The organism is Aliiroseovarius sp. (assembly GCF_965228805.1).
Taxonomy (GTDB): Bacteria; Pseudomonadota; Alphaproteobacteria; order Rhodobacterales; family Rhodobacteraceae; genus JASBTN01.
This window is the reverse complement of record NZ_CBDDIE010000003.1, coordinates 2475721-2533391: the sequence shown is the minus strand read 5'-3', so window position 1 is coordinate 2533391 and position 57671 is coordinate 2475721. Positions and strand designations below refer to the sequence as shown.

52 protein-coding genes (1 of these 52 running past the window's edge) are annotated in these 57671 nt (G+C 63.7%); 31 read left to right on the top strand and 21 right to left on the bottom strand.

What is annotated here, in order from left to right:
• The 9 genes from ACO07D_RS13380 to ACO07D_RS13340 all read left to right on the top strand — a co-directional run.
• Positions 1-649 carry the final stretch of an ABC transporter permease gene (locus tag ACO07D_RS13380; protein ID WP_421703446.1) on the top strand. The gene continues 1355 nt to the left of window position 1, outside the view, so 649 of the gene's 2004 nt are visible here — the last part of the coding sequence; its start codon lies beyond the left edge, outside the window; its stop codon occupies positions 647-649.
• Positions 646-1533, top strand: a complete 888-nt coding sequence (locus ACO07D_RS13375; RefSeq protein ID WP_421703445.1) for a phosphotransferase — start codon at positions 646-648, stop codon at positions 1531-1533. The genes ACO07D_RS13380 and ACO07D_RS13375 overlap by 4 nt, the downstream gene beginning before the upstream one ends.
• 11 nt (positions 1534-1544) lie before the next feature.
• Positions 1545-3998 carry a GcvT family protein gene (locus ACO07D_RS13370; RefSeq protein ID WP_421703444.1) on the top strand — a complete coding sequence of 818 codons (2454 nt, stop codon included), beginning with the start codon at positions 1545-1547 and terminating at the stop codon, positions 3996-3998.
• A complete protein-coding gene (locus ACO07D_RS13365) occupies positions 3998-4753 on the top strand; it encodes an N-formylglutamate amidohydrolase (protein WP_421703443.1) in 756 nt (251 codons plus the stop codon). The genes ACO07D_RS13370 and ACO07D_RS13365 overlap by 1 nt, the downstream gene beginning before the upstream one ends.
• Positions 4753-6114, top strand: a complete 1362-nt coding sequence (locus tag ACO07D_RS13360; protein ID WP_421703442.1) for a glutamine synthetase family protein — start codon at positions 4753-4755, stop codon at positions 6112-6114. The genes ACO07D_RS13365 and ACO07D_RS13360 overlap by 1 nt, the downstream gene beginning before the upstream one ends.
• A gap of 107 nt (positions 6115-6221) precedes the next feature.
• Positions 6222-7604: an aldehyde dehydrogenase family protein gene (locus tag ACO07D_RS13355; RefSeq protein WP_421703441.1), complete on the top strand. Its 1383-nt coding sequence runs from the start codon at positions 6222-6224 to the stop codon at positions 7602-7604.
• A complete protein-coding gene (locus ACO07D_RS13350) occupies positions 7601-8746 on the top strand; it encodes an iron-containing alcohol dehydrogenase (protein WP_421703440.1) in 1146 nt (381 codons plus the stop codon). The genes ACO07D_RS13355 and ACO07D_RS13350 overlap by 4 nt, the downstream gene beginning before the upstream one ends.
• Before the next feature lie 416 nt (positions 8747-9162).
• A complete protein-coding gene (locus ACO07D_RS13345) occupies positions 9163-9774 on the top strand; it encodes an autoinducer binding domain-containing protein (protein ID WP_421703439.1) in 612 nt (203 codons plus the stop codon).
• Positions 9775-9840: 66 nt separating this feature from the next.
• Positions 9841-10428 (top strand): acyl-homoserine-lactone synthase, encoded by a 588-nt coding sequence (locus tag ACO07D_RS13340; protein WP_421703438.1) that lies wholly within the window; start codon positions 9841-9843, stop codon positions 10426-10428.
• Positions 10429-10524: 96 nt separating this feature from the next.
• Here the strand turns inward: ACO07D_RS13340 and ACO07D_RS13335 are convergent, their stop codons facing one another.
• The 6 genes from ACO07D_RS13335 to ACO07D_RS13310 form a co-directional block, all read right to left on the bottom strand.
• The gene (locus tag ACO07D_RS13335) at positions 10525-11034 is read right to left on the bottom strand and encodes a hypothetical protein (RefSeq protein ID WP_421703437.1); all 510 of its coding nucleotides are present in this window, start codon (positions 11032-11034) and stop codon (positions 10525-10527) included.
• Positions 11035-11126: 92 nt separating this feature from the next.
• Positions 11127-13019 (bottom strand): acyl-CoA synthetase, encoded by a 1893-nt coding sequence (locus ACO07D_RS13330; protein WP_421703436.1) that lies wholly within the window; start codon positions 13017-13019, stop codon positions 11127-11129.
• Positions 13020-13125: 106 nt separating this feature from the next.
• Positions 13126-14919 (bottom strand): ABC transporter transmembrane domain-containing protein, encoded by a 1794-nt coding sequence (locus ACO07D_RS13325; protein WP_421703435.1) that lies wholly within the window; start codon positions 14917-14919, stop codon positions 13126-13128.
• A gap of 86 nt (positions 14920-15005) precedes the next feature.
• Positions 15006-16307 (bottom strand): NAD(P)/FAD-dependent oxidoreductase, encoded by a 1302-nt coding sequence (locus ACO07D_RS13320; RefSeq protein WP_421703434.1) that lies wholly within the window; start codon positions 16305-16307, stop codon positions 15006-15008.
• Positions 16308-16310: 3 nt separating this feature from the next.
• A complete protein-coding gene (locus ACO07D_RS13315; protein ID WP_421703433.1) occupies positions 16311-17711 on the bottom strand; it encodes an aspartate aminotransferase family protein in 1401 nt (466 codons plus the stop codon).
• Positions 17712-17797: 86 nt separating this feature from the next.
• Positions 17798-18457 (bottom strand): GntR family transcriptional regulator, encoded by a 660-nt coding sequence (locus ACO07D_RS13310; RefSeq protein ID WP_421703432.1) that lies wholly within the window; start codon positions 18455-18457, stop codon positions 17798-17800.
• A 168-nt stretch (positions 18458-18625) separates the two neighbouring features.
• Between ACO07D_RS13310 and ACO07D_RS13305 the strand changes: the two genes are divergently transcribed.
• The 6 genes from ACO07D_RS13305 to ACO07D_RS13280 all read left to right on the top strand — a co-directional run bounded on the left by ACO07D_RS13305 (position 18626) and on the right by ACO07D_RS13280 (position 25278).
• Positions 18626-19711 carry a polyamine ABC transporter substrate-binding protein gene (locus ACO07D_RS13305; protein ID WP_421703431.1) on the top strand — a complete coding sequence of 362 codons (1086 nt, stop codon included), beginning with the start codon at positions 18626-18628 and terminating at the stop codon, positions 19709-19711.
• Between the two features lie 72 nt (positions 19712-19783).
• On the top strand, positions 19784-20923 hold the full coding sequence (locus tag ACO07D_RS13300; RefSeq protein WP_421703430.1) for an ABC transporter ATP-binding protein: 1140 nt from the start codon (positions 19784-19786) through the stop codon (positions 20921-20923).
• Positions 20923-21813: an ABC transporter permease subunit gene (locus tag ACO07D_RS13295; protein ID WP_421703429.1), complete on the top strand. Its 891-nt coding sequence runs from the start codon at positions 20923-20925 to the stop codon at positions 21811-21813. Before ACO07D_RS13300 ends, ACO07D_RS13295 begins: the two co-directional genes overlap by 1 nt.
• Positions 21810-22619: an ABC transporter permease subunit gene (locus tag ACO07D_RS13290; protein WP_421703428.1), complete on the top strand. Its 810-nt coding sequence runs from the start codon at positions 21810-21812 to the stop codon at positions 22617-22619. The genes ACO07D_RS13295 and ACO07D_RS13290 overlap by 4 nt, the downstream gene beginning before the upstream one ends.
• Positions 22619-23965, top strand: coding sequence for a glutamine synthetase family protein (locus tag ACO07D_RS13285; protein ID WP_421703427.1), 1347 nt, complete (start codon positions 22619-22621; stop codon positions 23963-23965). Before ACO07D_RS13290 ends, ACO07D_RS13285 begins: the two co-directional genes overlap by 1 nt.
• Complete coding sequence (locus tag ACO07D_RS13280) at positions 23962-25278, top strand: FAD-dependent oxidoreductase (RefSeq protein WP_421703426.1); 1317 nt, start codon at positions 23962-23964, stop codon at positions 25276-25278. Before ACO07D_RS13285 ends, ACO07D_RS13280 begins: the two co-directional genes overlap by 4 nt.
• 202 nt (positions 25279-25480) lie before the next feature.
• On the opposite strand, the gene ACO07D_RS13275 is transcribed toward ACO07D_RS13280, so the two are convergent.
• The 4 genes from ACO07D_RS13275 to ACO07D_RS13260 form a co-directional block, all read right to left on the bottom strand.
• Positions 25481-27004 carry a malonate--CoA ligase gene (locus ACO07D_RS13275; RefSeq protein ID WP_421703425.1) on the bottom strand — a complete coding sequence of 508 codons (1524 nt, stop codon included), beginning with the start codon at positions 27002-27004 and terminating at the stop codon, positions 25481-25483.
• Between the two features lie 12 nt (positions 27005-27016).
• The gene (locus ACO07D_RS13270) at positions 27017-28267 is read right to left on the bottom strand and encodes a malonyl-CoA decarboxylase (RefSeq protein ID WP_421703424.1); all 1251 of its coding nucleotides are present in this window, start codon (positions 28265-28267) and stop codon (positions 27017-27019) included.
• 131 nt (positions 28268-28398) lie between these two features.
• A complete protein-coding gene (locus tag ACO07D_RS13265) occupies positions 28399-28704 on the bottom strand; it encodes a DUF1992 domain-containing protein (protein ID WP_421703423.1) in 306 nt (101 codons plus the stop codon).
• Positions 28705-28795: 91 nt separating this feature from the next.
• The gene (locus ACO07D_RS13260) at positions 28796-30370 is read right to left on the bottom strand and encodes a bifunctional metallophosphatase/5'-nucleotidase (protein WP_421703422.1); all 1575 of its coding nucleotides are present in this window, start codon (positions 30368-30370) and stop codon (positions 28796-28798) included.
• A gap of 165 nt (positions 30371-30535) precedes the next feature.
• Here ACO07D_RS13260 and ACO07D_RS13255 point away from each other — a divergent pair, with 165 nt between their 5' ends.
• From ACO07D_RS13255 to arsC, 3 genes are read left to right on the top strand one after another with little or no spacing between them, the layout of a single operon-like run.
• Positions 30536-30874 carry a DUF952 domain-containing protein gene (locus tag ACO07D_RS13255; RefSeq protein WP_421703421.1) on the top strand — a complete coding sequence of 113 codons (339 nt, stop codon included), beginning with the start codon at positions 30536-30538 and terminating at the stop codon, positions 30872-30874.
• Positions 30871-31935 carry a quinone-dependent dihydroorotate dehydrogenase gene (locus tag ACO07D_RS13250; RefSeq protein ID WP_421703420.1) on the top strand — a complete coding sequence of 355 codons (1065 nt, stop codon included), beginning with the start codon at positions 30871-30873 and terminating at the stop codon, positions 31933-31935. Before ACO07D_RS13255 ends, ACO07D_RS13250 begins: the two co-directional genes overlap by 4 nt.
• Before the next feature lie 2 nt (positions 31936-31937).
• Complete coding sequence (arsC, locus tag ACO07D_RS13245; protein ID WP_421705032.1) at positions 31938-32276, top strand: arsenate reductase (glutaredoxin); 339 nt, start codon at positions 31938-31940, stop codon at positions 32274-32276.
• On the opposite strand, the gene ACO07D_RS13240 is transcribed toward arsC, so the two are convergent.
• Genes ACO07D_RS13240 through ACO07D_RS13230 form a run of 3 tightly spaced genes read right to left on the bottom strand, consistent with a single transcriptional unit; the run spans position 32273 to position 34555 of the window.
• Entirely contained in the window at positions 32273-33592 is a 1320-nt protein-coding gene (locus ACO07D_RS13240; protein ID WP_421703419.1) for an MATE family efflux transporter, read from the bottom strand. The two genes, arsC and ACO07D_RS13240, sit on opposite strands and share 4 nt — an antisense overlap.
• Positions 33585-34094 carry a PaaI family thioesterase gene (locus ACO07D_RS13235; protein ID WP_421703418.1) on the bottom strand — a complete coding sequence of 170 codons (510 nt, stop codon included), beginning with the start codon at positions 34092-34094 and terminating at the stop codon, positions 33585-33587. Before ACO07D_RS13235 ends, ACO07D_RS13240 begins: the two co-directional genes overlap by 8 nt.
• Positions 34091-34555, bottom strand: coding sequence for a PaaI family thioesterase (locus tag ACO07D_RS13230; RefSeq protein ID WP_421703417.1), 465 nt, complete (start codon positions 34553-34555; stop codon positions 34091-34093). The genes ACO07D_RS13235 and ACO07D_RS13230 overlap by 4 nt, the downstream gene beginning before the upstream one ends.
• Before the next feature lie 107 nt (positions 34556-34662).
• On the opposite strand from ACO07D_RS13230, the gene ACO07D_RS13225 reads away from it, so the two are divergent.
• From ACO07D_RS13225 to ACO07D_RS13190, 8 genes are all read left to right on the top strand, one after another.
• Positions 34663-35796: a putative manganese transporter gene (locus ACO07D_RS13225; protein WP_421703416.1), complete on the top strand. Its 1134-nt coding sequence runs from the start codon at positions 34663-34665 to the stop codon at positions 35794-35796.
• 55 nt (positions 35797-35851) lie between these two features.
• On the top strand, positions 35852-36220 hold the full coding sequence (locus tag ACO07D_RS13220) for a MerR family transcriptional regulator (protein WP_421703415.1): 369 nt from the start codon (positions 35852-35854) through the stop codon (positions 36218-36220).
• Between the two features lie 226 nt (positions 36221-36446).
• Positions 36447-36845 (top strand): MerR family transcriptional regulator, encoded by a 399-nt coding sequence (locus ACO07D_RS13215; protein ID WP_421703414.1) that lies wholly within the window; start codon positions 36447-36449, stop codon positions 36843-36845.
• A 33-nt stretch (positions 36846-36878) separates the two neighbouring features.
• Positions 36879-38654: an acyl-CoA dehydrogenase C-terminal domain-containing protein gene (locus ACO07D_RS13210; RefSeq protein WP_421703413.1), complete on the top strand. Its 1776-nt coding sequence runs from the start codon at positions 36879-36881 to the stop codon at positions 38652-38654.
• Positions 38655-38676: 22 nt separating this feature from the next.
• Complete coding sequence (locus ACO07D_RS13205) at positions 38677-38889, top strand: hypothetical protein (RefSeq protein WP_421703412.1); 213 nt, start codon at positions 38677-38679, stop codon at positions 38887-38889.
• Between the two features lie 148 nt (positions 38890-39037).
• Positions 39038-39673 carry a glutathione S-transferase family protein gene (locus ACO07D_RS13200; protein ID WP_421703411.1) on the top strand — a complete coding sequence of 212 codons (636 nt, stop codon included), beginning with the start codon at positions 39038-39040 and terminating at the stop codon, positions 39671-39673.
• Positions 39674-39696: 23 nt separating this feature from the next.
• Entirely contained in the window at positions 39697-40905 is a 1209-nt protein-coding gene (locus ACO07D_RS13195; RefSeq protein WP_421703410.1) for an acetyl-CoA C-acetyltransferase, read from the top strand.
• 14 nt (positions 40906-40919) lie between these two features.
• Positions 40920-43109, top strand: a complete 2190-nt coding sequence (locus tag ACO07D_RS13190) for a 3-hydroxyacyl-CoA dehydrogenase NAD-binding domain-containing protein (RefSeq protein ID WP_421703409.1) — start codon at positions 40920-40922, stop codon at positions 43107-43109.
• 66 nt (positions 43110-43175) lie between these two features.
• Here ACO07D_RS13190 and ACO07D_RS13185 read toward each other — a convergent pair whose 3' ends face one another.
• The 8 genes from ACO07D_RS13185 to ACO07D_RS13150 form a co-directional block, all read right to left on the bottom strand.
• Positions 43176-45272 carry a 3-hydroxyacyl-CoA dehydrogenase NAD-binding domain-containing protein gene (locus tag ACO07D_RS13185; RefSeq protein ID WP_421703408.1) on the bottom strand — a complete coding sequence of 699 codons (2097 nt, stop codon included), beginning with the start codon at positions 45270-45272 and terminating at the stop codon, positions 43176-43178.
• 116 nt (positions 45273-45388) lie between these two features.
• Positions 45389-45601 (bottom strand): hypothetical protein, encoded by a 213-nt coding sequence (locus ACO07D_RS13180; RefSeq protein WP_421703407.1) that lies wholly within the window; start codon positions 45599-45601, stop codon positions 45389-45391.
• A gap of 22 nt (positions 45602-45623) precedes the next feature.
• Positions 45624-45950, bottom strand: a complete 327-nt coding sequence (locus ACO07D_RS13175) for a TraR/DksA family transcriptional regulator (RefSeq protein ID WP_421703406.1) — start codon at positions 45948-45950, stop codon at positions 45624-45626.
• Between the two features lie 81 nt (positions 45951-46031).
• A complete protein-coding gene (locus ACO07D_RS13170; protein WP_421703405.1) occupies positions 46032-47246 on the bottom strand; it encodes a FliM/FliN family flagellar motor switch protein in 1215 nt (404 codons plus the stop codon).
• A 74-nt stretch (positions 47247-47320) separates the two neighbouring features.
• Positions 47321-50032, bottom strand: coding sequence for an ATP-binding protein (locus ACO07D_RS13165; RefSeq protein ID WP_421703404.1), 2712 nt, complete (start codon positions 50030-50032; stop codon positions 47321-47323).
• Complete coding sequence (locus tag ACO07D_RS13160) at positions 50032-50343, bottom strand: hypothetical protein (RefSeq protein WP_421703403.1); 312 nt, start codon at positions 50341-50343, stop codon at positions 50032-50034. Before ACO07D_RS13160 ends, ACO07D_RS13165 begins: the two co-directional genes overlap by 1 nt.
• Complete coding sequence (locus ACO07D_RS13155; protein WP_421703402.1) at positions 50340-50717, bottom strand: response regulator transcription factor; 378 nt, start codon at positions 50715-50717, stop codon at positions 50340-50342. Before ACO07D_RS13155 ends, ACO07D_RS13160 begins: the two co-directional genes overlap by 4 nt.
• A 122-nt stretch (positions 50718-50839) precedes the next feature.
• On the bottom strand, positions 50840-52132 hold the full coding sequence (locus ACO07D_RS13150; RefSeq protein WP_421703401.1) for a short-chain fatty acyl-CoA regulator family protein: 1293 nt from the start codon (positions 52130-52132) through the stop codon (positions 50840-50842).
• Between the two features lie 220 nt (positions 52133-52352).
• Between ACO07D_RS13150 and ACO07D_RS13145 the strand changes: the two genes are divergently transcribed.
• The 5 genes from ACO07D_RS13145 (at position 52353) to ACO07D_RS13125 (ending at position 57630) form a co-directional block, all read left to right on the top strand.
• Positions 52353-53696 carry an ABC transporter substrate-binding protein gene (locus tag ACO07D_RS13145; protein ID WP_421703400.1) on the top strand — a complete coding sequence of 448 codons (1344 nt, stop codon included), beginning with the start codon at positions 52353-52355 and terminating at the stop codon, positions 53694-53696.
• A 114-nt stretch (positions 53697-53810) separates the two neighbouring features.
• Positions 53811-54842: a branched-chain amino acid ABC transporter permease gene (locus ACO07D_RS13140; RefSeq protein ID WP_421703399.1), complete on the top strand. Its 1032-nt coding sequence runs from the start codon at positions 53811-53813 to the stop codon at positions 54840-54842.
• A 3-nt stretch (positions 54843-54845) separates the two neighbouring features.
• Positions 54846-56057 carry a branched-chain amino acid ABC transporter permease gene (locus ACO07D_RS13135; protein WP_421703398.1) on the top strand — a complete coding sequence of 404 codons (1212 nt, stop codon included), beginning with the start codon at positions 54846-54848 and terminating at the stop codon, positions 56055-56057.
• Positions 56058-56071: 14 nt separating this feature from the next.
• The gene (locus ACO07D_RS13130; RefSeq protein WP_421703397.1) at positions 56072-56827 is read left to right on the top strand and encodes an ABC transporter ATP-binding protein; all 756 of its coding nucleotides are present in this window, start codon (positions 56072-56074) and stop codon (positions 56825-56827) included.
• 11 nt (positions 56828-56838) lie between these two features.
• The gene (locus ACO07D_RS13125; RefSeq protein ID WP_421703396.1) at positions 56839-57630 is read left to right on the top strand and encodes an ABC transporter ATP-binding protein; all 792 of its coding nucleotides are present in this window, start codon (positions 56839-56841) and stop codon (positions 57628-57630) included.
• Positions 57631-57671 lie beyond the last annotated feature (41 nt).

Here is a 57671-nt window from a genome sequence, read left to right as displayed (position 1 = left end):
GAAGCTGGGCGTGATGTCGGCGCTGATGACCCTGTTCATCGCCGCCAGCGGCCTGTGGGCCAAGGCGATGATCACCGTCTACCTCGTCTCGGTCTCGGTGCTGATTGCCAGCGTCATCGGCATTCCTTTGGGCATCTGGGCAGGCCAGAGCGCACGGGCCAACAGCGTGATCGGCGCGCTGATCGACACGCTGCAAACCCTGCCCAGCTTCGTCTACCTGATCCCGGTGGTCATGCTGTTCCGGGTCGGCGACTTCTCGGCGATGATCGCGGTGGTGCTTTACGCACTGGCCCCGGCGGTGCGCTACGCCGCCCATGGTATCCGCTCGATCGACCCGGAATTGATCGAGGCCGGCAAGGTCTCGGGCTGCACCGAACGCCAGCTTCTGTGGCGCATCAAGCTGCCGCTGGCCGCGCCCTCGCTGCTGCTGGGGCTCAACCAGACCATCATGCTGGCCCTGTCGATGCTGGTGATCACCGCGCTGGTGGGCACCCGCGACCTGGGCCAGGAAGTCTATATCGCGCTGACCAAGGCCAACACCGGCCAAGGCATCATCGCAGGCCTGTCCGTGGCCTTCATCGCCATCATTGCCGACCGCATGGTCAATGCGCTGGCGAAGAGCTCGCAAGAAAAGCTGGGGGCAACATGAGCAAGATCGTTGACACCGCCATCGCCAAGGCCCGTGCCTTGCCCTGCTGGGCGACAGTCACGCCCACGATCGAGCAGTTGGGCGGCGGCATTACCAACATCAACCTCAAGGTCCAGGACGGCGAACGCGCCTATGTGGTGCGCTTTGGCGAGGACATTCCCGAACACGGGGTCATGCGCTTCAACGAGCTGGCAATCTCGCAGGCCGCTGCCGCGACCGGTATCTCGCCCGGGGTACATCACGTGGAACCCGGCGTGCTGGTGCTGGACTTTGTCGAGGCCCCGGCGCTGGACGGGCCGGACCTGCATGACGCGGACACCCTGATCGAGGCCACCAAGCTGATCCGCCGCACCCATGACGAGGTCACCCAGGCTCTGCGCGGGCCGGTCCTGACCTTCTGGGTCTTCCACGTGCTGCGCGACTACGCAGGTTTCCTGCGCCAGAACGGCTCGGCGCATGTGGCCAAATTGGATGCGCTGAAGGCAGAGGCCAGCGCGCTGGAACGGGCGGTGGGCCCGGTCAGCCTGGTGCTGGGACACAATGACCTTCTGCCCGCCAACATCCTGCGCGGGGCCGATCAGCTCTGGCTGATCGACTGGGAATACGGCGGGTTCAACTCGCCGCTGTTCGACCTGGGCGGGCTTGCCACGAATTGCGAGCTGCCCGCGGAGGCCGAACGACTGATGCTAAAAACCTATTTCGGCACCGACCCCGACCCGGGTCTGATGCGCAGCTACGGCGCGATGAAATGCGCGTCGCTTCTGCGCGAAACGATGTGGAGCATGGTCTCCGAGATCACCTCGGACATCGACTTCGACTACGCCGCCTACACCCAAGACAACCTGGCCCGCTACCGGCAGGCCCACAGTGAATACCACTCCTAAAGAGGAACACCATGAGCGACTTTCCCAAAACCGCACAGGCCGTCATTGTTGGCGGCGGCATCGTCGGCTGCTCGACCGCCTATCACCTGGCAAAAATGGGCTGGGACGTGGTCCTGCTGGAGCGTAAGAAACTGACCTCCGGCACCACGTTCCACGCGGCGGGCCTGGTGGGCCAGCTGCGGTCGAACGCCAATATCACGCAGCTCCTGGGCTATTCGGTGGACCTCTACAACACTCTGGAAGAGGAAACCGGGCTGGGCACCGGCTGGAAGATGAACGGGGGCCTGCGCCTGGCCTGCAATGAAGAGCGCTGGACCGAGGTCAAACGCCAGGCCACCACGGCGCATTCGTTTGGGCTGGACATGCAGCTTCTGACCCCGAAGGAAGCGCAGGAACTGTGGCCGCTGATGACCATCGACGATGTGGTCGGCGCGGCCTACCTGCCCACGGATGGGCAGGCCAACCCATCGGACATCACCCAGGCGCTGGCGAAAGGCGCACGTATGGCAGGCGCACGGATATTCGAGGACACCAAGGTCACCTCGGTCGACGTGGAGAAAGGCGTGATCAAGGGGGTCGAGACCGACAAGGGCCGTATCGACACGCCCGTTGTGATCGCCTGCTGCGGCCAGTGGACCCGCACCTTCGCCAAGACCGTGGGTGTGAACGTACCCCTGGTGCCGATGGAGCACCAGTACATGGTCACTGAACGCATCGAGGGCGTGCCCGCAAACTTGCCAACCCTGCGCGACCCGGATCGCCTGACCTATTACAAGGAAGAGGTCGGCGGCCTGGTCATGGGTGGCTATGAGCCGAACCCGATCCCCTGGGCCACGTCGGGCATTCCGCAGGGCTTCCACTACACGCTCTTGGACAGCAATTTCGACCATTTCGAACAGTTGATGGAACTGTCCCTGGGCCGCGTGCCCGCGCTGGAAAACGCTGGCATCAAGGAGCTGGTGAACGGGCCGGAAAGCTTTACGCCGGACGGCAACTTCATCCTGGGCGAGGCGCCGGAGCTGAAAAACTTCTTCGTCGGCGCGGGCTTCAACGCCTTCGGCATCGCCGCTGGCGGTGGCGCTGGCATGGCGCTGGCAGAATGGGTCGCCAAGGGCGAGCCGCCCTTCGACCTCTGGCCCGCCGACATCCGCCGCTTCGGCCGCCCGCATTTCGACGACGACTGGATTCGCACCCGTACGGTCGAGGCCTATGGCAAGCACTACACCATGGCCTGGCCGTCGGAGGAACACGACAGCGGCCGCCCCTGCCGCAAATCCCCGCTCTATGACACGCTCAAGGCCGAGGGCGCGGTGTTTGGCGAGAAACTGGGTTGGGAGCGTCCGAACTGGTATGCCGACACCTCGGCGGGTGAAGAACAGCGCGATATCTACACGTTCGAGCGCCCGAACTGGCATGCGCCTGTGGGTCGCGAACACAAGGCCGCGCGGGAGGCTGCGGTGCTGTTCGACCAGACATCATTCGCCAAGTTCGCGCTGAAAGGCCCCGATGCCGAAGCCGCGCTCAGCTGGATCGCCGCCAATGACGTGGCCAAGCCTGTGGGCTCGCTGATCTATACGCAGATGCTCAATGACAAGGGCGGGATCGAATGCGACCTGACCTGTGTCCGGGTGGCGGAGGACGAATATTACATCGTTACCGGCACCGGCTATGCCACCCACGATTTCGACTGGATTTCCAAGAACATCCCCGATGGCATGAATGCACAGCTCTTCGACGTGACCTCGTCCTACGCGGTGCTGTCGCTGATGGGGCCGGAGGCGCGCAATATCCTTCAGAAGGTCACCCGCGACGATGTGTCGAACGATGCCTTCCCCTTTGGCCGCGCCAAGACAATCGGCATTGCCGGTTGCCCGGTCAACGCGCTGCGCGTGACGTATGTGGGCGAGCTGGGCTGGGAGCTGCACCTGCCGGTCGAATATGCCACCACGGTCTACGCCGCCCTGCATGAGGCGGGTGCGGACTACGGGCTGATCAACGCGGGCTACCGCGCGATCGAAACCCTGCGCCTGGAAAAGGGCTACCGCGCCTGGCCGTCCGACATCGGCACCGACCACACCCCGGACGAGGCCGGGCTGGGCTGGGCTGTGAAGATGAAGAAGAACATCGCCTTCCGTGGCCGCGAGGCCATCGCCGCCCAGCGGGCTGCTGGCAAGGATGGCATGAAGAAGATGCTTGCCAGTTTCACCACCGACGGCGACGTGATCCTGTCGGGGCGCGAGACAATCTATCGCAACGGTGAACGGGTGGGTTATGTGAGCTCTGCAGGCTACGGCCACACCATCGGAAAATCCATCGCCATGGGCTACGTGCGCAACCCGGAAGGCGTTGACCGCGACTATGTTCTGAGCGGAGAGTACGAGCTGGAGGTCGCCACGGTCCGCGTGCCCTGCACCGTCTCGCTGGCGCCGCTCTACGACCCCAAGATGGAGCGCGTGAAAGCCTGATGGACGAAAACCCCGTCGCCATTTTCAATGCCGAAGGCAGCTCGCCGGTCGTACTGGTCTGCGAGCATGCCTCGGCCCATATCCCGGCCCGTTACGGCGGGCTGGGCCTGCCCCCGGAGGCCGCCGAAAGCCATGCCGCCTGGGATCCCGGGGCCCTGGGCGTGGCGCGCCACCTGTCCGACCTTCTGGACGCCCCACTGGTCGCCTCGACCGTGTCGCGCCTGGTCTATGACTGCAATCGCCCGCCCAGTTCGGACACCGCGATCCGGGAGCTGTCCGAGATCCACGAGGTTCCGGGCAACCGGGACCTCTCTCCCGAGGCGCGGCAGGAACGGGTCGACACCGTCTATCGCCCTTTCGAGGCGGCTCTGGCAGGCCTGATGGATCAGCGCGGCAAAGGTGTCCTGGTCACGGTGCACAGTTTCACCCCGGTCTATCACGGCAAGACGCGCGAGGTGCAACTGGGCATCCTGCATGACAGCGACGCCCGCTTGGCCGACCTGATGCTGGCCCGCGCGCAGGATCACACCGCGATGGTCACCCGCCGAAACGATCCCTACGGGCCCGAGGACGGGGTGACCCATACACTGAAACACCATGCCATCCCGCGTGGCTGGGCAAATGTCATGCTGGAATTCCGCAACGACCTGATCGCCACGCCGCTGCAACACCAAATGATCGCGGGCGCAACTGCCGCCCTTGTCAAGGACGCCCTGCTGGCGCTTGATACAGCCAACATAACGGAGACCGGATAATGTCGGGTTTGATTTCTATGGACGACTTGAAAGCCCAGGTCGCATCGGGACAGGTGGACACGGTCCTGGCCTGTCTGGTCGACATGCAGGGGCGCCTGATGGGCAAACGCTTCCACGCCGCGCATTTCGTCGACAGCGCCTGGGAAGAGACCCATTGCTGCAACTATCTGCTGGCCACCGACCTGGAGATGGGCACGCCGGAGGGCTATGCCAGCACCTCCTGGGAGCGGGGCTATGGCGATTACGTGATGAAGCCGGACCTGGAGACCTTGCGTCCCGTGCCCTGGCTTGAGGGCACGGTGATGGTGCTGTGTGACGTGCTGGATCACCACACCCATGAGGAGGTCGCGATCTCGCCGCGTGCGATCCTGAAGCGGCAAGTGGCGCGATTGGCCGACATGGGCCTGACCGCGATGACGGCGACCGAGCTCGAGTTCTTCCTGTTCGAGAAGAGCTTTGACGAGATCCGCAAGGGTGGTTTCCGCGATCTCGCGCCGATCAGTGGCTATAACGAGGATTACCACATCCTGCAGACCACCAAGGAAGAGCATGTGATGCGGCCGATCCGCAATCACCTCTATGCCGCGGGCATCCCGGTGGAAAACACCAAGGGCGAAGCCGAGACGGGCCAGGAGGAGCTGAACATCAAATACGCCCCGGCGATGGACACCGCCGCCTTCCACACCATCGCCAAACATGCGGTGAAGGAGATCGCCTGGGCCCAGGGCCATGCCGCGACCTTCCTGCCCAAGTGGCATCACGACAAGGTCGGGTCGTCCTCCCACGTGCACCAGTCGCTGTGGCAGGACGGGGCCAATGCCTTTTACGACCCGGCGGATGATCTGGGCATGTCGGAGCTGATGAAGGCCTATATGGCGGGGCTGTTGAAATACGCGCCCGATTACACCGCCTTCATGGCGCCTTACGTGAACAGCTACAAACGCTTCATGAAGGGCACCTTTGCGCCGACGCGCATCATCTGGTCGGTGGACAACCGCACCGCGGGGTTCCGCCTCTGCGGCGACGGCACCAAGGCGGTGCGGGTCGAATGCCGCATCCCGGGATCCGATATGAACCCCTATCTGGCGATGGCGGGCATGCTGGCGGCGGGCATCGCCGGGATCGAGGAGGGGCTGGCGCTGCAGCCGCCCACCACCGGCGATGTCTATCAGGGCGAAAGCGGCATGATCCCGGGCAATCTGGCAGCCGCACGCGATGCGCTGAAAGGGTCGAAGATGCTGCGCGCGGCGATGGGGGATGAGGTCGTGGATCACTACACCCGCGCCGCCGAGGTTGAGATCGAGGAGTTCGAACGGGTGGTGACCAATTGGGAGATCGCGCGCGGGTTCGAGCGGGCGTAAGCCGGGGGATGGAACAAGGGGGGCGCTGCCCCCCGCCTTCGGCTCCCCCCGGGATATTTATGGAAAGATGAAAGGGGGAAGCCCCCCATGAAAGACGGAGACATGGCATGGGCCAGGTTTTGAACTGTATCTCGCCGATCGATGGATCGGTCTATGCAAGCCGTGAGGTGCTGTCGCGCAAGGACGCCTTCGCGGCGGCAGAGCGCGCGCGGGCGGCGCAGGCGAATTGGGCCGCGCGGCCGCTGGCGGAGCGGGTGGAGCTGGTCATGGCGGGCGTGGCCGCCGTCGGCGCGCTGAACGATGAGATCGTGCCCGAGCTGGCGCATATGATGGGCCGCCCGGTGCGCTATGGCGGCGAATTCGGCGGCTTCAACGAGCGTGCCAGCCACATGGCGGCGATCGCGGCGGAGAGCCTGGCCGATATCGCGGTGGGCGAGGACGAGAGCTTCAAGCGCTATATCAAGCGCGTGCCGCACGGGGTGGTCTTCGTGGTGGCGCCGTGGAACTACCCCTATATGACCGCGATCAACACGGTGGCGCCGGCGCTGATCGCGGGCAATGTGGTGATGTTGAAACACGCCACGCAGACCCTGTTGGTGGGCGAGCGCATGGCGGCGGCCTTCCATGGGGCGGGGGTGCCCGAAGACGTGTTCCAGAACGTCTTCCTGGACCATGGCACGACCAATGATCTGATCGCGGGCAACGCGTTTGACTTCGTGAACTTCACCGGATCCGTTGGCGGCGGCCAGGCGATGGAACGCGCCGCGGCGGGCACCTTTACCGGCGTCGGCACCGAGCTGGGCGGCAAGGATCCGGGCTATGTGATGGAGGATGCCGATCTGGACGCCGCCGTCGATACGCTGATCGACGGGGCGATGTTCAACGCCGGGCAATGCTGCTGCGGGATCGAACGCATCTATGTGCATGAGAGCCTGTACGATGCCTTTGTCGACAAGGCGGTGGCGATCGTGCGCGGCTACAGGCTGGGCAATCCGCTGGATGCAGATACCACCCTGGGCCCGATGGCGAATGTGCGTTTTGCCGAGGAGGTGCGCGCGCAGATTGCCGAGGCGGTGGACGCGGGCGCGACCGCCCATATCGCCCCCTTCGATGCGGATGACGGTGGCGCCTATCTGACGCCTCAGATCCTGACCGATGTCACCCATGAGATGCGGGTGATGCGGGATGAGAGCTTCGGCCCGGTGGTGGGGATCATGAAAGTGTCGTCCGACGAGGAAGCGATCCGGCTGATGAATGACAGCGAGTTCGGGCTGACCGCCTCGCTCTGGACCCGCGACCTGGACCGCGCCGCGCGGGTGGGCGACCGGATCGAGACCGGCACCGTCTTCATGAACCGCGCCGATTACCTCGACCCCGGCCTGTGCTGGACCGGATGCAAGAACACCGGGCGTGGCGGTGGACTGTCGATGATCGGCTACCACAACCTGACCCGTCCGAAATCCTACCATCTGAAGAAGGTGACGACATGAACCTTGTTGGAAACTGGTCCTACCCGACCGCAATCAAGTTCGGCGCCGGCCGGATCCAGGAACTGGCCGAGGCCTGCGCCCAGGCGGGGATGAAACGCCCGCTGCTGGTCACCGACAAGGGGCTGGCGGACCTGCCGATCACCCAGGCCACGCTCGATATCATGGAGGAAGCCGGGCTGGGACGCGGGCTGTTCAGCGAGGTCGATCCGAACCCCTCCGAGCTGAACCTGGAGGCCGGGGTGGCCGCCTACAAGGCCGGGGATCACGACGGGGTCATTGCCTTCGGCGGCGGCTCGGGGCTGGACCTGGGCAAGATGGTTGCCTTCATGGCGGGGCAGACGCGCCCGGTCTGGGATTTTGAGGACATCGGCGACTGGTGGACCCGCGCGGATGCGGATGCGATTGCGCCGATCGTCGCCGTGCCGACCACCGCGGGCACCGGGTCCGAGGTCGGGCGCGCCAGCGTCATCACCAACTCGGTGACGCATGCCAAGAAGATCATCTTCCACCCGAAGGTCCTGCCCACGGTGGTGATCTGCGACCCGGAGCTGACGGTTGGAATGCCGAAGTTCATTACCGCAGGCACGGGTCTGGATGCCTTCGCCCATTGCGTCGAGGCGTTCTCCTCGCCGCATTACCACCCGATGTCCCAAGGCATTGCAATCGAGGGCATGAAGCTGGTGATCGACAACCTGCCGCGCGCCTATGCGGATGGCACGGACCTGGAGGCGCGCGCCAACATGATGTCGGCCGCCGCCATGGGCGCCACGGCGTTCCAGAAGGGCCTGGGTGCGATCCACGCCCTGTCCCACCCGGTGGGCGCGATCTTCGGCACGCATCACGGCACCACAAACGCGGTCTGCATGCCCGCGGTGCTGGCCTTCAACGCGCCCGCAATCAGTGACCGTTTCGACCAGGTGGCCGGATATCTGGGCATCAAGGGCGGCTTTGTCGGCTTCCAGGACTTCGTGCAGCAGTTTAACGACAGCCTGGGCATCCCCCGCAAACTCTCCGACATGGGCGTCACCCCCGACCGGATGGACGACCTGGTCGAAGGCGCCATCATCGACCCCAGCTGCGGCGGAAACCCCGTCGAACTCAACCGCACAAACCTGCGCGAACTGTTCGAAAACACCATCTGAGGGGGCCCTTTCCCTCGATCCTAGGCCCGCGCTGGAAACTTCTGTTGCCCGCGTGGGCTTTTTTGTTGCCAAGCCCCCGGATATGCCCTGCCCCGCCTTTGGTGGAGGGAGCGCAGCGCCATACGACATTGGCAAGGTCGATTCGATTCAACCTATAATTGCATACAACGACGAGCCGGCGCATTCGCAAAATGGGCATGATTCGGCACGTTAACCTACCTTAATGGTTAGTTAACGCGAGAAACCCGACGTTAACTCTGTGGATAAGATCCGACTTATCCACACGGCCCTAAACTTTTGGTTAGGTTACAAAAAACACACTTTTTCGCGACTCGCGTTTTGTTGCCGATTCCCCCGCGTCAACTCGCAATTTCCGGTTGTGCCCGTTCCGCGATGATCCCTAGACTTTAACCATCATGGGACAAAATCAGATCATAGAGGACCTGACCACCGAACTGGGCGACCTGGCCCCGGCGGGCTATTTCGTGGGTCTTCACATCCGGTTTGCCGCCCCTCTGATGACCTTCCAGACCTACCCACAGGCCTGGACGGACCACTACACGCAGCACGCCTATGCGCTGCGTGACCCACTGATTGCCTGGGGGATATCGCGCACAGGAGCCACACGCTGGCGCGATATCGACATCCCGGATCCGTTCGACATCATGGCCGAGGCCCGAAAATTCGGGCTCGTCTATGGGGTCTCGATCTCCTGCGGGCCAATGACGTCCCGCACCGTGGCGGGGATCGCAAGGGCGGACCGGGAATTTACGGACGAGGAGATTGCCGAGCTGTCCGGGATCATCCTTCGCCTCCACACCGAGACCGAGCCGCCCGATAACCTGACGGGGGCCGAGATCGAAGCGCTGAAAGTCGTTGGGTCCGGCGAGAGATACGCCGCCGGAGCCGCACGCCTGGGCATATCGGAAAGCGCCCTCAAGGCGCGCCTTACTTCGGCGCGCCGCAAACTCTTTGCCCGAACGTCCGCAGAGGCCATTCAGCGCGCGAAAGACTACCGGCTCATCTGAGCCGGGCGCCTGATCCCTTCCACGGACGTCCGGACCTGGAACCTTACCAAAGCTGGAGGCTTTACCATGCAGACCACGACGCTCTCTTTCGAAAATATCCACAACCATGGCGAGCTTTTTGCGAATCTTCTTCGCGCTCGGCGACAGTCGTTCATTGTGCAGAACAACTGGGATCTGCCCGAGGCCATGGGCATGGAGTTCGACCAATACGACACGCCCGCAAGCCGCTGGGTGGCGGTGCATCAGTTCGGCCAGGTGCTGGCCGGCATTCGGCTGACGCCCACCACGGCGCGCTGTGGCATCTACACCTACATGATCCGCGATGCGCAGCGTGGGCTCTTGGATTCGATCCCCTCGGACCTTCTGTATGACGAGGCCCCGGTGGCGGAAAACATCTGGGAATCGAGCCGCGTCTTCGTGGCCCATGACACCCCGCAGCGCATTCGCCGGGTGGTCCATGCCCATCTGATCAGCGAGATGACCAAATCCGCCCGTGAACTGGGCGCCTCGCGGGTGCTGGGGCTGATCCCGGCCAACTGGCCACGTTGGGCGCGCCGCTGCAAACTGGACGCCGAAGCGGCGGGCCGTGTCATGCACATCGACGGGGTGGACAACCAGGTCGTGTCGATCAACCTGACCGAAAAGATGCACTGACCCACGGTGCTCGGCCCTGCTGGGCCGGGCTGACAAACTGCCTTCCTCCGGCCGGGTGGGCCGGAGGGGGACGTCACCAAACCGGCCATCCGCGCCTCAGCGCAGGCGGCGCGTGCATTCGATGAGTTTGTCAATCGAGGCAGAGCTGCCAGCCAGAGACCAGCTTTCCACAAAGTCGCCCGAGTTGGAGAACAGCTTGACCTGGTTGCCGCGCACGATCTCGCCCAGGAACCGGTCCGAAGCATTGCCTCCAGGCAGCTGGAACAGGATCTGGTTGCCGGACAGGTCTGCATCCGTCAGATCCCAGCTGGCGCGCCGGTCGATCTGCACGATGATGTCTTCGCGCCCTTCGTAGAAATCCCAGTTCGAACGCAGGAACTCCAGCGTCACCGCCGAATAGCCGTCGGCCCAGATCGCGAAACTGGCGCCCGGTTCGCTGACACGCGCCCGGCAGGCCAGCGAGTTGTCGGCAAAGGTCACCACATGGACCGTCCAGGCCTTGTGCCCGTAATAGTAGTTCTCATAAGGCTGCGCCGACGCCGTCAGCGGTGCAGCCAGAACCACGGCTGCCGCAATCGTACTTTGAACAAGCTTCGTCAAAAACATAAGCCACCCTCCGCTAGGTCAATAATCGAAGGGTGGCAAAGCTTTGGCCTCGGATCAAGTCGCGAGTTGACAGAATGTCGCTGACAGGTGGCTCAGTCCATCCACTCGAACGGGCGGGTGAACTCGCCCAGCGTGTGGCTGACGGCCTCGTAATCCACCTCCCCGGTCGCGCGCAGACGGGCCACCAGACCGCGTTTCTTGTCATCGAGCACCTCGACCACCTCAGCCGGATGACCAGCCTTGGCCAGTGCCGCGTTATAGACTCTGGTAATCGCGGACTTGCGCAGATCGGGTTTGAAGACCTTGCCAACCGCGGTCTTGGGCAGTTCGTCCAACACCTCGATATGCTTGGGCATGGCGGCCTTTTCGTGGATGTGTTTCTTGGCATAGGCCATCAGCTCATCGACCGAGGCCTCGGCCCCGCCGACCAGTTCGACATAGGCGCAAGGCAGCTCGCCCGCGTAGCTGTCGGGCTGGCCGATGGCGCCGACGAAGGCGACCGCCTCGTGACCCGCCAGGGCCTCTTCGATCTCGGCCGGGTCGATGTTGTGACCGCCACGAATGATCAGGTCCTTGGCGCGGCCGGTGATCCACAGGTAGCCGTCCTCGTCCATACGGCCCAGGTCCCCGGTGCGCAGGTGGGTGCCGCCCGCGTAAAGCCCCGCGTTCTTCTCGGCCTCCGTATAGGTGTTGCCGACGAAAACGCCGGGGTTCGATACGCAGATCTCGCCGACCACGTCGACATCGCATTCCTCAAGGATATTCCCCTCGGTATCGCAATTGGCAATCTTCACGTCCGTATAGGGCAGCGGCACGCCGACGGAACCCACCTTCTTGTTGCCACCCGGCGGGTTGCAGGAGACCAGGCAGGTGCATTCGGTCAGCCCGTAGCCCTCGACAATGGTCACGCCGGTGGCTTCCTGGAAACGGTTGTAAAGCTCGATCGGCAGGGGCGCGGAGCCCGAGAAGGCGACCTTGAGCGAAGACACATCCGCATCCACCGGGCGCTGCATCAGCGCGGCGATGGCGGTGGGCACGGTGATCACGAAACTGACCTTGTAGCGTTCGATCAGCTTCCAGAAGTTGTCGAACACGCCATCGCCGCGATAGCCCGCCGGCGTCGGGAAGACCATGTGACAGCCCGAGGTGATCCCGGCCATGAAGATGACCTGCACCGCAAAGACATGGAACAGCGGCAGCGGGCAGATGATCACGTCCTCGGCGTTGAACAGCAGATGCGCGCCCAACCAGCCGTTATACATCATGCCGCCATAGGTGTGTTGCGCCACCTTGGGCGTGCCGGTGGTGCCGCCGGTGTGGAAATAGGCGCCGACGCGGTCAACCTCGCGGTCCTCGAAGTCCAGCGTGGTGTTCTGCTTGGCCATCTCGGCATTGAAATCCAGCACCCGGGCATTGTGGCTGACCGGGTTCTTGGGCCGGATCAGCGGCACGATCCAGCTTTTCGGGAAGGTGAGGTAGCGGTTGAGGTCGATCTCCAGCACCGTCTTGACGTTCGGGGCCATCTTGACCGCCTCGGCGGCCAGCTGGGCAACCTCGGTCTTGGGAAAGCTCTTCAGCGTGACCAGCACCTTCGCGCCGGTTTCGCGCAGAATGCCCGCAACCTGTTCGGCGTCCAGAAGCGGGTTGATCGGATTGACGACCCCGGCGATGGAGCCGCCCAGGAGCGCATAGAAGGTCTCGTTCGCATTAGGCAGCAGGTAGGCGACAACGTCCTTTTCGCCCACACCCAGAGAGCGAAACAGGTTCGCGGCCTGAACCGAGCGATCATGCATTTCCTGCCAGGTGACCATCTCCACCGGGTCCGTCGGGCCCGAGGTGATCTGGTAGGACACGGCGGGGCGCGATCCATGTTCTTCGGCGGTCCTTTTCAGGCGGCCATAGATCGTGACCGGCTTGTCGCGCTTGTCCCACGGCATTTCATTGACGACGGCATCACGGTCGGCCACCGAATTGAACGGATACATGTATCACTCCCTCCCCTGGCCCGTTGTTTTTCGGGCGGTTCTTGGGGGTTGAGTGTGGGGCTTTCGCCTCTCGCGTGCAAGTGTGACGTGACGTGGAAATCAGGGCTTACTCTGCGGCAAGCCCCTCGGTGAATTGCAGTTTTGCAAGGCGTGCGTAGAGCCCGTCCTGGGCCACCAGTTCCGTGTGGGTGCCCTGTGCGACGATACGCCCCTCGTCGAAGACGACGATGCGGTCGGCCTTCTTCACCGTGGCCAGTCGGTGGGCAACGATCACGGTGGTGCGATCCTGGGCCATGGCCTCGACCGCCTGCTGCACCAGACGTTCGCTTTCGGCGTCCAGCGCCGAGGTCGCCTCGTCCAGCAGCAACACCGGCGCGTCGCGCAGGATGGCGCGGGCGATGGCGATACGCTGTTTCTGGCCTCCCGACAGCATCACGCCGCGTTCGCCGACAAAGGTGTCGTAGCCTTCCGGCAGTTTCGACAGGAAATCATGGGCGGCAGCGGCCTTGGCGGCGGCCTCGACCTCGGCATCGGTGGCGTCAGGCTTGCCAAAACGAATGTTCTCACGCGCCGAAGTCGCAAAGATGACAGCGTCCTGGGGCACCAGCGCCATGTACTGGCGGAAGTCGTCGCGGCGCATCTCGCTCAGATCCACACCGTCCAAGGTCACGCTCCCCTGATCCGGGTCATAAAAGCGCTGCATCAGCTGGATGATGGTGGACTTACCCGCACCCGAGGGGCCGACAAGCGCAACGGTCTCGCCGGGGGCGATCTGCAGGTCGATCTCATGCAGAGCAGGCGCATCGGGGCGCGCCGGGTAATGGAAAGTCACGTCGTTGAAACTGACCCCACCGGCCGGGCGCGTGGTGATGGGCTTGGGCTGGGCCGGGTCCAGCACATTGTCTTCGGCATTCAACAGCTCCACCAGGCGCTCGGTGGCCCCTGCGGCGCGTTGCAGTTCCGACCAGATTTCCGACAGGGCGCCCACGGCGCCCGCGACCATCACGGCGTAGATCACGAATTGCACCAGCGCGCCGATCGAGACATTGCCCGCGGTCACATCGCGCATACCGATCCACAAGACGCCCACAACGCCCGAGAAGATCAGCGCGATGACGATCACGGTCATGGCGGCGCGGGTGGTGATGCGCTTGCGGGCGGCGACGAAGCTCTTTTCCGTCACATCTGAAAACTCGGCGCGCGACAGATCTTCATGGGTAAAGGCCTGCACGGTCTGCACGGACAGAAGCGCCTCGGAGGCATTGCCCGAGCTCTTGGCGATCCAGTCCTGGTTCTCGCGGCTCAGCACGCGCATGCGGCGGCCCAGGATGATGATCGGCACCACAACGGCGGGCACGATCAGCAGGACCAAGCCAGTCAGCTTGGCCGAAGTCAGCAGCATCAGGACCATGCCACCCAGGAAGATGAAAACGTTGCGCAGGGCGACCGAGACGGAAGAGCCGATCACCGACAGGATCAGCGTGGTGTCGGTGGTGATGCGGCTCAGTACCTCGCCAGTCATGATGCGTTCGAAGAAGGTCGGCGACATGCCGATCACACGGTCAAAGACGGCCTTGCGAATGTCCGCGACGACCCGTTCGCCCAGGCGGGTGACAAGGTAGTAGCGCAGCCCGGTGCCCAGCGCCAAGGCGCCCGCCACGGCCAGGGCGGCCAGGAAGTAGCTGTCCAGCAGCTCGGCGGTCGATTCGCCAAACCCGTCGATCACCCGGCGCACCGCGATGGGCAGGATCAACGAGATCGCCGCGGTAAAGACCAGTGCCAGGAAGGCAGCCAATATCATCAGCTTGTGCGGTCGCATGAACGGCCACAGCCCGCTGAGCGCACCGATGCGTTTCGACTTTTCCCGTTCCTGGGCCTCTTGTACGTCCCGATTGGCCATTAGCGCGCTCCTTTGATCCCGACGAGAGATAACGGCCCGACGCGGCGGGGACAATAGCATCGGTCAAGTGGTTGGGCGCGAAAGAGCTACAGTTTGTCGCGCAGGCTGAACCAGACCATCGCCAGCACCAAGAGCGGCCAGCGCAGGGCAGCGCCCCCGGGAAAACGCGGGGTGGGCACATCGGCCATGATATCGAACCGCCCCGCTTGCCCCGCCACGGCTTCGGCGGCGAGCTTACCGCCCAGGGTTGCCATCGCCACCCCGTGGCCGGAATAGCCCGAGGCGGTCAGGATATTGCCCGCCAGCCGCGCAAAATGCGGCATGCGATTCATGGTAATGCCCAGCGTGCCGCCCCAGGCATAGTCGATCTCGACCCCATTGAGCTGGGGGTAGATCTCCAGCATCGGTTTCGACACCAGCGCCATGATGTCCTTGGGGAAACGATAGCCATAGCTTTCCGCCCCGCCGAAGAGCATGCGGTTGTCCTCGGACAGGCGGAAGTAGTTGATGACAAACTTGCTGTCGGCCACCGCGTGGCTGCCGCGAATGAGGTTTTCCGCGTCATGCGGGTCCAGCGGTTCGGTGGCGATGATGAAATTGTTGATCGGCATGACCCGCGCGGCGACCTGACCCTGGGCGTGGCCCAGGTAGCCGTTGCAGGCCCAGAGCACATGGCCCGCCTTGATCGTGGCCTTTTCGGTGGTCACGGTGACCGGGTCGCCCTCGGTCACGCCGGTGACGCGGGAAGTTTCGCAGATCGTCACCCCAGCTGCCGCGCAAGCCCGCGCCAGTCCGAAGGCGAAGCGCAGCGGGTGGATGTGGCCGCCGCCCATGTCCAACGTGCCGCCGTGATAGGCAGGCGAGCCGCAGAGATGCCGGATCTCATCGCGGTCGACCGCTCGGATCAGGTCGTAACCGTACTCGTCCTGTAATTTCTTCGCATAATCATGGCTATGCGGCACGAATCTCTCACGGTGATCGGCATGAAGGATGCCGTCCTGCCAATCGGCCTCGGGCGCGTGTTGCGCCACCAGAGCACGCACCAGCTGCACGCTTTCCAGCGACAGGTCCCAGAGCTGCCGGGCACGGTCGCGACCGACCATCTCCTCCAGCTCGTCCTGTTCCAAACGCTGACCAGTGCCGACCTGACCGCCATTGCGCCCGGAGGCGCCGAAGCCCACACGGTGGGCCTCCAGCAACACGACCTTCAGCCCGGATTGGGCAGCGTGCAGCGCCGCCGACAGCCCGGTAAATCCGGCGCCAATGATGCAAAGGTCCGCCTGCATCGCGCCCTCCGCCGCCGGGAAAGGCTCCGGCGGCGTGGCTGTCGCGGCGTACCAGGAATGGGGGAACTCCCCCACCCGGTCATTCGCGGTCAGGATATCCATGTTTCACCCCGCCTTGGCGACCAGTAACCCGGCGTTCTTGACGTTTTCATAGGCCTCGTCCAGCGATGTGCGGGCGCGGGCGATCAGCTCGTCGATCTCGGCGGGCGTAATGACAAGAGGCGGCGCGATGATCATCCGGTCGCCGACGTGGCGCATGATCAGGTTGTTGGCGAAACAGCGTTCGCGGGTCATGAACCCCACGGTGCCGGGGGCCGAGGCGAAGGGCGCGCGGCTTCCCTTCTCCGGCACCAGTGCCAGCGAGGCCATCAGCCCGACGATCTTGGTTTCCCCCACCATCGGGTGGTCGGCCAGCTCATGCCATTTCTCGGCCAGGTAGGGCGCGGCCACGTTCTTCACATGATCGACAATGCCCTCCTCCTCCATGATGCGCAGGTTTTCCAGCGCCACGGCGCAGGCCACCGGGTGGCCGGAGTAGGTGTAACCGTGGTTGAACTCCGTGCCCGCCAGCACGGCGGCGACCTCGTCCGTCACGATTGAGGCGCCAATCGGCGCATAGCCGGAGCTCAGCCCCTTGGCCACGGTCATGATATTGGGCCGGATGTCGTAATACTGGCTGCCGAACCATTCGCCGGTGCGGCCGAAACCGCAGATGACCTCATCGGCGATCAGCAGGATGTCATACTTGTCGCAAATACGCTGGATTTCCGGCCAGTAGGTGTCGGGGGCAACGATCACCCCGCCCGCGCCCTGCACCGGTTCGGCGATGAAGGCGGCAACCTTGTCCTCGCCAAGTTCCAGGATTTTCGCCTCAAGCTCTTGCGCACGGGCCAGGCCGAAGTCCTCGGGGGACATGTCGCCGCCCTCGGCCCACCAATTGGGCTGGTCGATGAACTCGATGCCCGGAATCGGCAGGCTACCCTGGCCGTGCATGCCCTTCATGCCGCCCAGCGAGGTGCCGCCAATGGTCGAGCCGTGATAGGCGTTCCAGCGCGAGATGATCACCTCTTTCTGCGGCTGGCCCTTCTCGGCCCAATAGGTGCGCACCATGCGGATGTTCGTGTCATTCGCGTCCGAGCCGCCGTTGGCGTAGAACACGTTGTTCAGATCACCCGGCGCCAGTTCCGCCAGCTTTTGCGCCAGCGCGATGGCGGGCACGTGGGTGGTCTGGAAGAAGGTGTTGTAATAGGGCAGCTCGCGCATCTGGCGTGCGGCTACGTCGGCCAGGCTGTCACGGCCATAGCCGATGTTCACGCACCACAGGCCCGCCATGGCGTCGAGGATCCGGTTGCCCTCGCTGTCGCGCAGCCACACCCCATCGGCGCCGGTGATGACGCGCGCACCCTTCTGGGCCAGCTCGCCGCCCGCCGTGAACGGATGCATATGGTGGGCCGCATCGATTGCCTGAAGCTCGGCGGTGGGCAGGTGATTCGTGATCTTGTTCATGGCAGGCACTCCTGTGGGGCCGAATTCGAAGTCCCGCACAGAATATGATCAAAAAATGTGCTGTCAATGGAGTGCCTGTGTTTTGATCAAACCTTTTCGCCAAGAAGGTGGACGCGCACCGTGTCGATTCCCTGCTGGATGTCGCCGCGGATCGCTTCTGCCACCACCTCGGGCTGACCCGCACGCATGCCCGCCAGGGCCTCGGCATGCTTGTCGGGCAGGTTGGCGGTGCCATAGCGCCCCAGCACCACACGCAGACCCGGCCCGCCCCGCAGCCAAAGCATGTTGGCGATGGACAGAAGCACATGCGCACCCGACAACTCATAGAGAGCGCGGTGGAAACGGTAGTTGTGTTCGAGGTAGCCGCGCACATCCCCCCGGTCGATCGCCGCATTGAGCTGATCGTCGATGGAAACAAGGCGCGTAATGTCCTCCGCCCCCATGTTTTCAACAGCTAAACGGGACAGTTCCGGTTCGATGGACAGCCGGGCGAAGGCGATCTCTTCCCATTCTTCGGCGTCCATTTCCGGCACGCTGACCCGACGGTTTCCCTGGAACACCAGCGCCCCTTCCGATGTCAGTCGGCGGATCGCCTCGCGCACCGGCGTCATGCCCACGCCCAGGGTTTCAACCAACCCCTGGATAGTCACCGCCTGGCCCGGCGTGAGCTCCCCATACAGGATCATCTCGCGCAACCTGCGATAGACCTTCTCGTGATCCGGTAGTTTCGCCGCCCTGCCCTGCACGCCCCTGCCTCCTGTCACAATCTCTTTGCCAAAATCGGCACCGTGGATAAGCTCGAATTGCAGCCTAACGCGACGCGGCGAATTTTACCATATTGCCTTGCGCGCGTTTTTTTGATCAAATGTCGCACAATCCGGGGCGCGACCCCGATACAACAGGGAGCAATTGGAATGAACAAGACTTGGGTGACCATGGGGGTCGCGCTGGCCCTCGGCGCAGGTGCGGCCACGGCCGAAGAGGTACGTGTCTACAACTGGTCGGATTACATCGACGAGGGCCTCTTGGAGAAGTTCGAGGCCGAGACCGGCTATGACCTGATCTATGACGTGTTCGACTCGAACGAAGTACTGGAAACCAAGATGCTGGCCGGCGGGTCGGGCTATGACGTGGTGGTGCCGACCGGCACCTTCCTGCAACGCCAAATCACCGCGGGCGCGTTCCAGAAGCTCGACATGTCCAAGCTCCCCAACATTGCCAACATGTGGGACGCGATCAGCTCGCGCACCGCGCAGTATGACCCGGACAACGCCTATTCGATCAACTACATGTGGGGCTCTACCGGCATCGGCGTGAACGTGGCCAAGGTCACCGAAGTTCTGGGTGAAGACGCGCCCATCGACAGCCTGGCCCTGATCTTCGACCCCGCCAATATGGAGAAACTGGCGAGCTGCGGCGTGCATTTCCTGGATGCCCCGACCGAGCTGATCCCCGCCGCCCTGGCCTATCTGGGCGAGGATCCCGACAGCCATGACCCAGACGTGATCGCCAAGGCGGAACCGATCCTGACCGCCGTGCGCCCGCATGTGCAGAAGTTCCACAGCTCGGAATACATCAACGCGCTGGCCAATGGCGATATCTGCGTGGCCGTGGGTTGGTCCGGCGACGTGCTGCAGGCCCGTGACCGCGCCGACGAGGCCGAAAACGGGGTCGAGATCGCCTATAACGCCGTCAAGGAAGGCTCGCTGATGTGGTTCGACCAGATGGCGATCCCGGTCGATGCGCCGAACCCGGAGGGCGCGCATGCCTTCCTGAACTTCATCATGGATGCCCAGAACATGGCGGCGGCGTCGAACTACGTCTACTACGCCAACGGCAACAAGGCCTCGCAGGACCACCTGGAAGAGGACGTGATCACCGACCCGGCGATCTACCCGACCCCCGAGGCGATGGAGACGCTTTACACCACCACGCCCTATCCGGCGAAGGTCCAGCGGGTCGTGACCCGCATGTGGACCCGGATCAAATCGGGCACCTGAGCCGTTCGCCCCCCGCAAGCTGGCCTTTCGGGGGGCGTTTTCCATCCCAGACATGCGCGAAGGAAGGTGACGATGGCCGATGCCGCCGAACAGCAGGTTTTTGCCCCGTGGAGCGACCCGGAAGCGAAACCGATCATCCAGTTCAAGAACGTGACCAAGCGCTTCGGCGACTTCACCGCGATCGACGATCTGACGCTCGATATCCACGAAAAAGAATTCTTCTCGCTGCTGGGCCCGTCGGGCTGCGGCAAGACCACGATGATGCGCATGCTGGCCGGGTTCGAAAGCCCGACCGAGGGCACGATCCTGCTAGACGGGCAGGACATTGCGCCCGTGCCGCCCAACAAGCGCGCGGTGAACATGATGTTCCAAAGCTACGCGCTGTTTCCGCATCTGTCGGTCTGGGACAACATCGCCTTCGGCCTCAAGCGCGAGGGCATGGACAAGGACAAGATCGGCAACCGCGTCGAGGAAATGCTGCGCCTGGTGCAACTGGGCCAGTTCGCCCAGCGCAAGCCGCACCAGATTTCCGGCGGCCAGCGCCAGCGCGTGGCGCTCGCACGCAGCCTTGCCAAGGCGCCGAAACTGCTGCTGCTGGACGAACCCCTGGGCGCGCTCGACAAGAAGCTGCGTCAGGAAACCCAGTTCGAGCTGATGGACATTCAGGAAACCACCGGCACCACCTTTGTCATCGTAACCCATGACCAGGAGGAGGCGATGACGGTGTCATCCCGCGTGGCGGTCATGGACCACGGCAAGATCGTCCAGGTCGATACGCCCGACCGCATCTATGAAGAGCCCAACTCGGTCTATGTCGCCGACTTCCTGGGTGACGTGAACATCATTCGCGGCAAGGCCACGCGGGCCGATGCCGATCATGTGCATATCCATTTCGCCGAAGGCCAATCGCCGCTCTGGGCCGCGACGCAACGCAACCTGGCCGAGGGCACCGAGGTCGCCCTGGCAATCCGGCCCGAGAAGGTGACGATCACGCCGGACAAGCCCGCCGACCGCAACAACGCGATCCGCGGCAAGGTCCATGACATCGCCTACCTGGGCAATATCTCGACCTATCACGTCGAGCTGGCCAATGGGCAGATCATCAAGGCCCAGACCGCCAATACCCGCCGCGTAGCGCGGCGGACCTTTACCTGGGAAGACGAGGTCTGGCTGAGCTTCACGGACACGGCCGGTGCCGTGCTGGTGGACTGATGCGCCGTTTTGCCCTGATTTCAGTTCCCTACGCCTGGCTTCTGGCGCTGTTTCTGGTGCCCTTCCTGATCGTGCTCAAGATCAGCCTGTCGGACATCGAACTGTCGATCCCACCCTATACGCCGCAGCTGGATCTGTCCCAGGGGTGGGAGGGGATAACCGACTGGGCCTCGCAGCTGGACCTGGAGAACTTCTGGTTCCTTGCCGAAGACAGCCTCTATTGGAAAGCCTACCTGTCGAGCCTGAAAATCGCGATCGTCTCGACCATCATGACGTTGATCGTCGGTTACCCGATCGCCTATGCTATGACCCGCGCGCCGGATGAATGGCGCCCGACCCTGATGATGTTGGTAATCCTGCCGTTCTGGACCTCCTTCCTGATCCGCGTCTATGCGTGGAAGGCGATCCTGAGCCAGGAGGGGCTGCTCAATCAGCTATTGATGGGCATTGGCGTGCTGAACGAGCCCTTGACCATCCTCAACACAAACACCGCCGTCTATATCGGCATCGTCTATACCTACCTGCCCTTCATGGTGCTGCCGATCTACGCAGCCCTTGAACGGCTGGACGAAAGCCTGCTGGAAGCCGCCGAAGACCTGGGCTGCTCGCGCTTCACCGCCTTCTGGTTGGTCACCCTGCCCCTGTCGAAACAGGGCATCATCGCGGGCAGCTTCCTGGTCTTCATTCCGGCCATGGGTGAGTTCGTTATCCCGGCTCTTCTGGGCGGGTCCGAGACGCTGATGATCGGCAAGGTGCTGTGGGAGGAGTTCTTCTCGAACCGCGACTGGCCGGTGGCCTCCGCCGTGGCCGTGATCCTGCTGCTTCTCTTGATCATTCCCATCGTGCTGTTCCAGCGCAATGAGGAGAAACAGAGGGAGGCCGAGCAATGAGACGCCTGAGCTGGTTCAACACCGTCAGCCTGACCCTGGGCTTCGCCTTCCTTTACATCCCGATGCTGATCCTGATCGTCTATTCGTTCAACGGTGGCAAGCTGGTTACGGTCTGGGCGGGCTTCTCGACCAAATGGTATGGCGAGCTGTTCCGAAACGAGGCCTTCCTGGACGCGGCCCTGAACACGCTGAAGGTCGCGGTCCTGTCATCGACCTTCGCCACCGTTCTGGGCACCATGGCCGCCTACACCATGGTGCGCGGCGGGCGCTTTGCCGGGCGCACGTTGTTTTCCGGCATGATCTACGCGCCGCTTGTGATGCCCGAGGTGATCACTGGCCTGTCTCTGCTCCTGCTGTTCATCGCCATCGGGCTGGACCGGTCGATCACCACCATCGTCTTGGCGCATACGACCTTTTCCATGTGCTACGTCTCGGTCGTGGTCAGCTCGCGCCTGGTCACCTTCGACCGCTCACTGGAAGAGGCAGCATTGGACCTCGGCGCGACCCCGTTCCACGCCTTCCGCCTGGTGACGTTGCCGATCATCGCACCCGCCGTGATCTCCGGCTGGCTCCTGGCCTTTACCCTTTCGCTCGACGACCTCGTCATCGCGTCGTTTACGGCCGGCCCCAGCGCCACCACCCTGCCGATCAAGATCTTCTCGGCCGTGCGCCTTGGGGTCTCGCCCGAGATCAACGCGCTCTCGACCATCCTGATCTCGATCGTCGCCGTCGGCGTGATCACAACATCGCTCATGTCCAAACGCGCCATCGCACAGCGCCAGAGGGACGAACAGGAAGCCAACTGATGTCCGATTTCTTGCAAGAATACGCCGCCTATTGCGACAGGCACGGGCGTCCCGACCGGCTGGAGCTGATGCTCTGTGACGTGAACGCGGTGCTGCGCGGCAAGTGGCTGCCGGGCAACGACGAAAAGAAACTGGCCGAGGGCGGCGTGCGCCTGCCCCATTCGACCTATGCGCCCAACATCCTGGGCGAAGAGGTCGAGGCCACCGGGTTGGGCATCATCGTCGGCGATCCGGACGGGCGCATCATACCCATTCCCGGCACGCTAAAACCGGTGCCCTGGGCGGACGGCCACGTGGCCCAGGTCCAGGTCGAGATGCTGGACCCGGACACCGGCGAGGTCAGCCAGTTGTCCCCGCGCGTACAATTGGCAAACGTGGTCAAACGCTTTGCTGACCGGGGGCTGAACCCGGTGCTGGCGACCGAACTGGAATTCTACCTGTTCAAGCCGCGCAGCGATCTGGACGCGGCGCCCGAGCCACCCGACCGCTCGCCCATGGCGCAGAACTATGACCTTGAGGTGCTGGAGCGCACCCAGGGCATTCTGGATGCGATCCTGGACGCGGCAGCCGTGCAGGGGCTGGCCACCGACACGCTGATTGCCGAATACGGGCCGGGCCAGTTTGAGATCAACTTCCACCACACCGATGACGTGATGGATGCCGCCGACACCGCGCTTTTGTTCCGCCGCCTGGTGCGTGGCGTGGCCCGGGCGCATGGGATGGAGGCGACCTTCATGCCCAAACCATATGCGGGTTTCCCGGGCAACGGGTTGCACGCCCATGTTTCGGTGGTGGATGCGGACGGCAAGAACATCTTCGACCATGATGGTGAAGGTGTGTCGGACACGCTGAAGGCCGCCGTGGGCGGGGTGCTGAGCACCATGCGTGAGGCGCAGGCGTTGTTTGCCCCACACATGAACTCCTATCGCCGCTTCCAGCCGATGAGTTTCGCGCCTTCGGCCCCCGACTGGGGCTTTGACAACCGCGCCGCCGGGGTACGCTTGCCGGAGACCAAGGGCCCGGCTGCTCGGCTTGAACATCGGATCTCCGGTGCCGATGCCAACCCCTATCTGGCAATCGCGGCAATCCTGGGGGGCATGCTGCACGGGCTCGACACGACGCCCGACCTGCCCCTTCCTCTGGATGACCCGGATGCGGTGCGCGCCCAGCGCCTGACCGCGACCTGGCGCCAGGCGGTCGAAGCATTCGAGGCCAGCCCCTTCATCGAAGGCCTTCTCGGCGCCCGCTACCGCGACGTCTATGCCGCCGTGCGCCATGACGAGATCGTCAAGCTGGCCAATGAGATCAGCCAGGTGGAATACCGTACCTACCTAGGTCGGTTGTGAAGCGTATCTACGAGCCATATGCCTATTCCGCGGACGCTAGGTCCGAATGCTTCTGGTGCCTGCCCGACCAAGACTGGCCGCAGGTTGATGGTGATCTGACGACCGAGGTCGCGGTGATCGGCGCAGGCTACACCGGCCTGTCTGCCGCGTTGCATCTGGCCCAGGCCGGGGCGCAGGTCACGGTTCTGGACGCTGAACGCCCCGGCTGGGGCGCCTCGGGGCGCAATGGCGGGTTCTGCTGCGCAGGCGGGGCGAAAATGTCGCCCGAAACCATGAGTAAACACCATGGTGAAGCCGCCACCCGCGCCTATTACGCCGCTGAACGCGCCGCGGTGGAGCTGGTCGCAGACCTGCTTGATGCGCATGGAATCGACGCGGAAACCCACTCGGACGGCGAGGTTCAGCTGGCCCACCTCCCCTCCCGCATGAAGGACCTGCAGGCCGAAGCGGCCGACTGGCAATCCATGGGCGTGGCAGCCGAGATCATCCCCAAAACCGCCCTGGCCGACCGGGGCATGGCAGGGGCCGAGTTCCACGGCGCCATGCACCTGAAGCTGGGCTTTGCACTGAACCCGGCGCTCTATGCGCATGGGCTGGCCCTTGCGGCGCAGAAGGCGGGCGCCGACATTCGTGCGCAGAGCCCGGTGACGCAGATCACGCCGCTTACGCAAGGCTACCGGCTGGAGACCCCGACCGGCACGGTCACGGCGCAGAAACTGATCCTCGCCACCAATGGCTACAGCTCCGACGACCTGCCCGACTGGCTTTCCGCACGTTACCTGCCCGTGCAGTCCAACATCCTGGTCACACGGCCCCTCACCGAGGACGAGAGAACCGCCCAGGGGTGGACCACCGACCTGATGGCTTATGACTCGCGCAATCTCTTGCACTATTTCCGGCTGCTGCCTGACGGGCGTTTCCTGATCGGAACACGCGGAAATGTGACCGCTACGCCCGATGGCCAGGAGGCCATGCGCGCCAGGACACGCGCCGATCTCGCCCGTATGTTCCCCGCCTGGACAGATGTGGAAACCCCGAATTTCTGGTCCGGCCTCGTCTGCCTGACCCGCAGCCTTACCCCCTACGGCGGACCGCTCGGCGACTGGCCGAATGCCTGGGCCGGGCTCGGCTATCACGGCAACGGCGTCGCCATGGGCACCTGGACCGGCGCACGGCTCGCCGACATGGCGCTGGGACGCGGCGACGCAGGTGCCATCCATGCAAGCCCGCTTGCACGTATTCCGCTTGGCCCGGCCCGCCGCCTGCTCCTGCGCGCGGCCTATTGGGGCTACCAGCTTAAGGATCGGCTCTAAGCCCCCTTTATCTTTCCAAAAATATCCCGGGGAGCGGCAGCTTGCTGCCGCCGGGGCAGCGCCCCGTTCCAACCTCACATCCGTGCGACCCAGGACATTGGGAACAGCCTCACGTCACGCTAAAAGGGGGCCGAGCGCAGCGAGGCCCCTGCCGCGACCTTGACGATTGCGCCGCAGGCGCATGAGGAAAGGGCGCAATCCCTCAGGACAGAAGCCCCGCATATTCCTCACGCAGCACGTTCTTCTGCACCTTGCCCATCGTATTGCGCGGCAGTTCGGGCAAAACGACCACCGCCTTGGGCTGCTTGAACTTCGCCAGCTGATCCGCAACGCCCGAGGTCACTGCCTCCGGCGTCACCTCCGCCTCCTTCTCGGGCACGACCACGGCAACAACCCCCTCGCCGAAATCCCTGTGCGGCACGCCGATCACCGCGCTTTCCAACACACCGGGCAGAGCGTCGATCACGCCCTCGACCTCCTTCGGGTAGACATTGAAACCCCCGGTGATGATCAGGTCCTTGCCGCGCCCGACGATGGTCACATAGCCATCTGCGTCGACCATCCCCAGGTCGCCGGTGATAAACCAACCATCCACGCGCAGCTCTTCGGCGGTTTTCTCGGGCATCTGCCAGTACCCGGCGAAGACATTCGGCCCACGCACCTCGATCACGCCGATCTCGCCCTGCGCCAGCTCCTCACCGGTCTCCGGGTCACAGATCTTCAGCTCGACCCCCGGCAGCGGAAAGCCCACGGTGCCCGCGCGGCGGTCGCCGTCGTAGGGGTTCGAGGTGTTCATGTTGGTTTCCGTCATGCCGTAACGCTCCAGGATCGCATGGCCGGTCACCGCGCGCCAGCGATCATGGGTCTCAGCCAACAGAGGCGCGGAGCCCGACACGAAGAGGCGCATGTTCTGCGCGGCCTCCCCCAGCCCCTCCTGGTCCAACAGGCGGGTATAGAAGGTCGGCACGCCCATCATCGCCGTTGCACGCGGCATGTAGCCCATCACTGCCTCGGCATCGAAACCGGGCAGGAAGATGCAGGATCCGCCCGCCATCAGGGTCACATTGGTGGCGACGAACAGCCCGTGCGTGTGGAAGATCGGCAACGCGTGGATCAGTACGTCCTGTGCCGTGAAGCGCCAGTAATCGCGCAGCACATCGGAGTTGGAGGCCAGCGCCCGGTGAGTCAGCATCGCCCCCTTGGAGCGCCCCGTCGTTCCTGATGTGTAAAGGATCGCGGCCAGGTCTTCCGCGCCGCGCGCAACGGCAGTGAACCCGGATTCCGCCCCGGCTTGGGCGTCGACAAGCGAGCCCACTTCACCCGCCCCGAGGGTAAAGACATTCGCCACACCCGCCTCATCCGCGATAGGGGTCAGCGCGTCCAATTTGCCGGGATCACAGACAAAGACTCGCGGGCTGGCATCCCCCAGGAAATAGGCGACCTCAGCAGGCGTATAGGCGGTGTTGAGCGGTAGGAAGACGCCGCCTGCCAGCACACACCCGACGTAGAGCTCCAGCATCGCCACCGTCTTGGGCGCCTGCACCGCGACCCGGTCGCCGGGGGTCACTCCCGCCGCCACCAGCACCGCCGCCATGCGTTCGGCACCCGCCCAGAACTCCGCATAGGTCACCTCGGCACCATCCGGGTGGCGGGTCAGGAACAGCGCCTCCCCGCGCCCGTCCGAGGCCCGCGAAATGGCGTGGGCCAGGTGGTTCTGTGCATACATGTTTGTTGTCCCTTACTTGCGTGCCAGCGTGCGCACCTTGGGCGCAGCGGCAATCTCACCCTCATTGGCATAGGCCTGGTGATTGGCCTCTATCTTGCTGAGATCATAGAGATAATTCACCATGACCCCCCAGGAATTTCCTCGCCCCGTATCCGACGGGTCGGCGCCCGCGTGCACCGCATGAAGCTGCGCGCCATTGCCCAGGTGGAAATGCGCCACCGGGTCGAAGGCGGTGCCCATGGGGCGGCGCGCCCCGGTCAGGTAGCGCGCGGCAATGCGCGCGGTCAGCGCCTCGTCGGGCACGCCGTCCTCGGGCATCCAGCCGGTGTCATCGAGCAGCCCTTCCCCCCCGGCCATGGCCCAGCGGCGCAGACCCGGCACCGGGCTGAGCGTGACGAAGGCGGACAGCCCCGGCAGTTCCGCCTGCAGCTCGGCCACCACCTGTTTGATCAGGAAGTTGCCGAAGGAGATGCCGCGCAGCCCCGCCTGGCAGTTCGAAATCGAATAGAACACCGCGACCTTCGCCGCCTCCGGGTCGATAGCCTCGCGCGTGCCGTTGATGATCTCGCCGATCGCGCCGGGGATCTCGGCCATCAGCGCCACTTCGACAAAGATCAGCGGGTCGTCCGGCATGGCCGGGTGAAAGAAGGCAAACAGCCGCCGGTCCGGGTCCGCCACCCGCTGGCGCAGGTCGTCCCAGCCGGTGATCTCATGCACCGCCTCGTAGGAGATGATCTTTTCCAGCACTTCCGCCGGGCTTTGCCAATCGACATGGCGCAGCTCCAGGAACCCGCGGTTGAACCAGCTCGAGAAAAGGTGCAGGAAATCGCCATCCAGCCCGCGCAGCGCCGAGTTGGCGCGGACGTGCTGCACCAGCTTGGCGCGCAGGGCCACCAGACGCGCGGTGGCGCCGGGCGCGCGGTTAATGCGGCGGATCAGCTCCTGGCTGCGCGGCTCGCTGATGTCGTGAATGGCGCGCGCGCCCTCACCGCTTTCGCCGTCCCAGTCCGCCACGGCCTTTGCCAGCGCCTTGTGATCGACGCAGAACCGGTCGGCCAAGGCCTCGAAGAACTCCGCCAGCTCGCCATTGTTCAACGCCTCCGCCCCGTCAAGGATCTCCATCGCGGCGGCGAGGCCCGACACTTCGCCCTTGTCGCCCAACAGCTCTTCACACAGGGTCAGGGGATCGCGCGCGGTGCCCTGACCCCGGCCGACCCGGGCAATGCGCCCCAACAGGTGTGACAGGGTGCTGCGTTCGGCCATTGTTCCTTCCTTGCCCCTTCTCCCACTGCTCCGTTCCAGTCTAACAAGTCGCGGGCCGGGTGCAACGGCTGACCCGTGCGACAGTCCCGCGATCGGGTGCCGCATATGCGTCCATTGGCATCAAGGGGAGATCAGCGATGCGCCTTGCGTGCCAACTCGATCTTGGCGTCCATCATCGACATTTCCTTCATGATCTCGCGCCGTTTTGTGCGATCCCCGGTCTCGCGCAGCTCGGCGCGCAGCCGTTCCAGCTCCCGCGAGAGCGTCACGAATTCCGGCACCGCGCCGTTCTCCTTGATCAGCCGGTTGATCAGCGCGTTCTCCGGGTCGTCTACCTTGGGCAGAGGCTTGCCTGCCCCTTCCAGGTTGTCAAACTCGCCCGCCGCTTCGGCGGCGCGGATCTTCTGGTTGATGAGGTCGATCAGCGGGTGGTCCATCCGTCCCTCGCAATAGAAAAGGCCCCCGCCAGTTTTCCGGCAGGGGCCCAGATCGTCAAGGTGCACCAAACTCGCGGCGACAAGCACCGCCTTACTTTGCGGTGATGCGCCCGTCCAGCTTCGGCATGACCGGGCCCATGCCCGCCATGTATTCCGCCGTCACATCCGCCAGGTCGGGGCCGAAGTCATAGGCGTTCTGCGCGTCACGGAACATCTTGTAGCCGTCGCCGCCATTGCGCACGTAGTTGTTGGACACCACGCCATAGGTCTTGGCCGGGTCGATGGCGACCCATTCGCCGCCGTCCATGACCAACACGTCCGAAATCCGCGAACCGGCAGGCTGCGACACGTCGAAGGTGTATTTCATGCCCGCCACCTGTGGGAAGCGACCCGCGCCGTCCTCATGCTCGCTGACACCGTTCTCCAGAGCTTCCAGCACGACCGCGCCAGTCACTTCGAAGGTCGACAGGGTGTTCTGGAACGGCAGCACTGTCAGAACCTCGCCCATGGTCACATCGCCCGCGTCGATCGACGCACGAATGCCGCCGCCGTTCTGGATGGCGATCTGGATGCCCTGATCCTTGACCCGCGCCAGCATGGCGTCAGCGATGATATTGCCCATGGTGCATTCCATGGCGCGGCACGACCCACGCTCACCGTCGATCGCCTCGGAGGCCTCTGCGACCACCCGGTTCTTCAACTCTTCGATGGGACCTGCCAGCTCTGCCACACGCGCGGCAATATCGGCGTCCGGCTCGACCGAGGCGTCGATCAGGATCGTATCGCCGCTGGCGCCGGTCAGGTTCCCCGCGTCATCGAAGGTCAGAACCAGGTGGCCCAGATATTTCGAATAGGCATAGGCCTGCACGACCGGCACATTGCCTACCATGGTCGGATAGGGCTGCGCGCCCTCTTCAGTGTTCGAGAACTTGGTGTGCGAGTGACCGCCCACCACCGCATCCAGTCCGGGCACGTTTTCAGCGATTACCAGATCCTTCGGCAGACCCACATGCGTGAGCGCGATGATCTTGGTCACGCCTTCAGCTTCCAGAGCGGCCACATCCGCCGACAGGCTGTCCACCTCGTCCTGGAACACCACGTTCGGGCCGGGCGAAGAGGTTTCGACCGTATCCGTCGCCAGCGCCGAGATGATGCCGATCCTTTCACCACCAACCTCAAGCACCACATGATTGCCCACGCGGCCATTCAGCAGGTTCGACGCCGACAGATCCAGGTTGCCCGAGATCACCGGGAAGCTGACCTTGTCCAGGAAATCGGCCAGACCCTGGGGACCATCGTCGAACTCGTGGTTGCCCACGGCCATGACGTCAAAGCCGATGGCTTCCATGAACTCGGCCTCAACCGCACCCTTGTAGGTCGTGTACATCAGCGAGCCCTGGAACTGGTCGCCCGCGTCCAGAACGATAACATTCTGGCCCGCCAACTCTGCGCGCTTGGCGTCCAGCAGGGTCTTCAGCCGGGCGACGCCGCCGAAGCATTTGCCCTCGGCCTCGTCATCCGCACCACAGGTCGAGTCGTATTTGTTCACCGACTCGATCCGGCTGTGCAGGTCGTTGATATGGAGCACGTGCAGCGTGTAGTCCGCCATCGCCATGCCGCTGGTGAGGGCGAGTGCCGCCACCGAAGTCAGAACATGTTTCATCATGGTAACCCCCTGATTTTTGATCTTGTGGTCAGAGTGGCGCGAGTCGTCGGCAGTGTCAAAACCTGACGTTGATTGCCCTAGGGTCAGCCAGATCGCGCCCGGCCGCGCAGTCCCGCGTGACAGTGTCATCTTGACCTCGCGCGCCCTTCGCGGCATGTCGGCCTCATGCTGGTTTACAAGATCTTCCGAGCCGACGAATGGGCGGCCTTTCAGGCGGCGGGCAAGACGCTGGGCGCCCCTGTCGACCTGGCCGATGGGTTTGTGCATTTCTCAACCGCGGGCCAAGCAGCCGAAACGGCCGCGAAACACTTCGCGGGCGAAGAGGGGCTGATGCTTCTGGCGCTCGACGCAGACACACTGGGCGACTCTCTGAAATGGGAACCGTCGCGCGGCGGTGCGCTTTTTCCACATCTTTACAGACCCTTGCGCATGGAAGACCTGCTGTGGCACCGCCCCCTACCGCTGGGCTCTGCCGGCCATGAATTTCCGGAGGACATGGAATGAACCTGATCGAGAAGATCGCGCTCAAGGCGCTGCACCAGGTCGATCCGGAGCGCGCGCACATGCTCGCGCTGACCGCGATGAAGATGGGGGTTGTGCCCCTGTCCGGCCTCATCAGCACTGACCGGCTGAAGACCAAGTTCTGCGGGATGGAATTGACCAATCCCGTTGGCCTCGCCGCCGGCTATGACAAGAACGCCCAGGTGGTGGATGCGCTGACGCAGGCGGGCTTCGGTTTTGTCGAAGTGGGCGCTGTCACCCCGCGCGCTCAGCCGGGCAACCCGAAACCGCGCCTGTTTCGCCTGACAGAGGACCAGGCGGTGATCAACCGCTATGGGTTCAACAACGAGGGCATGGAGGCCGCAGCGGCCCGCCTTACCCGCCGCTCACGCCGCCGCCCGGTGCCCGTGGGTCTGAACCTGGGTGCCAACAAGGACAGCGAAGACCGCGCGGCGGATTTTGCCAAGGTGCTGGCGACCTGCGGGCCGCTTGTGGATTTCGCGACGGTGAATGTCTCGTCGCCCAACACGGAAAAGCTGCGCGACCTGCAAGGTGCCGAAGCGCTGCGTGCGCTTCTGACCGGGGTGCTGGAGGTGCGTGACACTCTGGGCAAATACACTCCGATCTTCCTCAAGATCGCCCCGGATCTGAGCGATCAGGAGCTTGCCGAAGTGGCTGAGGTGGCGATGGAGGTCAAGATCGACGCCATTATCGCCACGAACACCACTTTGGGCCGCGAAGGTTTGAAAAGTGCAAGCATGGGCGAGGCTGGCGGCCTATCCGGCGCGCCATTGTTCGAAAAGTCCACACGCGTGTTGGCCCGTCTGAGCCAGTTGACCGATGGGGAAATGCCCCTGGTCGGCGTGGGCGGCATTGGATCGGCCGATGAGGCCTATCAGAAGATCCGCGCGGGCGCCCATGTGGTGCAGCTCTATTCCGCGCTGGCCTACAAGGGGCTGTCGCTGGTCGAGGAGATCGCCTTGGGCCTTGACGACCTGCTGGCGCGCGACGGGTTCGCCCATGTCTCGGACGCGGTCGGCACCGGACGGGAGGAGTGGCTGTGAGCCTGATCATCTGGCACAACCCGCGCTGTTCCAAATCGCGCCAGACCCTGGCGCTGCTTGAAGAAAAAGGGCACGCGCCCGAGGTGCGCAAGTATCTGGAGGAAGCGCCTACCGAGGCCGACATCCGCGCGGCTTTGGCTGCGTTGGGCAAGGCACCCATAGAGATGATGCGCACCGGCGAGAAACTGTTCAAGGAGCAGGGCCTGAGCCGGGACAGCGACGAGGCGACCCTGATCGCCGCCATGGCCGCGCATCCGATCCTGATCGAGCGCCCCATCGTCATCAAGGACGGCTCCGCACGCATCGGACGCCCACCGGAAAGCGTGCTGGAGCTGTTCTAACCCGCCTGCGCCTCCAGCGCGGGGTATTTGGACGCCAGTGTCACGCCTCGCGCCACGAAGCTGATTAACAGTGCGAGCCAAAGCCCGTGATTGCCCCAGAGCGGCAGGCAGACCGCCAGCGCGACCAGATAGACGGCGAAGGACAGCGCCATCATGTTGCGCAGGTCGCGGGTGCGGGTGGCGCCGATGAAAATACCGTCCAGCATCCAGGCCGCCCAGCCGATCAGCGGGGCCAGCGCCATCCAGATCAGGTAGGCCCGCGCCTCGACCCGCACGTCCGGTGCATTTGTCATCAGGTCGATAATCATCCCGCCGCACAAGGCAAAAACAGCGGCCAGAACCAGTACGATCACCCCACCCCAGAAGCTCGACAGGACAGCGGCGCGGCGCAGACCGACGCGATTGCGTGCCCCCAGCGCCTGACCCACCAGGGCCTCGGCCCCGAAGGCGAAACCGTCCATGGCATAGGCGGTAATATGCAGGAATTGCAGTAGAATCTGATTGGCTGCCAAAGTGACGTCACCATAGTTCGCGCCATAGAACAGGAAGCTCACGAACAGAGTCTGCAACATTGCGCTGCGGGCCATGATGTCACCGTTCACCACCGCCATGCGCTTCAGGATCACCCGGTCGAACACCCGCGCCCAGTCACGCCATTCGGGGCGGCGGAAGGCGTCACGACAAAGCCAGAGGCCCAGGGAAAAACCGCTCCATTCCGCCAGGAGGGTCGCCAAGGCCACCCCGTTCACGCCCCAAGCCAGCCCCAGCACGAACCACAGATCCAGCGTAATATTCAGCCCGTTCATCCAGAGTTGCAGGATCAGCACCGCCCGAGTGCGTTCGCGCGCGATTAGCCAGCCGGTAATGCCGTAAAGCCCGATCGCGCCCGGCGCAGACCAGACCCGGATCGCCATGTAGTCGCGCGCCAGGCTTTCGACCTCGGGCGAGGCAGGTGCAACCAGGAAGGCACCGAAGAACAGAGGAACCTGCAAGGCGATCATCAACAACCCGCCTGCCAACCCGATCAGCAGGGACCGCGTCAGCAGCGCAGCGACCTCGCCCTTGTCGCCAGCCCCCAACGCCTGGGCGGTCAGCCCGGTCGTGCCCATGCGCAGAAAGCCGAAGATCCAGTAGATTGCGGTGAGAATGATTGCCCCGATCCCGACTGCGCCGATGGGCGCGGCTGCCTGCATCTGGCCGACAACGCCGGTGTCCACCGCGCCTAAGATCGGCACGGTGGCATTGGCCAGGACGATGGGAATTGCGATCTTCAGAACCCTAGAATGGGTCAAACTACCGGCGAAACTTTCACTCATCGAACATCGGCATCAGAAAATGCCCCGTTGCCTGGGCGAAGAGCCGGTCGCGCTTGTCCTGCCAGGCCTCGACATGCACGGAAGCATAGCGCCGCCCGGAGCGCACCACCCGCGCCCTTGCATAGGCCGTGCGCGGCAGGCCGGAGCGCAGGTAATCCACCGTAAAGCCGATGGTCTTGGGGAACTGTGGCAACTGACCCGGGGTGAGTTCCTCGGGGTCGACTTGACCGCTTTCGATCTGGTCCCAGAGGATCGACCAGCCCAGCTCGATGATCGCCGAGGTCTCCAGGAATGCCGCCGTGACACCGCCATGGATGGCCGGCAGCATCGGGTTGCCGATCAGCTTGTCGGAAAAGGGCAGCAGCGCGGTTAGTTCATCGCCTCGCCGGTCGAACTCAATGCCAAGAAACTCGACATAGGGGACACCGTGCACCAGCGCACGCAGGGCGGCGTCGCGGCGTTTTTGAACTACGTGTACGGGTTCTGGTCTGGGACGACTCATGACAGGGCCTCACTGGATTTGCGGCCGGGCGCATGGTCGGCGGTAAAGGTGCCGGCAGCCGTGGCAACCGGGCGATCCTCGTCATCATCCATCGCCACGGCGCGCACGAAGGCCACGGATTTTGTCACCCGGTAGCAGGTCGCATGGGCGCGGATCCTCTGCCCCGGCGTGGCGGGGCGCATATAGTCGATCCGCAGGTCGATGGTGGCGGTGATCGCGGGGGCCTGCGGGTGACTCATGACCGAGGCGCCACAGCAGGTATCCAGCAGCGCCGAGACCGCCCCGCCATGGATCACCCCGGTGCGCGGATCACCGATGAATCGCTCATCATAGGGCATTTCGATGAGGGCTTCGCCATCGCCGATCTGCGTCAGTTCCATGCCCAAAGCCTTGCAATGGGGGATCGCCTCGGTAAATCTCTTGGCGATTTCTGCTTTCTTTTCAGGGGGGAGCTTGGTCATGGCCGCGCTTTCCTTCCGTCTTCATCCCCGCGATTTATTCTTGCTTGCATAAGTCTGGGCAAGTGGTATTTTCTGCAATTGAGAATAATTCGCAATTGCAGGACGCCATGACCGATAGCACCACCGTCCCCGTCCCCGCCGAGCGCTGGGGTATATTCAGGCCCAATCGCCTTGCCGTGATGCTGATCCTGGCAGCGCTGGCCGCCTGGCCCGGCGCGCTGGGAGAGCTGACGCGTTCGCTGATGGTGGACGCCTATGTTCAGGTGTCCGTATTCGTCGCTGCCACGCTGATGCTGTTCTATGGCGCGGAACGCCTGTTCAACTTCGACATCGGCACGGCGCTGAAAAATGCGCGTGGCGCGCAGGTGCCGCTGGCCGCGCTTCTGGGCGCCACGCCCGGCTGCGGCGGCGCGGTCGTGGTTGTCGCGGCCTATAGCTCGGGCAATGTCGGCTTCGGCGCCGTGGTGGCGACGCTGACGGCCACCATGGGCGATGCGGCTTTCCTGCTGATCGCCACGCGCCCCGATGCGGCCGCTATTGTTCTGCCCCTGTCCTTCGTGGTTGGCATCCTGTCGGGCTGGATCGTCGACAAGTTCCACAGCCACGAATACCGCACCGTGACCCAAAGCTCTTGCGAGATCGCGCCCCGCCTCGGCCGCATCCGCCTCACCGACTGGGCCTATCTGGCCCTGGTCGTGCCCGGCCTGATCGTCGGCGGCGCACAGCTGGCGCAGATCGAGGTCAGCCATGTCGCAGGCGTTCCGATCCTGCCGATCGCCTTGGCCGGCACCTTCCTGGGCCTGTTCATCTGGTCCACCTCGATCCTGACGGCGATGACCAACACCCAGGACGCGCCGGTGACGCGCATGGCGGAAGAGACCAGCTTTATCTCGGTCTGGGTGATCGGCGCCTACCTGGCCTATGACTATGTGGCAGAGTTCGGCGGGCTCGACATCGGGCTGTTGTTCCAATCGGTCGCGCCGCTTCTGCCGCTGATGGGCGTGCTGGTCGGCTTCATCCCCGGCTGCGGCCCGCAGGTGCTGGTGACCACGCTCTACATCAACGGCGTGATCCCCTTCGCCGCGGTGATGGGCAATGCGATCTCGAACGACGGAGACGCCCTGTTCCCGGCAATTGCCTTGAACCCGCGCGCGGCTGTGGTCGCCACCGTCTATTCCGCCCTGCCCGCCCTGATCGTCGCCTATGCCTTCCATTTCCTCGCACCCGGTTTCATGAATTGAATCCTGCGCTCAGGCGGATTACCTTCGCGGCAAGACGAAAGACCGGGGAGAAGACATGTCCGAGGACCGCCTGACCTTCAAGGAAATGTGCGCCAAGTTCGACGTGACCCCGCGCACGCTCAGATATTACGAGTATATCGAGCTTCTGAGCCCGGAAAAGGAAGGCCGCTCGCGGTTCTACACCCCGCGTGAGGTCGCGCGCATGACGCTGATCCTGCGCGGACGGCGTTTCGGGTTTTCGCTGGAAGAGCTGCGCCAGTGGCTCCTGATCTATGACGAGCAAGGCACCGAAGCGCAGATGCAGGCCTGGGTGGAGCTGGCCGATCGGCAACTGCTCGCCCTACGCAAGCAGCAGGAAGAGCTGGTCGAGTCGATCACCGACCTGCAGAAACTGCGCGACGATGTGGCCAACGAACTGAGCTGATCCACTCAACCGATTCACATGATTCGACGCCCAAAGCGCTGCTTTCGGGTGATTTCGCCTGTTGTCAGGACCGAACTGCCCTTACGTCAGCCAATTTTGGCCGAAACTGACGTTCCGTCGCTGAAAATTTTGACGTCACGTTACATTTACGTCAACGTAAAGTCGTAGTGTAGGCATGGGTATACCCCCGCAACCGGGGCACCCGCATTCGATATCGGAGACAACGATGACCGATGACCTGATGACCATTCGCGAGATGTGCGACGCCTATGGCGTAACCGCCCGCACCTTGCGCTTCTACGAAGCGAAAGAGCTGCTCTCGCCGATCCGGGAGGGGCAGAAGCGCCTCTTCACCAAACGCGATCGCGCACGCCTGAAGCTGATCATGCGCGGCAAGCGTTTCGGCTTTGCGCTGGAAGAGATCCGCCAGTTGCTCGACCTCTATGACATGGGCGACCAACAGCAGACCCAGCTGCGCAAGACCTTCGAGATCGCCCAGACCCATCTGGAGACAATGGAGAAACAGCGCGAGGAGCTGGACGTGGCCATTGCCGACCTCAAGGAACAGCTGGAATGGGGCGCCCAGATGATCGCCTCTTTCGAAAACGACGACGCCGCTCAGTAACGGCCTGACAAGACCAACAAGGATACGCGACGCATGCCCACCTACACCGCGCCCACCAAAGATATGGCCTTTCTGATGCACGACGTGCTGAAAGCCCATGAAAGCGACATCCCCGGCTATGACGAGCTGGAGCCCTCCTTCACCTCCGCCGTTCTGGAAGAAGCCGGCAAGCTGGCCTCCGAAGTGCTGACCCCGCTGAACACCGTGGGTGACCACGAGGGCTGCCGCCTGGAAAATGGTGTGGTCTACACGCCGACCGGCTTCAAGGACGCGTTTGAGCAGATGAAAGAAGGTGGCTGGACTGGGCTGGACATGCCCGAGGCGTTCGGCGGCCAAAACATGCCGGTGCTGCTGGGCACCGCGGTGGGCGAGATGTTCTCCGCCGCCAACCAGGCCTTTACCATGTACCAGGGCCTGACCCATGGCGCCGCGAGCGCCATCCTGGCCCATGGCACCGAGGAGCAGAAGGAAACCTACCTACCCAAGATGGTGTCCTGCGAATGGACCGGCACCATGAACCTGACCGAACCCCATTGCGGCACCGACCTGGGCCTGATGCGCACCAAGGCCGAACCGCAGGGCGATGGATCGTACAAGGTGTCGGGGCAGAAGATCTTCATCTCAGCCGGTGACCACGACATGTCGGACAACGTGATCCACCTGGTGCTGGCCAAGATCCCCGGTGGACCCGAGGGCATCAAGGGCGTGTCCCTGTTCATCGTGCCCAAGTTCGACGTGAACGAGGACGGCTCCGTCGGCTCGCGCAATGGCGTGTCCGTTGGCAACATTGAAAAGAAGATGGGCATCCACGGCAACTCGACCTGCGTGATGAACTACGATGAGGCGACCGGCTATCTGCTGGGTGACATGCACAAGGGCATGCGCGCCATGTTCACCATGATGAACGAAGCCCGCCTGGGCGTTGCGATGCAGGGCATGGCCCAGGCCGAGGCCGCCTATCAGAACGCCGTCGACTACGCCAAGGACCGCCTGCAGGGCCGCGACGTCACCGGCGTCAAAAACCCCGACGGCCCGGCTGATCCGCTGATCGTGCACCCGGACATCCGTCGCTCACTGATGGATCAAAAGAGCTTTGTCGAGGGCGGACGCGCCTTCCTCTACTGGGGCGCGCAGATGATCGACGCTGCGCATCGCGCCCATGACAAGGACGCGGACGGGCTGGTCAGCCTGCTGACTCCCGTGCTCAAGGGTTTCCTGACCGACCAGGGCTATGACATGACCGTGCTCGCGCAGCAGATCTATGGCGGTCATGGCTATATCGAAGAACATGGCATGAGCCAGTTCACCCGCGACGCTCGCATCGCAATGATCTACGAAGGCGCGAACGGTGTACAGGCGCTGGATCTGGTGGGGCGCAAGCTGGCCCAGGACGGCGGCAAACACGTCATGGCCTTCTTTGACCTCGTCAAGGATTTCTGCAAGGAAAACAGCGATGTCGAGGGCATGGAGGAGTTCATCGAACCGCTGAAGGGCGCCTCGAAACAGTTGCAATCGGCGGGCATGTATTTCATGCAGAACGGCATGAAGAACCCCAACCACGCGCTGGCGGGTTCCTATGACTTCATGCACCTCTTCGGTCATGTTTGCCTGGGTCTGATGTGGGCGCGCATGGCAAAGGCCGCGCTGGGGGCGCTGGCAAACGGCGCCGATGACGCCGCGTTCTACGAGACGAAACTGACGACCGCCCGCTACTATATGGCCCGTCGCCTGCCCGCCTGCGCCATGCACCTGGCCCGTATCGAAAGCGGCGCGGATCCGGTGATGGCGCTGGACGCCGACGCGTTCTGAGACACGACAGAAAGGACAGAAGATGCCCAAACGTTTCCGCCTGACCCGTCGCTTCCCCTGCGCGATGACCGAGGACGGCTATCGCCGCCTCAAACGCTTCGCGAATGAGGCCGGGTTGGACGAGGGCGAGGCGCTGTCCTTCCTGTTCGAACATTTCGACAGCGTGACGGATCAGGAAAACCTGACCGCGCGTCTGCGCCTGTTCAACGCGGAGCTGGATACGCGCAAACGCTGACACCTGCGCCGGGGGCTCCTTCGGGAGCCTCCGGCGGGGATATTTTACGAAAGTTGAAAGCACGCCCCCTTTCATCTTTCCTAAAATATCCCACGGGGGTCCGGGGGGGTGACCCCCCCGGTTCTGCGCGTGAGACTGGGAGGACCACATGACGATCAAACTCTACTGCTTCGGCGAAAGCGGCAATGCCTACAAGGCGGCGCTGGCCCTGGAACTCTCAGGCCTCGACTGGGAGCCCGTTTATGTCGACTTCTTCGGCGGCGAGGCGCGCAGCCCCGAGTTCCGCGAGATCAATCCGATGGGCGAGGTGCCCGTGATGGTTGACGGCGACGTGACCCTGTCGCAATCGGGGGTGATCCAGGACTATGTCAGCTCCAAGTCCGGCAAGCTGGGCGGCAAGTCTGCCGCCGAGCGCCGCGAGGTGCTGCGCTGGCAGTTCTGGGACAATCACAAGATGTCCTCGCAGATCGGCATGACCCGGTTCCTGATGAACTTCATCCCCGAAGACAAGCGCCCGGCCGAGGTCATCGCCTTCAACCAGGGCCGCCTGAAAGCCGCGTATAAAGTGCTGGAAACCGAGCTGGCCGACAAGAACTGGCTGGTGGGCGATGACGTGACCATCGCCGACATCTCCTGCTGCGGCTACCTGTTTTACCCGGAGCCCTTCGGCTTCGACCGCGCCGACTGGCCCAATATCAACGCCTGGCTGGACCGTATTTCCGCCCTGCCCGGCTGGAAACACCCCTATGACCTGATGCCCGGTTCCCCCGCGGACCGCGCCTGATCCCCACGGAAGGAATTCGACGAATGACCGAAGCCTATATCTATGACGCCGTGCGCACCCCGCGTGGCAAGGGCAAGAAGGACGGCACGCTGCACGAAGTCACCGCCGTGCGCCTGTCGGCGATTACCCTGAACGAACTGGCCACGCGCAACAACCTCACCGGCCACGCGGTCGAAGACGTGATCTGGGGCAATGTCACCCAGGTTGGCGAACAGGGTGCCTGCCTGGCGCGCTCGGCAGTGCTCTATTCCGACCTGGATGAACGCATCCCCGGCGTCTCGATCAACCGTTTCTGCGCCTCCGGCCTGGAGGCCGTGAACATGGCCGCGAACCAGGTCAAGGGCGGCGCCGGCAAGGCCTATATTGCCGGCGGCGTGGAAAGCATGTCCCGCGTGCCCATGGGCATGGACGGTGGCGCGATTGCCGCTGATCCGCACCTGGCGATGAAAGCCTATTTCGTGCCGCAGGGCATTTCCGCCGACATCATCGCCACCGAATACGGGTTCTCGCGCGATGACTGCGATGCCTATGCGGTCGAAAGCCAGAAACGCGCCGCCGCGGCGCGCGCGGCCGGGAACTTCAAGAAGTCGGTCTATACCGTGCGCGACCAGAACGGCCTGACCATCATGGACCAGGACGAGATGATCCGCGAAACCACGATGCAGACCCTTGGCGGCCTGAACCCGTCCTTCAAGGCGATGGGCGAGGCGATGCCGGGCTTTGACGCCGTGGCCCTTCTGAAATACCCGCATCTGGAGCGTGTGAACCACGTGCACCACGCGGGCAACTCGTCGGGCATCGCCGATGGCTCTGCCGCCGTGCTGATCGGCAACAAGGAGTTCGGCGAAGAAAACGGGCTGAAACCGCGTGCGCGTATTCGCGCGACGTCCAAGGTCGGGACCGATCCGACAATCATGCTGACCGGCCCCGTGCCCGCCACCGAACGTGTTTTGCAGGCGGCCGGCATGAGCTTTGCCGACATCGACCTCTTCGAAGTGAACGAGGCTTTCGCCTCGGTCGTGCTGCGCTTCATCCAGGCCTTTGACGCCGACACGAACAAGGTCAACGTGAACGGCGGCGCGATCGCCATGGGCCACCCTCTGGGTGCCACCGGCGCGATGATCCTGAGCGCTCTGCTGGACGAAATGGAACGGTCCGACAAGGAAACCGGCCTGGCCACGCTCTGCATCGGCTCGGGCATGGGTGCCGCAACCATCATCGAACGCGTGTAAGAGGAAGACGACACATGGCTGATTTCAACTATTCCGTTGACGCCGACGGCGTCGCCACCATCTGCTGGGACCTGCCCGGCAAGTCCATGAACGTGCTGTCGATGGAAGGCATGCGCGAGCTGGACGCCCATATCGACAGCGCCCTGGCCGACGAGGCCGTGAAAGGCGTAATCATCACCTCGGCGAAGAAGGATTTCGCCGGGGGCATGGACCTGAATGTCATCGCCAAGATGAAGGAAAGCGCGGGCGACAATCCGGCCCAGGGCCTGTTTGACGGGATCATGTCGATGCACAAGGGCCTGCGCAAGATTGAGCGCGCGGGCATGGATCCGAAGACAAACAAAGGCGGCAAGCCGATCATCGCCGCCCTGCCCGGTATCGCGCTTGGCATCGGGTTGGAGATCCCTCTGGCCTGTCACCGCATCATTGCGGCAGACAATCCGAAGGCCAAGATTGGCCTGCCGGAGATCATGGTCGGCATCTTCCCCGGCGCCGGTGGCACCACCCGCCTTGTGCGCAAGATGGGCGCCATGTCGGCGGCTCCGTTCCTGTTGGAGGGCAAGACCGTCAGCCCGGACAAGGCCAAGGCCGCCGGTCTGATCGACGAGGTTGTTCCGGCGGATGAACTGCAGGCCCGCGCCAAGGAATGGGTGCTGAGCGCCACCGATGCGGACATCGTCAAACCCTGGGACGCCAAGGGCTACAAGATGCCCGGTGGGGCGCCTTATCACCCGGCCGGTTTCCAGACCTTCGTCGGTGCCGCCGCGATGATCCACGGCAAGACCAACGGCGTCTACCCGGCCGCCAAGGCCCTGCTGGCCGCGGTTTATGAAGGCGCGATGGTGCCCTTCGACGACGCCCTGCGCGTGGAATGCCGTTGGTTCGTCAACGTGCTGATGAACCCCTCGTCCTCGGCGATGATCCGGTCGCTGTTCATCAACAAACAGGCGCTGGAGAAAGGCGCGGTGCGCCCGGCTGATGTGCCGGACCAGTCGGTCAAGAAGGTCGGCGTGTTGGGCGCGGGCATGATGGGGGCTGGCATCGCGCTTGTATCCGCCAAGGCCGGGATCGAAGTCGTGCTGATCGACCAGAACCAGGAAGCCGCCGACAAGGGCAAAGCCTATTCCGAGGCGTATATGGACAAGGGCATCGCCCGCAAGAAGGCCACGCCCGAGAAGAAAGAGGCCCTGCTGGGTCTGATCAACGCGACCACCGACCTGGACGCGCTGAAGGGCTGCGACCTGATCGTCGAGGCGGTCTTCGAAGACCCGGGAGTGAAGGCCGAGATGACCCAGAAGGTCGAGGCCGTGGTGGGCGAGGATTGCATCTTCGCCACCAACACCTCGACCCTGCCGATCAGCGACCTGGCCAAGGCAAGCGCGAGGCCGGAGCAGTTTATCGGCATTCACTTCTTCTCGCCGGTCGAGAAGATGATGTTGGTCGAGATCATCAAGGGTAAGGAAACCCGCGACCGCGCCACGGCCAAGGCGCTGGATTACGTGCGCCAGATCCGCAAGACGCCGATCGTGGTGAACGACGCGCGGTTCTTCTACGCCAACCGCTGCATCATTCCTTACATCAACGAGGGGATCCGCATGGTCGGCGAGGGTGTTGCCCCAGCTCTTGTCGAAGGGGCCGCCCGCCTTCTGGGCTTCCCGGTTGGGCCGCTGCAGTTGGTCGACGAGACTTCCATCGACCTGGGCGTCAAGATCGCCAAGGCCACCCGCGCGGCGATGGGCGATGCCTATCCGGACACAGCGGTGGATGAGGTGGTGTTCTGGATGTTCGACGAAGGCCGTCTGGGTCGCAAGGCGAACGCGGGCTTCTACGACTATGACGCCAAGGGCAAGCGCACGCAGCTCTGGGAAGGCCTGGCCGCAAAATATCCGCTGGCCAAGGATCAGCCCGACCTGACCGAAGTCCAGCACCGCCTGATGATGGCCCAGGTGCTGGAAGCCGTGCGCGCCCAGGAGGAAGGTGTGCTGATGGACATTCGTGAAGGCGACGTGGGCGCCATCCTGGGCTGGGGCTTCGCCCCCTGGTCGGGCGGCCCGTTGAGCTGGTTGGACATGATTGGTGCCGAAAAAGCGGTCGAGATCTGTGATGGCCTGACCGAACAGCACGGCGCGCGCTTCACCACGCCCGAGACCCTGCGCGACATGGCCGTCAAGGGCGACGGGTTCTACAGCCGCTTCGCCGCCTGATCCGACCGATGAAAACAGAAACGCCCGCCAAGTCGGCGGGCGTTTTCTTTTGTATCGCTGAATGGTTCAGTCGCCATTCATATCCGCGAAATGGCGCCCATTCTTCACCAGCTCATCCCAGAGCGGTGAGGGCGTCCAGAACTCCGGGGCTTCCTCCACCCAGGATTTCAGTTCGTTCTCGACCACCAGCAAGCCGCGCAAATCGGCCGCCATCATCGGCCCGCCCCGCCAGCGCGGAAAGCCGTAGCCATAGAATAGCACCACATCGATGTCCGAGGGTCGCAGTGCGACACCCTCTTCCAACAGCCGTGCCCCCTCGTTGGCCATGGCGCCCAGGCATCGCGCTTGGATCTCTTCCGTCGTGAAAGAACGCGGGGTGATCCCCTTGGCTGCCCGTGCCTCGGCGATAACCTGCAGCACCTCCGGGTCTTCGCGTCCTACTCGGCTGCCCTCGTCATAAAGATAATAGCCGCGCCCCGATTTCTGCCCGAACCAGCCGCGTTCGCAGAGCGTGTCGCCGACCGTCACATAACGGTGTGCCGGATCGCGCGTTGCCGCGAGCCGTTTGCGCCGCGCCCAGCTGATGTCGAGCCCGGCGATGTCCAGCACCTGGTAAGGGCCGACCGGAAAGCCATAGGCGCGCATCGCAGCGTCGATTTGGGCAGGTGTCGCACCGTCCTCAAGCATGAAATCCGCTGCCAGCCGGTAGGCCGCAAGGATGCGGTTGCCGATAAACCCATCCGTCACGCCCGCCCGCACCGGCACCTTGCGCAGCTTCTTTGCCAGAGCAAACCCTGTGGCGACGACATTCGGATCCGTCTTGTCCGCCACCACGATTTCCAGCAATTTCATGATGTTGGCGGGTGAGAAGAAGTGATAGCCCACCACATCCTCGGGCCGTGAAATCGTCGCCGCCAGGGAATTGATGTCCAAATATGACGTGTTCGTCGCCAGGATCGCGCCCGGTTTCATCACCCCGTCCAACTGGGCAAAGACCCCTTCCTTGACCGAGGTCTCTTCGAACACCGCTTCGATCACCAGGTCGACGCGGCCCAGATCTTCCATCCGCGTCGTACCAGAGAGCAGCCCCATGCGCAGGTCTCGCGTGGCCTCGTCGATACGGCCCTTGGTCAGGGAACGCTCATAGATCGCGTCGATCCTTTCGACCCCGCGCACCAACCCTTCATCGTCGCGTTCCACCAGGGTGACCGGGAAGCCAGCATCCAGGCAGGCCACCGCAATGCCGGTGCCCATGGTGCCCGCGCCGACCACGCCGATCGTGTTCACCTCGCGCAGGGTGGCGCCGTCCAGTTCCGGAACCTTGGCGGCACGGCGTTCGGCGAAGAAGGCGTGCCGTAAGGATCTCGCGCCTTCCGAGTTCTCGCAGTCATCGAAGGCGGCGCGTTCCATTGCGATCCCGGTCTCGAACGGCAGCAGCATCGCGGCTTCTACGCAATCGACAATCTTGCCCGGCGCAGCCAGAGACGACTTGGCGGCCTCCACCCTACGCACGGCGATGGCCGCGCTGTAGGTGGCAACATCGTTGAACCCATCGCGGCGTTCGCAGGTCGGGCGCGGCGCAGCACCCTTGTCTGCCAGATCACGGGCAAAGGCAAAACCGGCGGTCGCGACGTCCCCATCGACCAAAGCATCGACCAAGCCCAGGTCGCTGGCCTTCTCGGCGGTGATTGGCTTGCCCGACAGCATCAGATCCAGCGCGGGACCTGCGCCGGTAATTCGTGGCACGCGTTGTGTTCCGCCGCCACCGGGCAGCACGCCAAGCCCCACTTCGGGCAGACCGAAGCGTGCCTTTCGGTCGGCAAGACGGTAATGCGCGCCCAGGGCGATCTCGAACCCGCCGCCCAGCGCGGTGCCCTGCACAGCGGCGACCACGGGCTTTGAACAAGCCTCGATCCGGGCCACTACGGTCGACAGTATCGGCTTCGCGCGCGGTTTGCCAAATTCGCGCACATCAGCGCCTGCAGGAAAGGTGCGCCCATCTGCCCGAATCAATACCGACCGCACGGTCGGGTCTGAATCAGCGCGTTCCACCGCATCGAACAAACCGCTACGGACAGAAAAAGATAGAGCGTTTACAGGTGGATGCGCGATGGTCAGCACGGCAACGCCGTCCTGGACCTCATATGTAACGTGGTCGTTCATGTCCCCTCCTCGGTGCTGGACGCAACTTAATTGCCCAAGCGTCTTTGGCAAACATGAAAACGCCCGCGACTTGCGCGGGCGGTTGCCCCGCTGAAATATCAGGCAGGATCGCCCGGTCAGACCGGCATGTTGTCGAACAGGTCGTCGGCGTCATCATCGTCCAGTTCATCGACCAGACGCAGGTAGTCTTCCGGCACCGGCAGGCCCATTGCTTCGAACTCGGCAATCTTCTCGCGCAACTGTTCCTGCAGCACATGCCGGTCCTGTGGCCGCTTGGCGATCTCATCCAGAATATTGGCGACCGCCGCCTTCATCTCCTCAAATGCCATGTTCTCCTCCTCCGTCAAATGTCTAGCCGTGCTTTGCAGCACATTTGCGACAGAAGGGAGTATGGGGCACCACCTCCAGCCGCTCCTCGGCGATTTCATCCCCACATTCAACACAATAGCCGAACTCGTCCTCTTCCATCCGGGCCTGGGCCGCGCGAATCTTGGCAATTTCGGCCTGGGCATCGGTTCCGCGGCGCTCCAACACCTCGTCACCTTCCCGTTCGACTGCCAATTCCTCCCAGTCCTTGGACTGATGGCTGTCCAGCTCCTTGTCGATCTCCTGCAACAGAGCTTTCAGCTCTTCCAGGCGCGCTTCAAGGATGCTGCGGTATTTGCCCACGTCAATCATTGCAAATCTCCTGTAATCATCAACAGTTTGCCCAAAACTGTCGCGCAAAGCCTTGATGCAGGTCAACAGCGGGACCGTGGATCAGCCCACCGGCTCAGGCAGCCCCTCCATCGCCATCGGCGCAATATCGAGCGGCGGCAGGTCACCGTCCCCCCCCAGAGGAGGAAGCTCGCCACCACCGAGAGGCGGCAAGCCCCCCGCCTCAAGCGGGGGCAGACCACCCCCATCGCCCAGTGGCGGCAGGTCCCCGGCACCGAGCGGGGGAAGCGCGTCAGCCTCTGCGGCTTCGCCCAACCCCGCCAAGGCATCGGGCGCGCCAAGTTCGGGCGCCGGCGGTATGTCGGGCATCGCAGGCATGGCAGCACCCGGCGGCATGGCAGACACGGCGTCGGTGGCTGGCAGTCCTGCTTCCACGGCCGCCTCATCCGGCAGTTCATCACTGATCCGCACGGCCCGGTGCCCGCCAACCTGGCCCAGTCGGCCCGAGGAAATCTCGGCCCCGGTCACGCCTTCCAGGGTGACCCGGCTCAGAGCGGCGCGGGGCACGGGCACGAGCGCACCGACCTCAAGCGCGACAACTTCGTTCAAGGTCAATTCCAGGCGATGCAGAACCGCGTGCATCTCGGCCTGAGTGTCCATGACCGCCTCACCCACGGTTTCCCCATCATCCGCGCCCCGAGCTATGCTTGCACGGCGTGGCGGATCGAAGGGGAATAGCAGTTGCAACTGCCCTTCCTTCGCACCGCTGCCCAGGTCCATGGTCAATGTGTATTGCCGGTAGGGGATGTCTTCTAGCGTCATCGACACCGCCCGCGTGTCAGCCAGCGGCAGCGCATAGCGAAACCCCTCGATCGCGGGCAGGACCGGCAGATCGGCCTCTGCCACCAGTTCGGTGAACAGCTCCAACATCCGGTTGATGAAATCGGCAGAGAGGATGGCATCCGTGCGGGTTGGCGCGCGCGGTTCGGCCTTATGCGGCACCACGCGGCCGGTTGTCTGGATCTCGATCAGCGCGGCCAGGGCCTGCGGATCCATCACGACCATGCCGAAGCGCCCGGCCTCATCCCCGCAAAGCGCCAAGAGCGCGTGTTCCGGCAAGGCGTCGATGAACCCGTCGCGCACCACGCGGTCTTCCTTCACCGCGGCGGCCAGGGCCACCAGGGCCGCCACATCTTCGGCCGCCTGTGCCACGGCCACGCGCAGCGCGGTCGCGGCCGTGGTGCGCCCGATCTCGGGCGGAGGGCGCCCGGCCCCCGCCTTGCGCCGCATTGCGCTGAGCTCGGTCTCGTCACTCATGCCTATGCTCACCAGGACAGTTCATCCCCTCCAGATGTGACATCACAAGGTTTACAAATGGTTTAGGTTTGCGATTACCCAGCGCCCAAAGGCGCGCGCGGCAAGCTCACGCGGAACGCCGCCCCCCCTTGCCCCGGCAGGTAGGAGACCTTGCCGCCCAGCTTGTCCATGATCTCGCGGCAGATCGCCAGGCCCAGCCCGGCGCCCCCCGCCTTGGCCTGATCCGACAAGCGTGAGAATTTTTCGAAGATAACCGATTGGCTCTGCTTGGGAATTCCCGATCCATTATCGATGAAATCCACATGCAAACGATCACCGCGATGGGTCACGTGAATCTTCAGACGCGGTTTGTCGGCATCGCAATATTTGATCGCATTGGCAATCAGGTTGATGAAGACCTGAGCCAGCCGGTCGGTGTCCGTATGGATCGCCACATCCTCGTAGATGCCCTTGCGCCGGATCTCGATCACCGCAGCCTCGCCGACCGAAGTGGTGGCAGCCACCGCACGATCCAACACCGAACGCAGGTTGTCGGGCTGCGGGTGCAAGGTCACGTGGCCCGCCTCCAACACCGACAGGTCCAGAAGGTCATCCAGAAGGCGGGTCAGGCGCAGCGCCTCGTCATGGATGATCGAGCTGAAACGGCGGCTGGCCTCCGGATCCATGTCGCCGTCACGCAGCAGCTCGGAAAAGGACCGGATCGAGGTCATCGGCGTGCGCAGCTCGTGGCTGATCTGGCTGAGGAAGGCATCCTTCTGGATAGACAGCTGTGTCAGTTTCTCGTTCGCCTCGGACAGCTGGCGGGCGGTGCGGGTCAGTTCCTCGGACTGCACTTCAAGGCGCGAGGAATATTCCAGCATCTGCGCGGTTTCGTCAGCCACCGCCATCAGATCCTCGACCGAGACAGACGCCCCGCCAACGATCTGGCCGACCATCGCATGGGCCGTGGCCGCCCCGACCGAGCCCGACAACTCGCGTTCCAGAAGCTCGATGAAGCCCGGGGTGGGTTCGGGCAGGAATCCCTCCTTGCCCTGCGCGGCAGCCTGTTCCTCGAACAGGGCCTGGGCCTCGCTGGGCCCCATGATGCGCTGCGCCATGATCATCAAATCTTCGGTCTGGGCGCGACCTTGGGTCCAGCCGCGGGTCGAGCCGGAATGCTCGAATACATTGACGAACTGTGCGCCTTGCAGCCGTTCCAGCGGGTTCGGAAAGCTCATCAGGCTGACGGTCAGGAACAGGGCAGTGTTGACCACCATGGACCAGAACAGCGCATGTACCAGCGGGTCCATGATATCGAGACCGAAGAGCGCCTGCGGGCGTAGCCAGTCCACGCCCCAAGGCCCCTGGGCCAGAAGCTCGGCGGACATGATGCCGTCCGGGCCGAAGCTGGGCAGGAACAGGCAATAGGCCCAGACGATAAACCCACCGACCAATCCTGCCGCAGCGCCGTTGCGCGAGGCACCGCGCCAGAAGATGCCGCCCAAGAGTGCGGGCAGCACTTGGGCAACGCCCGCGAAGGAAATGAGGCCGATCGCGGCCAGGGCTGCCCCGCCGCCCGAAACGCGGAAATAGAGATAGCCCAGCAGCAGCACCCCGGCGATCGACAGGCGGCGCGAGACCAGAAGCAGATTGCGCACGTCGCCGGACATCGCCGCACCTTCGCTGCGCAGGCTCAGCCAGATCGGCATGACGATATGGTTTGATACCATCGTCGACAGCGCGATGGCCGCGACGATAACCATCGACGTGGCCGAGCTGAAACCGCCGAGGAAGGAGAGCATGGCCAGGCTTTCCTTCTCGAAGTGTAGCGGTACGGTCAGGACGAACAGGTCGGGGTTGGCGCCCTCGGGCAGGATGTTCAGCCCCACCACCGCAATCGGCACCACGAAAAGGCTCATCGCGAAGAGGTAGGCAGGGAAGGCCCAGGAGGCGGTAGCCAGCTGGCGTTCATCCACGTTTTCCACCACCAGAACCTGGAACATTCGCGGCAGGGTCAGGAAGGCGGCGGCGGACAGGAAGGTCAGGCTGACCCACCGGCCGGGACGGATCTGCCAGTCGGCGATGGCCGAGGTGTCGATGGTGCGCGCGATCTCTCCGGGGCCGCCCGCGACGCCCCAGACAACAAAGACACCGACCGCCAGAAGCGCGACCAGTTTCACCACCGCCTCGACCGCGATGGCGGTGACCACGCCGTGGTGACGCTCGTTGGCATCCAGGTTGCGGGTGCCGAAGGCGACGGTAAACACCGCCAGCCCTGCCGCAACCCAGAGCGCAGTGGCGTTGAGGTCGGGCAATTCGGGCATTACCCCACCACCTGCGCCGGGCCCGCGTTCGGCGGCAAAGACGGCGAAGGACAGGGTGACCGATTGCAGCTGCAGCGCGATATAGGGCGTGGTGCCGATCACCGCCAGGAGCGTGACGATCACGCCCAAGAGGTTCGACTTGCCATAGCGGGAGGAAATCAGGTCAGCGACCGAGGTGATGCGCTGCGCCCGCCCGATCCTCACCAGCTTGCGCAATAGCCACCACCAGCCGACCATGATCAGGGTCGGCCCCAGGTAGATGGTGACGAACTCCAGCCCGCTGCGGGCGGCGTAGCCCACCGCGCCGTAGAAGGTCCAGGCGGTGCAATAAACCGACAGCGACAGGGTATAGACCCAGGGACCACGCAGCCAGGCGGCGCCCTCGTGCCCCTCGCGCGCGCGCTTATCCGCGCCATAGGCCACGATGAACAATGTGGCCACGTAGAGCAGGCAGACCAGGACCAGCAGGTTGTAGCCCAGCATCAGCTGCGCCCCTCCAGGTCACGTGTTGCCGGGTCATCCCCCGGCGCACCGGGCACCGGATTACTTGCCGACAGGGGCCGCGACAACAGCGCGGCCGCCAGGATTAGCCCCGCCCAGACGGCAAAGATGTAGATCCCCCCGGCCGAGGTCTGGCCGGTCTCGGCCCCTCCGTCCCCTGCCCCGGCCGCGCCCAGAAGCGGCAGCATGAACAGAAGCACGCCAAGAAGCGGCAGCAGGCGGGCCGCGTCGGCCACCCGGCGACGGCGATAAGTCTGGCGGGCCAGGAAAAGCGGTTCGCGCCCGGCGCTCACGAGGCAGGCTTGCCGGCCAATTCGCGCACGGCCTCCAGCACGTCTGCATTGGCGAAGGGCTTGGTCATGAAGCGGGTCACGCCCAGACGATCGGCCAATTCACGGTCCTTCTTCTGCCCACGCGCGGTCAACATCAGAACCGGCAGATTCGCGGTGGCCTCTTCCCCGCGCAGCTCCTGCAGGATTTCGAAACCGGACCGGCCGGGCAGCATCACGTCAAGGATCAGCACGTCGGGCGCCCCCCCGCGCACGGTATCGGCGGCGGTTTCACCATTGGCGTGGGTTGATACGTCCCAGCCATCGCGGCTGAGGATGAAGCTGATGGCTTCGACGATGTTTGGTTCGTCCTCGATGACAAGAACCTTTTTGCCCATCTGTCCCTCCCCATGGACGTGGACGGCATGTCCCGTTCGCCTGACTATCCCCAATGCGGGGGCGCATGTCAAAAGCGAACATGGTTTTTTGGCGTATTAGTGGGCGGTTGGCCGACCTGTCATCAGCCCCGCCCGGACAGGATCGAGGGTTCTCGCCGCGCACTGCATCCGTCGCGCGGACAGACCCGACAGGACCCGCCCACGGGCAGCCCCGGTTCGCCTTCGGCCATCGGGTCTTCGGGCAGGATCAGCATCGTGGCCTCAAATACCGGTGGGGCGTCAAAACTGGGCGCGGCCTGGGGCTGGCAGATTGCCAGGCAGGTGAAGCGGCGCGGCGTGCGCCCCGGCATCTCGACCCGCGCGCGAATGGGCTGCGACGGGCGCGCCAAAGCCTGGTACAGCGGCCAGAGCGGGCAACCGGTGCCAAAGCGCGGGATCGCGAACCCGTCGACCGGTTTGCGGAAACTGAGCGCGCCGGAACCATCACAGATCACCAGCCCACAGGTCGGGCCGTTCTTCAACGCCGCCACCCGACGCAGCACGGCCGCCAGATCGACATGGAACCGCGCGGCGACCTGGCCGGGATCGCGGCTCTGCGCCCAGGCAGCAGCGAAACGCGGGCCCGGCATGTTGCGCGCATCAGCCTGGTAGCGCGCCAACATCCGCGCCGCCATGTCACGCGCGGCGGAACTGTGCAGCGCATCCGAGGCCTCGGCCATGGCTTCCGGATCCCCCTCGCCGCTTTCCAGCGCGGGGATGTGAAAGCCGGCACCATCCAGGAAGGCCGCGACCTCCTCTTGCGGCGAGATTGGCGTCTCCTCGACGTCGCTGCCCGCCTCAAGATAATCAACCAACCCCTGTGCGCTGTCTGTCAACCGCGCACTGTCCTCGCCCACATTGCGCAGGAACCGCGCCTGCCAGTCCGGATCGATGTCCGTGGTGTCGGTCAGGATCGACGCCGCCGAACGGATCGCGGTCACGGTGGACAGAACCTCGTGCAGCGAGGCCGCGAGATGCGGGTCGTGGGTCAGCCGGTCGGACAGGCTTTCGACCAGACGCTCCAGCTCCTCGATCCGCCCATGCTGCGCCGCGACCAACCCCGCCCAGCCGGGAAAACGCCCGGCAAAATCCTCGGTTCGGGAGAGCTCCACCTCCAGACCCGGACGCCGCCCGGCGGCATCGCGCAGAGCCCCCAGCAGCGCGGCTTCGGCCCCTTCGGTCAGACTGATAGGCTCGGCGCCCAGTTCCCGCGCAATGTCCACCAGCAACTTGCCGCCGATTCTGCGCCTATTGTGTTCGATCAGATTGAGGTAGGCAGGCGAAATTCCCACAGTGCGGGCCAGATCGGCCTGCCTTATGCCCCGCACCATGCGGCGTTCGCGAATTCTGCTACCGGTCAGCCGTGACTGTGGCATCGCTTTTTTCCCGTATTTCTCGGCACTTTCTGCGGGTGCGCGAAAATTCATTAACAAATGCTATCACAGCATAGTAGATTTGTTTACAAAAAAAACGTTACGTCAAAAGCATTTGTTGCGCGGTTTTCCAATCGCCCCCTAACATGAAAGAGCCCTGTAAAAGGGCCTGTGCCGTATTCGGAGGAGGTTTGCGGCACACTTCACCAAAGGGAGGAATTACATGTCCAACTCGAATCTCACCCGCCGTGGCGTGCTGAAGTCGGGGGCCGTTGCCGGTGCCGGTGTCGCGCTGCCGACTATCTTCACCGCCTCGTCGGCCGCGGCCTATATGAACGAGCCGACCGGCGGCTCGGTCACCCTGGGCTTCAACGTGCCCCAATCGGGGCCCTATGCGGATGAGGGCGCCGATGAACTGCGCGCCTACCAGCTTGCGGTCGAACACCTGAACGGCGAGGGTGACGGCGGCATGATGAACACCTTCAGCTCGAAAGCGCTGCAGGGGAACGGCATCCTGGGCAAGAAGGTCGAATATGTGACCGGCGACACCCAGACCAAGTCGGACGCGGCGCGTGCCTCGGCCAAGTCGATGATCGAGAAGGACGGCGCGGTGATGATCACCGGTGGTTCGTCCTCGGGCGTGGCGATCGCTGTTCAGGGCCTGTGTCAGGAAGCCGGCGTCATCTTCATGGCCGGCCTGACCCACTCGAACGACACCACCGGCAAGGACAAGAAGGCGAACGGCTTCCGTCACTTCTTCAACGCCTACATGTCGGGTGCCGCCCTGGCGCCGGTGCTGGCCGCGCGTTACGGCAAGGACCGCAAGGCCTATCACCTGACCGCCGACTACACCTGGGGCTGGACCCAGGAAGAGTCGATCGTCGCCTCGACCGAGGCCCTGGGCTGGGAGACCGTCAACACGGTCAAGACCCCGCTGGCCGCGACCGACTTCTCGTCCTACATCACCCCGGTGCTGCAGACGGACGCCGACGTGCTGGTTCTGAACCACTATGGCGGCAACATGGTGAACTCGCTGACCAACGCCGTGCAGTTCGGCCTGCGTGAAAAGCAGGTGAACGGTCGCAACTTCGAGATCGTCGTACCGCTGTTCTCGCGTCTGATGGCGCGTGGTGCGGGCGAGAACATCAAGGGCATCCTGGGCTCGACCAACTGGCACTGGTCGCTGACCGATGAGGGCTCGCAGGCCTTCGTGAAGTCCTTCGGCACCAAGTACGGCTTCCCGCCGTCGCAGGCCGCCCACACGGTCTACTGTCAGACGCTGCTCTATGCTGACGCCTGTGAGCGCGCCGGCACCTTCAACCCCTGCGGCGTGGCCGAAGCCCTGGAAGGCTTCGAGTTCGACGGGTTGGGCAACGGCAAGACCACCTACCGTGCCGACGACCACCAGTGTTTCAAGGACGTGCTGGTCGTGCGCGGCAAGGAGAACCCGACGTCGGAGTTCGACCTTCTGGAAGTCGTGGAAGTCACCCCGGTGGAACAGGTCACCTACGATCCGGAACACCCGATGTTCGCGGGCGGCAATCTGGGCTCCTGCAACGCCGGCTAAGCCGGACACACGTCACACAAGCAATCGGTCGCGCGGGACATCCCCCGCGCGACCACCCCTGACCGGCGCCACACGGCGACCCGGGGGGAGCGGTTTCATCCAAAGGTGGGGACTATGGACGCCATCCTTCTTCAAATCCTGAACGGGCTCGACAAGGGCTCAGCCTACGCGCTGATCGCGCTTGGGCTTACACTCATTTTCGGCACCCTGGGCGTGGTGAACTTCGCCCACGGGGCACTGTTCATGATCGGCGCCTTCTGCGCCGTCACGCTGCAGCGCCTGCTGAGCCTGTCTTTCGAAACGATCGACCCGGAAAAGACGGACTTCCTGGGCAATCCCCTGAAGGTGAAAACGCCCTATGTCGAAAGCTGGTTCGGCCCCGAGACGGGCGCGGCCATCATCGACTGGTCGGTGCCGCTGGCGATCCTCTTTTCGATCCCGATCATGCTGCTGGTCGGCTTTGTCATGGAGCGCGGCCTGATCAAGCATTTCTACAAGCGTCCCCACGCCGACCAGATCCTGGTCACCTTTGGCCTGGCCATCGTGTTGCAGGAACTGGTCAAGCACTACTATGGCGCCAACCCGATCCAGACCGGTGCGCCCGATGCCTTCAAGGGCTCATTCGACTTCGGCGTGCTGCTGGGCTTTGATCCGAACCTGATCATCTACCCCTATTGGCGCATGGTCTACTTCGGCTTCGCCGCCGTGATCGTCGCCGCGGTCTTTGCCTTCCTGCAATTCACCACCTTCGGCATGGTCGTGCGTGCCGGTATGGCGGATCGCGAGACGGTGGGCCTTCTGGGCATCAACATCGACAAGCGCTTTACCATCATGTTCGGCCTGGCCGCCGCAGTCGCGGGGCTGGCAGGCGTCATGTACGCGCCGATCAACTCGCCCAACTACCACATGGGCATGGACTTCCTGGTGCTGTCCTTCGTCGTGGTCGTCGTGGGCGGCATGGGCTCCCTGCCCGGCGCCGTTCTGGCCGGCTTCATGCTGGGCATCCTTGAAAGCTTCGCCTCGATGAACTGGATCAAATCGCTGATCCCGGGCATCGACCAGATCATCATCTACCTTGTTGCCATCGCGATCCTGCTGACGCGGCCGCGTGGCCTGATGGGCCGCAAAGGCGTGATGGAGGACTAAGACATGCTGGGACTGAACAAGAAAGACACCCGTTTCCTGCTGATCGTCATCGCGCTGACGCTGCTGACGCCGATCCTTCTGCAACCCTTCCCCGAAGGCTCAAGCCTGGCGCAGTTCAACGCCGGTTACCCGGACCTGATGCAGCGTTTCGCGATCTTCGGCATCTTCGCCATCGGCTTCAACATCCTCTTCGGCCTCACCGGCTACCTGTCCTTCGGCCACGCGGCCTTCCTGGGCGTGGGCAGCTACACGGTCGTGTGGATGTACAAACTGCTGGATTACAACGTGATCTACGGGTTGCCACTGGCGATCATCACCTCGGGCCTCTTCGCCCTGCTGATCGGCTTCGTGTCACTGCGCCGCTCGGGCATCTACTTCTCGATCCTGACGCTGGCCTTTGCGCAGATGAGCTACAACCTGGCCTATTCGGTGCTGACGCCGATCACCAATGGTGAAACCGGCCTGCAGGTCTATACCGACGACGTGCAGATCCTGATGGGCGCCAACGAGCCGCAGAGCCCGCATTTCTTCGGCATCGTGATGCGCGAGAACTTCTGGGTCGCCGACATCGGCGCTTGGGAGTTCACCTTCAACAACGGCTACTACTTCTGCGCCGTGATCGCGATTGCCGCCTTCTACCTGAGCCTGCGCATCTTCCGTTCGCCCTTCGGCCTGATGCTGCGCGCGATCAAATCGAACCAGCAGCGCCTGAACTACACCGGTCTGAACGCGCGTCCCTACACGCTGGCGGCCTTCGTGATCTCGGGCATGTATGCCGGTCTGGCCGGTGGCCTGCTGGCCGCGATGGACCCGCTGGCTGGCGCCGAGCGCATGCAGTGGACCGCCTCGGGTGAGGTTGTTCTGATGACCATCCTGGGTGGCCTGGGCACCATGATGGGCCCGGTCCTGGGCGCAGGCTTCATCAAGTACTTCGAGAACATCTTCTCGAAGATCAACGAGCAGGTCCTGCACGGTTGGTTCGGCTGGCTGCCCGACGGGCTGGAAGGCTTCGTCATCTGGGTTGCCGAACACTTCGTCGGCTCCGGCTGGCACCTGACCTCGGGCCTGCTGTTCATGCTGGTCGTGATCTTCCTGCCCGGTGGCCTGGTCGAAGGTGGTCAGAAGATCGCCGCCCTGTTCAAGCGCGGCAAGTCGGACGAGGACATCGACGACCCCGAGCATCAACCGAAACAATCGCCCCACGTGGCCGAATAAGAGGAGACTGAAAGATGGGACTTCTTGAAGTCAAAGGCGTGGGGAAACGGTTCGGTGGCTTGCAGGCCCTGGGCAACGTGAACCTCAGCGTCCAGGAAAACACCGTGCACGCCATCATCGGGCCGAACGGCGCCGGCAAGTCCACCCTGCTGAACTGCTTCGTGGGCAAGCTGATCCCGGATGAGGGCTCGGTCATGTTCAACGGCCAGTCCGTACTGGGGCGCACCCCGCACGAGATCAACCAGATGGGCATCAGCCGTGTATTCCAGACGCCGGAAATCTTCGGCGACCTGGACGTGATGGAAAACATGATGATCCCCCTCTTCGCCAAACGCGACGGGGCCTTCCGGATGCATGCTTTCGAAAGTGTCGAGGATGAAAAGGATCTGGTCGAAAAAGCCGAGCAGATGCTGATCGACGTCAACATGATCGACAAACGCCACATGAACGCGGCCTCGATGTCGCGCGGTGACAAGCGTCGGTTGGAGATGGCCATGTGCCTGGTGCAGGACCCCAAACTCCTGCTGCTGGACGAACCCACCGCAGGTATGGCGCGTGCCGATACCAACAATACGATCGACCTGCTGAAGGAGATCAACGAGAAGCGCGACATCACCATGGCGATCATCGAACACGACATGCATGTGGTGTTCAGCCTGGCCGAACGCATCACCGTCCTGGCCCAGGGCACGCCCCTGGTCGAGGACACGCCGGAAAACATCAAAGGTCACCCGAAGGTCCAAGAGGCCTATCTGGGTGAGGCGCATTGAGGGAGGCACCAATGGCAGACGAACGACTGATCGACCCGGCGGACCACACGCGCGAGAAACGGGATTTCTCGAAGTTCAAGAACGTGGCCGCCACCGCGCCCGCTTTCTTCTCGGTCTGGGACCTGCACGCCTATTACGGGGAAAGCTACATCGTGCAGGGCGTGAGTTTCACCGTGCACGAGGGCGAAATCCTAGCCCTGCTGGGCCGCAACGGGGCGGGCAAGACCTCGACCCTGCGCGCGATTGCCCGGCTGGATGATCCGATGATCACCCATGGCGAGGTCTGGCTGGACCACGAGGCGCTGCACAACATGCGGTCCCACGACGCGGCCCAGCGCGGCATGGCGCTGGTGCCGGAAGATCGCCGCATCATCCAGGGCCTGACCGTCGAGGAAAACCTGCAGCTTGCCCAAATCGCCCCGCCGATCGGCTGGTCGCTGGACCGCGTCTATGAGCTCTTCCCGCGTCTGAAGGAGCGTCGCAAGCAGGAAGGCACCACCCTGTCGGGTGGCGAACAGCAGATGCTGGCCATCGCCCGCGCCCTGGTGCGCGACATCAAGGTGCTGCTGCTGGACGAGCCTTACGAGGGCCTGGCCCCGGTGATCGTGGACGAGATCGAAAAGACCCTGAACATCATCAAGGAACAGGGCATCACCACCGTGATCGTCGAACAGAACGCCGTGCGTGCGCTGGAACTGGCCGACCGCGCGGTGATCCTGGACACCGGCACCGTTGTCTTCGACGGCACCGCCCAGGAGGTGCTCGACAACGAGGCGCTGCGCATGGAGTACCTCGCAATCTAAAGGAATTATCTCCCCGGAGGGCGCCCCCTGCGCCCTCACTC

Bases quoted from the DNA above. Each gene is read 5' to 3' on its own strand.
- ACO07D_RS13275 (WP_421703425.1), bottom strand. From the start codon at position 27,004: ATGTATGCACAGAACCACCTGGCCCACGCCATTTCGCGGGCCTCGGAC.
- ACO07D_RS13295 (WP_421703429.1), top strand. From the start codon at position 20,923: ATGCGCCGTTTTGCCCTGATTTCAGTTCCCTACGCCTGGCTTCTGGCG.
- ACO07D_RS13375 (WP_421703445.1), top strand. From the start codon at position 646: ATGAGCAAGATCGTTGACACCGCCATCGCCAAGGCCCGTGCCTTGCCC.
- ACO07D_RS13330 (WP_421703436.1), bottom strand. From the start codon at position 13,019: ATGTATCCGTTCAATTCGGTGGCCGACCGTGATGCCGTCGTCAATGAA.
- ACO07D_RS13300 (WP_421703430.1), top strand. From the start codon at position 19,784: ATGGCCGATGCCGCCGAACAGCAGGTTTTTGCCCCGTGGAGCGACCCG.
- ACO07D_RS13365 (WP_421703443.1), top strand. From the start codon at position 3,998: ATGGACGAAAACCCCGTCGCCATTTTCAATGCCGAAGGCAGCTCGCCG.
- ACO07D_RS13370 (WP_421703444.1), top strand. From the start codon at position 1,545: ATGAGCGACTTTCCCAAAACCGCACAGGCCGTCATTGTTGGCGGCGGC.
- ACO07D_RS13255 (WP_421703421.1), top strand. From the start codon at position 30,536: ATGCTGGTTTACAAGATCTTCCGAGCCGACGAATGGGCGGCCTTTCAG.
- ACO07D_RS13350 (WP_421703440.1), top strand. From the start codon at position 7,601: ATGAACCTTGTTGGAAACTGGTCCTACCCGACCGCAATCAAGTTCGGC.
- ACO07D_RS13195 (WP_421703410.1), top strand. From the start codon at position 39,697: ATGACCGAAGCCTATATCTATGACGCCGTGCGCACCCCGCGTGGCAAG.
- ACO07D_RS13135 (WP_421703398.1), top strand. From the start codon at position 54,846: ATGCTGGGACTGAACAAGAAAGACACCCGTTTCCTGCTGATCGTCATC.
- ACO07D_RS13240 (WP_421703419.1), bottom strand. From the start codon at position 33,592: ATGAGTGAAAGTTTCGCCGGTAGTTTGACCCATTCTAGGGTTCTGAAG.
- ACO07D_RS13165 (WP_421703404.1), bottom strand. From the start codon at position 50,032: ATGCTGGGCTACAACCTGCTGGTCCTGGTCTGCCTGCTCTACGTGGCC.
- ACO07D_RS13345 (WP_421703439.1), top strand. From the start codon at position 9,163: ATGGGACAAAATCAGATCATAGAGGACCTGACCACCGAACTGGGCGAC.
- ACO07D_RS13175 (WP_421703406.1), bottom strand. From the start codon at position 45,950: ATGATTGACGTGGGCAAATACCGCAGCATCCTTGAAGCGCGCCTGGAA.
- ACO07D_RS13140 (WP_421703399.1), top strand. From the start codon at position 53,811: ATGGACGCCATCCTTCTTCAAATCCTGAACGGGCTCGACAAGGGCTCA.
- ACO07D_RS13235 (WP_421703418.1), bottom strand. From the start codon at position 34,094: ATGAGTCGTCCCAGACCAGAACCCGTACACGTAGTTCAAAAACGCCGC.
- ACO07D_RS13170 (WP_421703405.1), bottom strand. From the start codon at position 47,246: ATGAGTGACGAGACCGAGCTCAGCGCAATGCGGCGCAAGGCGGGGGCC.
- ACO07D_RS13320 (WP_421703434.1), bottom strand. From the start codon at position 16,307: ATGGATATCCTGACCGCGAATGACCGGGTGGGGGAGTTCCCCCATTCC.
- ACO07D_RS13215 (WP_421703414.1), top strand. From the start codon at position 36,447: ATGACCGATGACCTGATGACCATTCGCGAGATGTGCGACGCCTATGGC.
- ACO07D_RS13285 (WP_421703427.1), top strand. From the start codon at position 22,619: ATGTCCGATTTCTTGCAAGAATACGCCGCCTATTGCGACAGGCACGGG.
- ACO07D_RS13180 (WP_421703407.1), bottom strand. From the start codon at position 45,601: ATGGCATTTGAGGAGATGAAGGCGGCGGTCGCCAATATTCTGGATGAG.
- ACO07D_RS13335 (WP_421703437.1), bottom strand. From the start codon at position 11,034: ATGTTTTTGACGAAGCTTGTTCAAAGTACGATTGCGGCAGCCGTGGTT.
- ACO07D_RS13225 (WP_421703416.1), top strand. From the start codon at position 34,663: ATGACCGATAGCACCACCGTCCCCGTCCCCGCCGAGCGCTGGGGTATA.
- ACO07D_RS13315 (WP_421703433.1), bottom strand. From the start codon at position 17,711: ATGAACAAGATCACGAATCACCTGCCCACCGCCGAGCTTCAGGCAATC.
- ACO07D_RS13125 (WP_421703396.1), top strand. From the start codon at position 56,839: ATGGCAGACGAACGACTGATCGACCCGGCGGACCACACGCGCGAGAAA.
- ACO07D_RS13130 (WP_421703397.1), top strand. From the start codon at position 56,072: ATGGGACTTCTTGAAGTCAAAGGCGTGGGGAAACGGTTCGGTGGCTTG.
- ACO07D_RS13250 (WP_421703420.1), top strand. From the start codon at position 30,871: ATGAACCTGATCGAGAAGATCGCGCTCAAGGCGCTGCACCAGGTCGAT.
- ACO07D_RS13200 (WP_421703411.1), top strand. From the start codon at position 39,038: ATGACGATCAAACTCTACTGCTTCGGCGAAAGCGGCAATGCCTACAAG.
- ACO07D_RS13305 (WP_421703431.1), top strand. From the start codon at position 18,626: ATGAACAAGACTTGGGTGACCATGGGGGTCGCGCTGGCCCTCGGCGCA.
- ACO07D_RS13210 (WP_421703413.1), top strand. From the start codon at position 36,879: ATGCCCACCTACACCGCGCCCACCAAAGATATGGCCTTTCTGATGCAC.
- ACO07D_RS13340 (WP_421703438.1), top strand. From the start codon at position 9,841: ATGCAGACCACGACGCTCTCTTTCGAAAATATCCACAACCATGGCGAG.
- ACO07D_RS13230 (WP_421703417.1), bottom strand. From the start codon at position 34,555: ATGACCAAGCTCCCCCCTGAAAAGAAAGCAGAAATCGCCAAGAGATTT.
- ACO07D_RS13150 (WP_421703401.1), bottom strand. From the start codon at position 52,132: ATGCCACAGTCACGGCTGACCGGTAGCAGAATTCGCGAACGCCGCATG.
- ACO07D_RS13155 (WP_421703402.1), bottom strand. From the start codon at position 50,717: ATGGGCAAAAAGGTTCTTGTCATCGAGGACGAACCAAACATCGTCGAA.
- ACO07D_RS13220 (WP_421703415.1), top strand. From the start codon at position 35,852: ATGTCCGAGGACCGCCTGACCTTCAAGGAAATGTGCGCCAAGTTCGAC.
- ACO07D_RS13185 (WP_421703408.1), bottom strand. From the start codon at position 45,272: ATGAACGACCACGTTACATATGAGGTCCAGGACGGCGTTGCCGTGCTG.
- ACO07D_RS13360 (WP_421703442.1), top strand. From the start codon at position 4,753: ATGTCGGGTTTGATTTCTATGGACGACTTGAAAGCCCAGGTCGCATCG.
- ACO07D_RS13325 (WP_421703435.1), bottom strand. From the start codon at position 14,919: ATGGCCAATCGGGACGTACAAGAGGCCCAGGAACGGGAAAAGTCGAAA.
- ACO07D_RS13270 (WP_421703424.1), bottom strand. From the start codon at position 28,267: ATGGCCGAACGCAGCACCCTGTCACACCTGTTGGGGCGCATTGCCCGG.
- ACO07D_RS13265 (WP_421703423.1), bottom strand. From the start codon at position 28,704: ATGGACCACCCGCTGATCGACCTCATCAACCAGAAGATCCGCGCCGCC.
- ACO07D_RS13205 (WP_421703412.1), top strand. From the start codon at position 38,677: ATGCCCAAACGTTTCCGCCTGACCCGTCGCTTCCCCTGCGCGATGACC.
- ACO07D_RS13190 (WP_421703409.1), top strand. From the start codon at position 40,920: ATGGCTGATTTCAACTATTCCGTTGACGCCGACGGCGTCGCCACCATC.
- ACO07D_RS13355 (WP_421703441.1), top strand. From the start codon at position 6,222: ATGGGCCAGGTTTTGAACTGTATCTCGCCGATCGATGGATCGGTCTAT.
- ACO07D_RS13260 (WP_421703422.1), bottom strand. From the start codon at position 30,370: ATGATGAAACATGTTCTGACTTCGGTGGCGGCACTCGCCCTCACCAGC.
- ACO07D_RS13290 (WP_421703428.1), top strand. From the start codon at position 21,810: ATGAGACGCCTGAGCTGGTTCAACACCGTCAGCCTGACCCTGGGCTTC.
- ACO07D_RS13145 (WP_421703400.1), top strand. From the start codon at position 52,353: ATGTCCAACTCGAATCTCACCCGCCGTGGCGTGCTGAAGTCGGGGGCC.